General features: G+C 67.8%; 54 protein-coding genes and 1 tRNA gene (1 of these 55 running past the window's edge). 29 read left to right on the top strand and 26 right to left on the bottom strand.

The genetic code is table 11. The annotated features are described in order from the left end of the window. Positions 1 to 225: the 5' end (the start) of an acyl-CoA thioesterase gene (locus LPA46_RS04215; protein ID WP_230891524.1), read on the bottom strand. Its footprint begins 231 nt before the window's first position; only the first 225 of its 456 coding nucleotides appear in the window; its start codon is at positions 223 to 225; its stop codon lies off the left edge, out of view. A gap of 117 nt (positions 226 to 342) precedes the next feature. Between LPA46_RS04215 and LPA46_RS04210 the strand changes: the two genes are divergently transcribed. Genes LPA46_RS04210 through purM form a run of 3 tightly spaced genes read left to right on the top strand, consistent with a single transcriptional unit; the run spans position 343 to position 3,475 of the window. Continuing rightward, the gene (locus LPA46_RS04210) at positions 343 to 1,848 is read left to right on the top strand and encodes a TraB/GumN family protein (RefSeq protein ID WP_230888374.1); all 1,506 of its coding nucleotides are present in this window, start codon (positions 343 to 345) and stop codon (positions 1,846 to 1,848) included. After that, positions 1,845 to 2,435, top strand: a complete 591-nt coding sequence (locus LPA46_RS04205; protein WP_230888375.1) for a metalloprotease — start codon at positions 1,845 to 1,847, stop codon at positions 2,433 to 2,435. Before LPA46_RS04210 ends, LPA46_RS04205 begins: the two co-directional genes overlap by 4 nt. 53 nt (positions 2,436 to 2,488) lie before the next feature. Continuing rightward, on the top strand, positions 2,489 to 3,475 hold the full coding sequence (purM, locus tag LPA46_RS04200) for a phosphoribosylformylglycinamidine cyclo-ligase (RefSeq protein ID WP_230891523.1): 987 nt from the start codon (positions 2,489 to 2,491) through the stop codon (positions 3,473 to 3,475). Here purM and LPA46_RS04195 read toward each other — a convergent pair. After that, positions 3,472 to 4,011, bottom strand: coding sequence for a CBS domain-containing protein (locus LPA46_RS04195; RefSeq protein WP_230891522.1), 540 nt, complete (start codon positions 4,009 to 4,011; stop codon positions 3,472 to 3,474). The genes purM and LPA46_RS04195 overlap by 4 nt on opposite strands. 41 nt (positions 4,012 to 4,052) lie before the next feature. Then, entirely contained in the window at positions 4,053 to 4,427 is a 375-nt protein-coding gene (locus LPA46_RS04190; protein ID WP_230888378.1) for a DUF555 domain-containing protein, read from the bottom strand. 252 nt (positions 4,428 to 4,679) lie between these two features. Here LPA46_RS04190 and LPA46_RS04185 point away from each other — a divergent pair, with 252 nt between their 5' ends. After that, positions 4,680 to 4,853, top strand: a complete 174-nt coding sequence (locus LPA46_RS04185; RefSeq protein WP_230888379.1) for a hypothetical protein — start codon at positions 4,680 to 4,682, stop codon at positions 4,851 to 4,853. 96 nt (positions 4,854 to 4,949) lie between these two features. Further along, entirely contained in the window at positions 4,950 to 5,681 is a 732-nt protein-coding gene (gene psmB / locus LPA46_RS04180; RefSeq protein WP_230888380.1) for an archaeal proteasome endopeptidase complex subunit beta, read from the top strand. Positions 5,682 to 5,751: 70 nt separating this feature from the next. Here the strand turns inward: psmB and LPA46_RS04175 are convergent, their stop codons facing one another. Further along, a complete protein-coding gene (locus LPA46_RS04175; RefSeq protein ID WP_230891521.1) occupies positions 5,752 to 7,281 on the bottom strand; it encodes a hypothetical protein in 1,530 nt (509 codons plus the stop codon). Positions 7,282 to 7,375: 94 nt separating this feature from the next. Between LPA46_RS04175 and ligA the strand changes: the two genes are divergently transcribed. Further along, positions 7,376 to 9,043 carry an ATP-dependent DNA ligase LigA gene (gene ligA, locus LPA46_RS04170; RefSeq protein WP_230891520.1) on the top strand — a complete coding sequence of 556 codons (1,668 nt, stop codon included), beginning with the start codon at positions 7,376 to 7,378 and terminating at the stop codon, positions 9,041 to 9,043. 39 nt (positions 9,044 to 9,082) lie between these two features. Then, positions 9,083 to 9,862, top strand: a complete 780-nt coding sequence (locus LPA46_RS04165) for an HAD-IIA family hydrolase (protein WP_230891519.1) — start codon at positions 9,083 to 9,085, stop codon at positions 9,860 to 9,862. A gap of 3 nt (positions 9,863 to 9,865) precedes the next feature. Here LPA46_RS04165 and LPA46_RS04160 read toward each other — a convergent pair whose 3' ends face one another. The 3 genes from LPA46_RS04160 to LPA46_RS04150 form a co-directional block, all read right to left on the bottom strand. Then, positions 9,866 to 11,050 carry an MFS transporter gene (locus tag LPA46_RS04160; RefSeq protein WP_230891518.1) on the bottom strand — a complete coding sequence of 395 codons (1,185 nt, stop codon included), beginning with the start codon at positions 11,048 to 11,050 and terminating at the stop codon, positions 9,866 to 9,868. Positions 11,051 to 11,128: 78 nt separating this feature from the next. Then, the gene (locus LPA46_RS04155; RefSeq protein WP_230888385.1) at positions 11,129 to 12,238 is read right to left on the bottom strand and encodes a DNA topoisomerase IV subunit A; all 1,110 of its coding nucleotides are present in this window, start codon (positions 12,236 to 12,238) and stop codon (positions 11,129 to 11,131) included. Next, the gene (locus LPA46_RS04150; protein WP_230891517.1) at positions 12,238 to 14,637 is read right to left on the bottom strand and encodes a DNA topoisomerase VI subunit B; all 2,400 of its coding nucleotides are present in this window, start codon (positions 14,635 to 14,637) and stop codon (positions 12,238 to 12,240) included. The genes LPA46_RS04155 and LPA46_RS04150 overlap by 1 nt, the downstream gene beginning before the upstream one ends. 164 nt (positions 14,638 to 14,801) lie before the next feature. Between LPA46_RS04150 and gyrB the strand changes: the two genes are divergently transcribed. From gyrB to LPA46_RS04135, 3 genes are all read left to right on the top strand, one after another. Beyond that, complete coding sequence (gene gyrB / locus LPA46_RS04145) at positions 14,802 to 16,721, top strand: DNA topoisomerase (ATP-hydrolyzing) subunit B (RefSeq protein WP_230891516.1); 1,920 nt, start codon at positions 14,802 to 14,804, stop codon at positions 16,719 to 16,721. Position 16,722: 1 nt separating this feature from the next. Then, a complete protein-coding gene (gyrA, locus tag LPA46_RS04140) occupies positions 16,723 to 19,215 on the top strand; it encodes a DNA gyrase subunit A (RefSeq protein ID WP_230891515.1) in 2,493 nt (830 codons plus the stop codon). A 115-nt stretch (positions 19,216 to 19,330) separates the two neighbouring features. After that, positions 19,331 to 19,492, top strand: coding sequence for a hypothetical protein (locus LPA46_RS04135; RefSeq protein WP_230891514.1), 162 nt, complete (start codon positions 19,331 to 19,333; stop codon positions 19,490 to 19,492). Positions 19,493 to 19,499: 7 nt separating this feature from the next. Here LPA46_RS04135 and rocF read toward each other — a convergent pair whose 3' ends face one another. Beyond that, complete coding sequence (rocF, locus tag LPA46_RS04130) at positions 19,500 to 20,405, bottom strand: arginase (RefSeq protein ID WP_230891513.1); 906 nt, start codon at positions 20,403 to 20,405, stop codon at positions 19,500 to 19,502. Positions 20,406 to 20,473: 68 nt separating this feature from the next. After that, entirely contained in the window at positions 20,474 to 21,394 is a 921-nt protein-coding gene (locus LPA46_RS04125) for an NAD-dependent epimerase/dehydratase family protein (protein WP_230891512.1), read from the bottom strand. Positions 21,395 to 21,495: 101 nt separating this feature from the next. On the opposite strand from LPA46_RS04125, the gene LPA46_RS04120 reads away from it, so the two are divergent. From LPA46_RS04120 to LPA46_RS04105, 4 genes are all read left to right on the top strand, one after another. Beyond that, positions 21,496 to 22,029, top strand: coding sequence for an Rrf2 family transcriptional regulator (locus LPA46_RS04120; RefSeq protein ID WP_230888393.1), 534 nt, complete (start codon positions 21,496 to 21,498; stop codon positions 22,027 to 22,029). A 49-nt stretch (positions 22,030 to 22,078) separates the two neighbouring features. Then, on the top strand, positions 22,079 to 23,248 hold the full coding sequence (locus LPA46_RS04115; RefSeq protein WP_230891511.1) for an NAD(P)/FAD-dependent oxidoreductase: 1,170 nt from the start codon (positions 22,079 to 22,081) through the stop codon (positions 23,246 to 23,248). A 107-nt stretch (positions 23,249 to 23,355) separates the two neighbouring features. Continuing rightward, on the top strand, positions 23,356 to 23,511 hold the full coding sequence (locus tag LPA46_RS04110; RefSeq protein WP_230891510.1) for a hypothetical protein: 156 nt from the start codon (positions 23,356 to 23,358) through the stop codon (positions 23,509 to 23,511). Between the two features lie 7 nt (positions 23,512 to 23,518). Beyond that, positions 23,519 to 24,046 (top strand): GrpB family protein, encoded by a 528-nt coding sequence (locus LPA46_RS04105; protein WP_230891509.1) that lies wholly within the window; start codon positions 23,519 to 23,521, stop codon positions 24,044 to 24,046. A 12-nt stretch (positions 24,047 to 24,058) separates the two neighbouring features. On the opposite strand, the gene LPA46_RS04100 is transcribed toward LPA46_RS04105, so the two are convergent. Then, positions 24,059 to 24,880 carry a nucleoside phosphorylase gene (locus tag LPA46_RS04100; protein ID WP_230891508.1) on the bottom strand — a complete coding sequence of 274 codons (822 nt, stop codon included), beginning with the start codon at positions 24,878 to 24,880 and terminating at the stop codon, positions 24,059 to 24,061. Positions 24,881 to 24,965: 85 nt separating this feature from the next. On the opposite strand from LPA46_RS04100, the gene LPA46_RS04095 reads away from it, so the two are divergent. Then, on the top strand, positions 24,966 to 25,874 hold the full coding sequence (locus LPA46_RS04095) for a DMT family transporter (protein WP_230891507.1): 909 nt from the start codon (positions 24,966 to 24,968) through the stop codon (positions 25,872 to 25,874). Here the strand turns inward: LPA46_RS04095 and cdd are convergent. From cdd to LPA46_RS04055, 8 genes are all read right to left on the bottom strand, one after another. After that, complete coding sequence (gene cdd / locus LPA46_RS04090) at positions 25,849 to 26,244, bottom strand: cytidine deaminase (protein WP_230891506.1); 396 nt, start codon at positions 26,242 to 26,244, stop codon at positions 25,849 to 25,851. The two genes, LPA46_RS04095 and cdd, sit on opposite strands and share 26 nt — an antisense overlap. A 44-nt stretch (positions 26,245 to 26,288) precedes the next feature. After that, entirely contained in the window at positions 26,289 to 27,452 is a 1,164-nt protein-coding gene (locus LPA46_RS04085) for an ABC transporter permease (RefSeq protein ID WP_230891505.1), read from the bottom strand. Continuing rightward, positions 27,445 to 28,782: an ABC transporter permease gene (locus tag LPA46_RS04080; RefSeq protein ID WP_230891504.1), complete on the bottom strand. Its 1,338-nt coding sequence runs from the start codon at positions 28,780 to 28,782 to the stop codon at positions 27,445 to 27,447. Before LPA46_RS04080 ends, LPA46_RS04085 begins: the two co-directional genes overlap by 8 nt. Then, entirely contained in the window at positions 28,779 to 30,350 is a 1,572-nt protein-coding gene (locus tag LPA46_RS04075) for an ABC transporter ATP-binding protein (protein ID WP_230891503.1), read from the bottom strand. The genes LPA46_RS04080 and LPA46_RS04075 overlap by 4 nt, the downstream gene beginning before the upstream one ends. Before the next feature lie 37 nt (positions 30,351 to 30,387). Next, positions 30,388 to 31,467: a BMP family lipoprotein gene (locus LPA46_RS04070; protein WP_230891502.1), complete on the bottom strand. Its 1,080-nt coding sequence runs from the start codon at positions 31,465 to 31,467 to the stop codon at positions 30,388 to 30,390. Between the two features lie 146 nt (positions 31,468 to 31,613). Further along, entirely contained in the window at positions 31,614 to 32,972 is a 1,359-nt protein-coding gene (locus tag LPA46_RS04065; RefSeq protein ID WP_230891501.1) for a phosphopentomutase/phosphoglucosamine mutase, read from the bottom strand. Between the two features lie 65 nt (positions 32,973 to 33,037). After that, on the bottom strand, positions 33,038 to 33,508 hold the full coding sequence (locus LPA46_RS04060; RefSeq protein ID WP_230891500.1) for a DUF5793 family protein: 471 nt from the start codon (positions 33,506 to 33,508) through the stop codon (positions 33,038 to 33,040). 59 nt (positions 33,509 to 33,567) lie between these two features. Further along, entirely contained in the window at positions 33,568 to 33,789 is a 222-nt protein-coding gene (locus tag LPA46_RS04055; protein WP_230888406.1) for a hypothetical protein, read from the bottom strand. Positions 33,790 to 33,880: 91 nt separating this feature from the next. Here LPA46_RS04055 and LPA46_RS04050 point away from each other — a divergent pair, with 91 nt between their 5' ends. Next, positions 33,881 to 34,264, top strand: a complete 384-nt coding sequence (locus LPA46_RS04050) for a cupin domain-containing protein (protein WP_230888407.1) — start codon at positions 33,881 to 33,883, stop codon at positions 34,262 to 34,264. Continuing rightward, positions 34,257 to 34,871, top strand: a complete 615-nt coding sequence (locus tag LPA46_RS04045) for a hypothetical protein (protein ID WP_230891499.1) — start codon at positions 34,257 to 34,259, stop codon at positions 34,869 to 34,871. The genes LPA46_RS04050 and LPA46_RS04045 overlap by 8 nt, the downstream gene beginning before the upstream one ends. 72 nt (positions 34,872 to 34,943) lie before the next feature. Here the strand turns inward: LPA46_RS04045 and LPA46_RS04040 are convergent, their stop codons facing one another. From LPA46_RS04040 to LPA46_RS04030, 3 genes are all read right to left on the bottom strand, one after another. Next, positions 34,944 to 36,797, bottom strand: coding sequence for a carbon starvation CstA family protein (locus LPA46_RS04040; RefSeq protein ID WP_230891498.1), 1,854 nt, complete (start codon positions 36,795 to 36,797; stop codon positions 34,944 to 34,946). A 108-nt stretch (positions 36,798 to 36,905) separates the two neighbouring features. Beyond that, positions 36,906 to 37,880, bottom strand: a complete 975-nt coding sequence (locus LPA46_RS04035) for an ArsA family ATPase (protein ID WP_230891497.1) — start codon at positions 37,878 to 37,880, stop codon at positions 36,906 to 36,908. A gap of 70 nt (positions 37,881 to 37,950) precedes the next feature. Beyond that, a complete protein-coding gene (locus tag LPA46_RS04030) occupies positions 37,951 to 38,247 on the bottom strand; it encodes a hypothetical protein (RefSeq protein ID WP_230891496.1) in 297 nt (98 codons plus the stop codon). 105 nt (positions 38,248 to 38,352) lie between these two features. Between LPA46_RS04030 and LPA46_RS04025 the strand changes: the two genes are divergently transcribed. Next, positions 38,353 to 39,582, top strand: coding sequence for a CobW family GTP-binding protein (locus LPA46_RS04025; RefSeq protein WP_230891495.1), 1,230 nt, complete (start codon positions 38,353 to 38,355; stop codon positions 39,580 to 39,582). On the opposite strand, the gene LPA46_RS04020 is transcribed toward LPA46_RS04025, so the two are convergent. After that, positions 39,583 to 39,822 (bottom strand): hypothetical protein, encoded by a 240-nt coding sequence (locus LPA46_RS04020; RefSeq protein WP_442908206.1) that lies wholly within the window; start codon positions 39,820 to 39,822, stop codon positions 39,583 to 39,585. Between the two features lie 81 nt (positions 39,823 to 39,903). Between LPA46_RS04020 and LPA46_RS04015 the strand changes: the two genes are divergently transcribed. From LPA46_RS04015 to LPA46_RS03990, 6 genes are all read left to right on the top strand, one after another. Further along, positions 39,904 to 40,134, top strand: coding sequence for a hypothetical protein (locus LPA46_RS04015; RefSeq protein WP_230891493.1), 231 nt, complete (start codon positions 39,904 to 39,906; stop codon positions 40,132 to 40,134). A gap of 51 nt (positions 40,135 to 40,185) precedes the next feature. After that, complete coding sequence (gene ddh, locus LPA46_RS04010) at positions 40,186 to 41,112, top strand: D-2-hydroxyacid dehydrogenase (RefSeq protein ID WP_230891492.1); 927 nt, start codon at positions 40,186 to 40,188, stop codon at positions 41,110 to 41,112. Between the two features lie 62 nt (positions 41,113 to 41,174). After that, positions 41,175 to 42,824, top strand: coding sequence for a type II/IV secretion system ATPase subunit (locus tag LPA46_RS04005; protein ID WP_230891491.1), 1,650 nt, complete (start codon positions 41,175 to 41,177; stop codon positions 42,822 to 42,824). Between the two features lies 1 nt (position 42,825). Further along, entirely contained in the window at positions 42,826 to 44,940 is a 2,115-nt protein-coding gene (locus tag LPA46_RS04000; RefSeq protein ID WP_230891490.1) for a type II secretion system F family protein, read from the top strand. 5 nt (positions 44,941 to 44,945) lie between these two features. Then, positions 44,946 to 45,581, top strand: coding sequence for a class I SAM-dependent methyltransferase (locus LPA46_RS03995; RefSeq protein WP_230891489.1), 636 nt, complete (start codon positions 44,946 to 44,948; stop codon positions 45,579 to 45,581). Between the two features lie 34 nt (positions 45,582 to 45,615). Next, positions 45,616 to 45,687, top strand: a tRNA-Gly gene (locus LPA46_RS03990). A gap of 282 nt (positions 45,688 to 45,969) precedes the next feature. Here the strand turns inward: LPA46_RS03990 and LPA46_RS03985 are convergent. Both LPA46_RS03985 and LPA46_RS03980 read right to left on the bottom strand, forming a co-directional pair. Then, positions 45,970 to 46,941, bottom strand: coding sequence for a winged helix-turn-helix domain-containing protein (locus LPA46_RS03985; RefSeq protein WP_230891488.1), 972 nt, complete (start codon positions 46,939 to 46,941; stop codon positions 45,970 to 45,972). A 131-nt stretch (positions 46,942 to 47,072) separates the two neighbouring features. Beyond that, positions 47,073 to 47,819 (bottom strand): proteasome assembly chaperone family protein, encoded by a 747-nt coding sequence (locus tag LPA46_RS03980; RefSeq protein ID WP_230891487.1) that lies wholly within the window; start codon positions 47,817 to 47,819, stop codon positions 47,073 to 47,075. A gap of 105 nt (positions 47,820 to 47,924) precedes the next feature. Here LPA46_RS03980 and LPA46_RS03975 point away from each other — a divergent pair, with 105 nt between their 5' ends. Beyond that, a complete protein-coding gene (locus tag LPA46_RS03975; protein WP_230891486.1) occupies positions 47,925 to 48,836 on the top strand; it encodes an RsmB/NOP family class I SAM-dependent RNA methyltransferase in 912 nt (303 codons plus the stop codon). Beyond that, on the top strand, positions 48,833 to 49,393 hold the full coding sequence (locus tag LPA46_RS03970) for a DUF7122 family protein (RefSeq protein ID WP_230891485.1): 561 nt from the start codon (positions 48,833 to 48,835) through the stop codon (positions 49,391 to 49,393). The genes LPA46_RS03975 and LPA46_RS03970 overlap by 4 nt, the downstream gene beginning before the upstream one ends. Here LPA46_RS03970 and LPA46_RS03965 read toward each other — a convergent pair whose 3' ends face one another. Then, positions 49,394 to 50,905, bottom strand: coding sequence for a DUF790 family protein (locus LPA46_RS03965; protein WP_230891484.1), 1,512 nt, complete (start codon positions 50,903 to 50,905; stop codon positions 49,394 to 49,396). A gap of 70 nt (positions 50,906 to 50,975) precedes the next feature. Between LPA46_RS03965 and LPA46_RS03960 the strand changes: the two genes are divergently transcribed. After that, positions 50,976 to 51,323: a hypothetical protein gene (locus tag LPA46_RS03960; protein ID WP_230891483.1), complete on the top strand. Its 348-nt coding sequence runs from the start codon at positions 50,976 to 50,978 to the stop codon at positions 51,321 to 51,323. Here LPA46_RS03960 and LPA46_RS03955 read toward each other — a convergent pair. Next, positions 51,320 to 52,678 carry a DEAD/DEAH box helicase gene (locus tag LPA46_RS03955; protein WP_230891482.1) on the bottom strand — a complete coding sequence of 453 codons (1,359 nt, stop codon included), beginning with the start codon at positions 52,676 to 52,678 and terminating at the stop codon, positions 51,320 to 51,322. The two genes, LPA46_RS03960 and LPA46_RS03955, sit on opposite strands and share 4 nt — an antisense overlap. 101 nt (positions 52,679 to 52,779) lie before the next feature. Between LPA46_RS03955 and LPA46_RS03950 the strand changes: the two genes are divergently transcribed. Both LPA46_RS03950 and dnaK read left to right on the top strand, forming a co-directional pair. Next, complete coding sequence (locus LPA46_RS03950; RefSeq protein WP_230891481.1) at positions 52,780 to 53,370, top strand: nucleotide exchange factor GrpE; 591 nt, start codon at positions 52,780 to 52,782, stop codon at positions 53,368 to 53,370. A 184-nt stretch (positions 53,371 to 53,554) separates the two neighbouring features. Continuing rightward, positions 53,555 to 55,429: a molecular chaperone DnaK gene (gene dnaK, locus LPA46_RS03945; RefSeq protein WP_230891480.1), complete on the top strand. Its 1,875-nt coding sequence runs from the start codon at positions 53,555 to 53,557 to the stop codon at positions 55,427 to 55,429. The last annotated feature ends 188 nt before the right edge of the window (positions 55,430 to 55,617 follow it).

Here is a 55,617-nt window from a genome sequence, read left to right as displayed (position 1 = left end):
AACCGCGACTTCGCCCATCTCAATGGCCGCGATGAAGTCGACGTGGTCCATAGAGGCGGTGACGCACTGCCGGCCGGAGAACCGCATCGACGCGATGGCTGCGCAAATGTCCATCCAGTGGAGGACTGCGCCACCGAGCGCGCGGCCGAGGTTGTTCGTGTCGTTGGGCAACAGCAGTTCCGTCATCTCGGTGTAGGAATCCATCAGGCGTGCTGTCTCGGTCATGCCTCGTGGTTCCAGGCCAAGCGGCTTGAAGGCTTCCGAGTGGGAACGAACCCCGGATAGCGGCCGGTACGTCGCCCATCCGACAAGCGTAAGGCCGCCACAACTAACGTGGACGTAATGAGCGAGGAATCCGCGGCGACTCGCGAGGGCTCCGTTCGGGTCGTCGGGACCGCCCACGTCTCCGCGGACAGCGTCGAAGAAGTCGAGCGAGTCGTCGAGGAGGAGAACCCGGACACGGTCGCCGTCGAGTTGGACGAGGGTCGTTACCGGCAGATGCAGGGCGACGCGCCCGAGGATCTCGATGCCAGCGACCTCCTGAAAGGGAGCATGGCGTTCCAGTTCCTGGCGTACTGGCTGTTGTCGTACGTCCAGAAGCGCCTCGGCGACAAGTTCGGCATCGAGCCAGGCGCGGACATGAAGGCGGGCATCGACGCCGCCGAACGTATCGGCGCAGACGTCGCGCTCGTCGACCGCGACATCCAGGTGACGATTCAGCGCTTCTGGGCGCGCATGACCGGCGTCGAGAAACTCAGACTCGTCGGCGAGCTCGCGTTGGGCGTCACCGACAGCCGGACGCTCGGGCTGGGCTTCGGCGCGTTCGTCGGCTTCGTCGTCGGCGTCGCCGCGGAATTCGTCGCCGGCCCATTCCTGCTGCCGCCGCCACCCGCGACAATTGGCGTCGTAGAGACGGCGCTGGTCGTGCTGTCGGGGCTAGCGGAGGCTGTGCTGTTCGCGGGCGTCGGCGCGCTCGTCTTCGGCGCGGTGTTCGTCGTGCTGTTCGCGCGCGCCGAACCCGAGGATGTCGAGGAGTTCTCGATGGACGACTTGACGGACGCGGACGTGGTGTCGGCGATGATGGAGGAATTCCGGCGGTTCAGCCCCGCTGGGGCACAGGCGCTCATCGACGAGCGCGACGCCTACATCGCGCACAACCTCGTCGCGCTGCGCGCACAGGGCAAACACGTCGTCGCGGTGCTGGGCGCGGGCCACCGCGAGGGCGTCGAACACTACCTCGACCACCCCGAGGACCTGCCGCCGATGGAGTCGCTGACCGGCACGCAGAGCAAGCGATTCTCGGTCGCGCGGGTGTTCGGCCTGCTGATTACGGTCGGCTTCCTCGCCTTCTTCGCGCTGCTGGTGATGGCGGGCGTGGACAACACGGTGCTCCTGCAGGTGTTCGGCGCGTGGTTTCTGTTCAACGGGATAATCTCGATGGGCGCCGCGAAACTCGCGGGCGCACACTGGACGAGCGCGGGCGTCGGCGGCGCGGTGGCGTGGCTGACGAGCGTCAACCCGCTGCTTGCGCCGGGCTGGTTCACGGGCTACGTCGAGTTGCGCTACCTCTCCGTGCGCGTCGCCGACATCGGCACGCTGAACGAGCTCATGGACGACCAGGAGACGCCGATTCGGGACCTGCTCGGGCAGATGATAGACGTGCCGCTGTTCCGGCTTATCGCGGTTGTGGCGATGACGAACGTCGGGAGCATCGTCGCGAGTGTGCTGTTCCCGTTCGTCGTGTTGCCGCTCATCGGCGGTCCCTTCGACAGCGTCGGCGCGGTCACCGACGCGATGGTGCGCGGCGCGCAGAACAGCGCCGACGCCATCTGGGGGCTGGTACGGTGAACTTCAGCAGCCGCGAAGTCCGGGACCTGCTCGTCGCGTGGCTGGCGCTCGGGCTGGCGTTCAGCCTGCTGTACGTCCCCGTCTCCGTGACGACGATTACCGACGTGCTGGCGAGCGCGGCGTTCCTCGAGGAGTTCGCGCTGAGCCTCGCTACCGTGGGCGTCGCGTTCCTCCTGCACGAACTCGCGCACAAGGTCGTCGCGGTGCGCTTCGGCCAGCACGCGGAATTCCGCGCGGACTTCGGGATGCTCGCGCTCGCCGTCGCGGGCGGTCTCGCTGGGTTCCTGTTCGCAGCACCGGGCGCGGTCCACCACCGCGGCCGCATCACACCCCGCGAACACGGCCTCATCGCACTGGCCGGCCCACTGACGAACGTCGCGCTCGCCATCCTCTCGCTGGGCGTGTTCGTCATCGCGCCCGACATCGGGTGGCGCGGCCTGTTCATCAACGTGCTGCTGGCGGGGTTCAACATGATTCCGTTCGGCCCACTGGACGGCGCGACCGTCCTGCAGTGGAACAAGGCGGTGTACGCGGCCGCCGCCGTGATTACCATCGGGCCGGCGCTGGTATTGTTCCTCGGAATATAGTCGTCCACGCATATACCGGCACGCTTTTCGCCCCGACATGCGCACGCTCGTGTATGAACGACGGGAGCGACGACGAACTCACGTACGCCGAGGCGGGCGTGGACATCGAGGACAGCGAGGCGGCGACCGCGGCGCTGGTTGGCGCCGTCTCCGAGGTCGGGGACACCAACGAGTACGCGGGGCTGGTGGACCTCGGCGACCAGTACCTCGCGCTCGCGACCGACGGCGTCGGCACGAAACTACTCGTAGCGGTCGCGATGGAGGACTACTCCACAGTGGGCATCGACTGCATCGCGATGAACGTCAACGACCTCGTCGCGGCGGGCGTCGAGCCCGCGGCGTTCGTGGACTACCTCGCGGTGGACGTGCCCGACGAGACGCGCGCTGCGGAGTTGGGAGAAGGACTGGCGGCGGGAGCCGAGGAAGCCGGCGTCGCGCTCGTCGGCGGCGAGACGGCGGTGATGCCGGAGGTTGTGAACGACTTCGACCTCGCGGGCACGGTCGCGGGCATCGCGACCGACGATGACCTGCTCGCCGGCGAGGCGGAGGCGGGCGACGTGCTCGTCGGGTTCGCGTCGTCGGGCATCCACTCGAACGGTCTCACGCTGGCACGGGAGGCCGCGGACCGGGCGGGCGGCTTCGACGAGCCGTTCTCCGGCGACGGCTACGAGACGGTGGGCGAGGCGCTGCTGGAGCCGACCCGTCTCTACACGTACTTGCTCGATGCGCTGCACGAATACGACGTGCACGCTGCAGCCCACGTCACGGGCGGCGGCTGGACGAACCTCGAACGTATGGGCGCGTTCCGCTACGAGGTCACGGACCCGCTGCCCGCGCAGGACGTCTTCGACTTCGTGCAGGACGCCGGTAACGTCAGCGACGAGGAGATGCACCGCACGTTCAACATGGGCACTGGGTTCGTCGTCGCCGTCGCACCGGCGGACGCCGACGCGCTCGTGGCTGCGACTGACGGCGAGAAAATCGGCGAGGTCGCCGAGAGCGACGACTCCAGCGTCGAGATTCGTGGGCTGTCGCTCTAGCTGATGCGCGCGGCGACGTCGGCCTGCGTGATGATGCCGACGGTCTCGCCGTCCTTCGTGACCATCACGGCCTTGTAGTGGTCCAGCAAACTCGAAATCTCGTCGAGCGTGGCGTCCTCGGAGACGGTCGGGAAGCTCTCGCTCATCACGTCCCGGACGGGGTGGTCGCCGACGTCCTCGCCGGCGTGGACGACGTCGCTGTCGCTGATGGAGCCCACGGGAACGCCGTTCGTGATGACCGGGAGCTGGGAGTAGCCAGCGTCCTGCATCTTCTGGACGGCGTGGCTGACGGCGTCGTCGGGCGCGACGCTGATGACGTCCTCGTGCATGAGTGTTTCCGCGCGGACGACGTCACCTTCGGCTTCGTCCAGCGCTTCGACGATGCGGCGTAGCGTCGACAGGCGGGGGTCGACGTCACCGCCCTCGATGCGGGCGATGAGTGGCTGTGAGACGCCCGCGCGCTCGGCGAGTTCACTCTGCGTGAGCTCCAGAGAGGTGCGCCGTTCGCGCAGGTCCTTCGGCGTCGGCAAACGCATGCATGCGAATAACCGACAGTTATTGATAAAGGTTCGGGAGGTTACTCGTCGTCGCGCTCGGCTTCGGCCTCGCCGCCCTCCTCGACGACCTCGATGACTTCGAGGGGGACGTCGCGGAGCGCGCCGCCGACTTCGCTCTTCGCGATGCGCTCGGCGTGTTCGACGCTGTCCGCGTTGAAGACGGTGAGTTCGAGGACGAGCCCGACGAGCGCGGTTTTCGCCGCGAGGAACGCGGCGTCCAGCGGTTCGCCACACGCGGGACACGTGGTGACGCCAGCCTCGACTTCGACGTAGTCGAGGTCCTGGTCGTTCAGTCGTTTGCCGGCTTCGCTCACGGCGACGCCGATGGCGTCGTCGGAGTTCTCGACGTCACGGACCAGCCAGGCAGCTTCCATCGCAACGACGTAGTTGCTCATATTCGTTCAACGGGGCGCGGAATGTCGTGCTTTGTGGTTTGGCCGTCCCGGGCGGACGTGACGGGAAACGTCTGCATAACTTATGGCGTGGTGTCGCGGTGGCAACGGCGCGGTTACGACTCGCACCCGCTGCGGTAGGGCTGCGGCCCGACCGAACGGCCCGAGTGGATAATCGCAGTACAGCGTCGGGTCGTCCCTATGCACCTGTCCGGAAAGTATTTATACGGATACGCCTTGGCGGTGACCATCCCGATGCTCGACCGCACCACCCGACTCGCGCTGTTCACGCTGTACCAGTCCGCCCTCGCTCTGGGCATCGCGTTGCTGCCCGTCGCGCTGCTCGCTCGCCGCGCCGGCGTCACGCTCCCGGTCCGCCGCCTCGTCGAGCGCACCGAGCAAGCGTACAAGGCCCGCGCTGCGAACTGAACATCCGGCGGAGACGGCCGCTATCGCCTGATTCTCCCGCGTCGCGAATCCCCGGAAAAGATGGTTTTATCCGTCCCGGACTGGTAACGTCTGGTAATGTTCAACAGCAACGAGGGCTCGGACTTCGCCCGGAACCAGGCACGGTTCGGCGGCACCCAGAACCCCTACGAGCCGGAAGTCGGCTCCCTCCCCGACAACGACCGCTCGGGCGCTGACGACGAGTACGTCAACAAGACCGGCACCACCATCGTCGGCCTCACCACCGAGGACGGCGTCGTGATGGCGTCCGACATGCGCGCGAGCCTCGGTGGCCGCGTCGTCTCCAACAAGGATGTTCAGAAGGTCGAAGAGATTCAGCCCAACGCGGCGCTCTCGATGTCCGGCTCCGTTGGCGGCGCGCAGAGCTTCATCCGCTCGCTGCGCGCGGAAGCGAACCTCTACGAGGCCCGCCGCGGCGAGTACATGTCCGTCAGCGCGCTCGCCACCATGGCGTCGAACCTCCTCCGTGGCGGCCCGTTCTTCCGCGTCGTCCCGATTCTGGGCGGCGTCGACGACGAGGGCGGCCACGTCTTCAGCCTCGACCCCTCCGGGAGTTCGCTCTCGGACAACTACACCGCGCAGGGCTCCGGCATGCCGTACGCGCTCGGTGTGCTCGAACAGGAGTTCAGCGACGACCTCACCACCGACGAGGCCGTCACCGTCGCCGCGCAGGCCATCGACTCCGCCAGCGAGCGTGACACTGCCTCCGGTAACGGTATCCACGTCACGAAGATTACGCCCGAGAACGTCGAGATTGTCGGTCACAAGGACGTCGACGACGTCCTGTAACGGCCGCTTCGACTCCCCCTCGTCTTCCTCTCCTCCGTTTTTCTCACGACCGTAGCGACGCGGCCGCCGTTCAGTCGAGGCCGTCGCCTCGGCCGAGCCAGTCCGCGAAACTGCCTTCGAGGAGGGTCTCGCGCTGGTTCTCGATGTACTCGCACTGCATCGCGTACACCGCATTCTCGAAGGAGTTGCCGTCGTAGAGCGCGCTCCGGACGTGGTCGCGCTTCCACGACGCGGGCGTGGTTTCGTGGCGGGCGCGCTGGCGCAGCGGCCACAGGTACTTCGCGGCCTGCTCGTTTGAGAGGCCGCGGCGGCGCAGCCCGGCTTCGGCCTGCTCGAAGAGGTCTTCGTAGATGTCCGCGGTGTCGGTGACGCGGTCACCCTCACTAGTAATCCACGCGAGGTCCGCGTCGATGCCGTTGCGCGCGGCGTCGTAGAAACTCTCGCGGGCGGTCTCCCAGTCGAGGTCGTACAGGGGGTGTTCGGTCCGCGGGAGGTTCTCCAGGAGGCCCGCGAACGCCGCCTGCACCGCGATGGTGTCCCGGACGGTCGGCTGGCCGGCGATGGGGCGGAACTCGATGCGGGCGTTCGCGTTCTCCTTCGAGGAGCCGCCGAACACCGGCCGCACCCACCGCCAGAACGTGCCGTGCTTGCGCCGCCAGTGCGCGAACTCGTCGTCGAAGCGCCCGCTCCCCGACACCGGCATCGGGACGATGGTGTTGTCCTCGGCGACGCGGTCAACGGCGTCCGCGACGCTCTCGAAGTCCTCGGGGAACCGGACCTTCTGCTGTTCGCCGGGAACGTTCAACACCGTCTCGAAGACGTCGATGCGGGACTCCTGCCAGCCGTCGACGAGAATCTCCTCGGGCGTGGCGTCCTCGTCGTAGAGGTCCGGCGGGAACAACGGCGAGTTCACGCACAGCGCCAGCAGCGGGCCCGCGAACCGGAGCGCGTACCGAAAGTACGTCGGCAGGTCGACGGCCTGTGGCACCTGATAGTGGGGCTGAATGGACGTGATGAGCGCCTCCGGCATCACGGTGTCCGCCTCCAGAGAGACGTGCGGGGCGTCGAGTTTCATACCGGCTGGCTGGTCGGTGTTGGCCATCGCGTGGTAGCGCGCGGACGCCGACATGTTCGTCGCGATTTCGACGCCGTTCCGCGAGACGCTGTCTGTGAGGTAGTCGCGCGCGGTCTCGCCCTCGGGTGGTATCGTCCACATGCCGTCGCTGACGAGGTGCAGGCCTTCCGCGTCCATCGGCTCCTCGGCGGCGTCGAGGTTCGCCCGCACCTCCATCTCCTGGGCGCGCAAGCCGTGCTCGTTCAGTGGCTGCGGGCTTGTCGTCATCTCCGCGTTGTGGAGGCCCAGTTCCTTCTCGAATCCGACGAACTCCAGCACGCGCCGCGGGACGCGCGCCAGCGAGCCCTCGTCGTTGACCGCGTAGAACTCGTACTCGAGGCCGACGATGGCCTGCGGGTTGTCGAACGTGCCCGCGGCGATTTCGGCTTTCACGACCTCGGCGTCCTCGCGGACCTGCTGCTGGAACGCCTCGGCGTCCACGTCCAGAGTGTCTCGCACTCGCTCCACGAGGTCCGGGCCTGTCATGGCGTGGGGTTTGTCGCCCCGCGACTAATAAGCGCGGTGGGTGGGTGAGCGCGGTTCGCGCGTTTTAACTGCGGGAACTGGCTACCCAACGACAATGGAATTCGGTTCGTTCGCCGCGCACGCCGCCGACATCGAGGCTACAGACGCGGACCTCGACGTCGTCACGAAGGTCGCGGCCCTGTTCGACGAGGCCGGCGACGACCTCGCGGTGGTCGCGCGATTCGTCCAAGGGCGGGTGTTCCCGGCGCACTCGGAGACGAAACTCGACATCGGGCCGCGGCTCTGCTACGAGGCGCTCGCTCGCGCGGCATCCACGAACGTCACCGTCGAGGACGTCGAGGACCGGCTCGCGGAGACCGGCGACATCGGCGAGGTCGCCGGGAACCTCGACCTCGGCGGGCAGGCAGGACTCGGCGCATTTGCGGCAGACAGCGGTGACGACAACCTGACCGTCGCCGAGGTGTACGAGGACCTGAGTGCGCTCGCGGCCGCCGAGGGCGACGGCAGCCAGGACGAGAAGGTGACGCTGCTGTTCGGGCTGTTCAACGACTGCTCGGGCGAGGAAGCGCGGTACCTCGCGCGCCTCGTGCTCGGGGAGATGCGCATCGGCGTCGGCGAGGGCGCGGTTCGGGACGCCATCGCGGAAGCGTTCGACGTTCCTGTCGAAGCCGCCGAGCGCGCGCTCCAGGTGTCGAACGACTACGGGCTCGTGGCCGTGACCGCCCGCGATGAGGGCGTAGAAGGCCTCGACGCGATGCACCTGGAAGTCGGGCGGCCCGTGCAGGCGATGCTCGCACAGGCCGGCACCGTCACCGACGCCCTCGACGAGTGGGACGAAGCCGCCGTGGAGACGAAGTTCGACGGCGCGCGCGTTCAGGTCCACTGGGACGGCGACGACGTGTCGCTGTACTCGCGGAACATGGAGGACGTCACGGACGCGCTCCCGGAACTCGTAGAGTTCGTCGAGGACCACGTCGACGCGCCCGTGATTCTAGACGGCGAGGCGGTCGCGGTCGACGACGACGGGAACCCGCTGCCCTTCCAAGAGATTCTCAAGCGCTTCCGCCGCAAGCACGACGTCGAACAGATGCGCGACGAGATTCGCGTCGAACTGAACGCCTTCGACTGCCTGCACGCCCACGGAGAGGACCTGCTCGACGAGCCGTTCCGCGAGCGCCACCAACGCCTCCGCGACGTCGTCGACGACGAATCCGCAGTTTCGGAGATTCTGATTACGGACGACGCCGACGAGATTGCGGCCTTCGAGGAGCGCGCCCTCGAAGCGGGCCACGAGGGCATCATGCTGAAAGACCCGGACGCGGCGTACACGCCCGGGGACCGCGGGAAGCACTGGCTGAAGCGCAAGCCCGACGTGGAGACGCTGGATTTGGTCGTGACCGGCGCGGAGTGGGGTGAGGGCCGGCGCGCGTCGTTCCTCGGGACGTTCATGCTCTCCGCGCGCGACGAGGGGACCGGCGAGTACGCGACCATCGGGAAGGTCGCGACCGGCATCACCGACGAGGAACTCGCGGACCTCACGGACCTCCTGGAGCCACACATCCGTAGCGAGGACGGCCAGGAAGTGGACCTCGAACCCGCCGTCGTCTTCGAGGTCGGCTACGAGGAGATTCAGACGTCGCCGACCTACGAATCGGGGTACGCGCTCCGGTTCCCGCGGTTCGTCACCGTCCGCGAGGACAAACCCCCGGAGAACGCCGACACCATCGAGCGCGTCGAGCACCTCGCCGAGCAGCAGGGCTGACGGCGATGCGTTGAACACGCCAGCCGCCCAAGGAGCGGTATGAACGTTCGTGGCGCCGTCGTGGACCTCGACGGCACCGTCCTCCGTGGCGAGACGCTCCTCCCGGGCGCTGCCGCTGCCGTGGCCGCCCTCCGAGAACGCCTCGACCGCGTGCTCTTCCTGACGAACAATCCCACGATTCCGCCCCGCGAGTACGCGGCGCGGCTCCGCGAGTTGGGCGTCGACGCGACCGCCGAGGGCGTGCTCACGTCGACTGCTGCGACCGTCGCGTACCTCCACGAGAACCACGCCGATGAACGCGCGTTTCCGATCGCCGAGTCGGCCATCGTGGACCAACTGCGGGATGCCGACGTGCCGTTGACCGACGACCCCGACGCTGCCGGGGTGGTCGTCGCGGGCTACCACCGCGAGTTCCACTACCGCGATCTGCAGGCCGCCCTCGACGCGCTTGGCGAGGAGACGGCGTTCGTCGGCACGGACCGCGACACCACGATTCCCACCGAAGACGGGCGTTCGCCCGGGTCGGGCGCCATCATCCGGGCGGTCGCGGGCGTCACCGACCGAGAGCCCGATGCAGTCCTGGGGAAGCCGTCGGCGACGACCGCGCGCCTCGCCGCTGACCGCATCGGCGTCCCGAGCGACGAGTGCGTGCTCGTGGGCGACCGCCTCGACACGGACATCGCGATGGGCGAGCGCACGGGGATGACGACGGTGCTCGTGCGCACGGGCGTCAGCGGCGACGCCGACCTCGCGGACAGCGACGTGCAGCCCGACTACGTCCGCGACTCGCTGGCGGACGTACCCGCCCTGTTGGACTGACGGTCAGTCGTGGAAGTAGGGCACGGCGAGCGCGAAGCCGACGACCGTGAGCGCGAGCGCGTAGCCGAACGCGGCGGCGTACGAGCCAGTCGCCTGAATCACTTCGCCAGCGATTAAGGGTGCGCTGAACGCGCCGAACAGCCCGAGGCTCGTGAGCAGCGCGACGGCGGTGGTGACGCTGTCGTCGGACACTGTTCGTGGCACGACGCCGTAGAAGAGCCCGAGGCTCAACTGCACGAAGTAGCCGCCGACGAGCAGGAACGCCGCGACCACGAGGTACGTCTCGGAGAGCGCGATGCCGACGAGCGTGACGCCGGAGACGACCAGTGACGCGAGCACGACCGGGCGGGCGCGCCCGCCGAACAACCGGTCGGTGACGACGCCGCCGCTGGCGCGCGCACCAGCCCCGAGGAGTGGGAACATCGCGGTGAGCGCGCCGCTCTGCGCGAGCGATAGCCCCAGTTCGCTGGTGAGGTACGTCGGTACCCAGCTGTTGACGAAAAGGTACAGCGAGTACGCGACGAACCCGAGCACGCAGACGAGCAGCACCGCGCGGTTGCGCGCGACGGCGAGCACGTCGCCGAGCGCGGGAATCTTCCCGGTGCCGCCGCCGGACAGGTCGGCCTCCCAGCCGAGGAGGATGCCAGCGAGCGCAGGCAACAAGAACAGCGGGTAGACGAGGAAGACCGAGGCAGCGCCGTACTCGGCGACGATGGTCGGGCCCGTGAGGTGGCCGACGGCGAACCCGATGGGGCCGCTGGCGGTGAACAGGCCGGTGGCGGTCGCGGCGTTCCGGAACTGCCCGAAGACGGTGAGCCCGGTGTTCCAGAGGAGGACGAAGCCGAGGCCGGCGACGACGCGCGACCACAGCACGGGCCAGTAGGCTCCCTGCTGGGTGAACTGCCAACTGGCCGCACCGCCGACGAGGAATACGGCGGTCGCGAACGCGAAACTGCGCGGCGCGCCGAACCGGTCGACGACGGCCCCCGCGGGGAGGCTGGCGACGACGGCGACGCCGAGCATGACGCTGACGAGCCAGCTCACTTCCGCAGCGCTCGCGCCGAGCTGCGCGGACAGCACCGGGGTCGTGCTCGCGGGGACGATTTCGTACGCGCCCGATGCGACGGCCGTGCCGAGGATGCTGGCGACCACGACCGGGTGGTCGCGGAGCGCCGGGCGGTGGTCCATAGCGGCGAGGGGTCCCGCAGGTTCAAGTCGCTATCCCCGGCGGCAACTGAGACGCGAAAAACGAGGACGGCAGCCTGACTACAGGACGCCCATCTCGTCAAGGCGCTCGGGCAGGTAGGTGTCCGTCACGAAGTCGAGGCCGCGAGAGGCGAGCGCCTGCTGTTCGGCCTTCTTGTCGATGTCGAGCTGGAGTTCGATCTGTTCTTTCCAGAAGTCGCTCTGGAAGCGCGGGTCCTCCAATTCGGACTCAAGGGCGTTCACGTCAGAGTCGCCAAGCGGGTCCGTCGGCAGGTCGTAGTCGACGATGTCCTGCGGGCGGATGCCGACGAACTGCGCTTCGGGGGTGGCGAGGTACTTCGAGAGGTGCGCGGACTTGATGGAGCCATAGGAGACGGAGCCGAAGATGCGGTACGACCACGGGTCACCGTCAGTGAACACGGTGATGGGGAGGCCGAGTTCGTCGTGGAGGCGCTTGATGAGCCGGCGCGTCGCCCGCGCGGGCTGGCCGCCGAGGTGGACGACGAGGCAGTCGTACTCGTCGTCGAAGCCGTTCTCGACGAGGCGGTCCCGCATCCCACCGGTCTCCACGCACATCACGAAGTCCGCGTCGCAGTCCATGAATTCGATGGTGTCGGGGTTGTTCGGAATCTGGTAGCCGCCCTGCCCGACGTCGTCCTGGCAGTGAATCTCGCGGTCGCCGCGGTTGGTCTGCTCGCGGATGCGCAGCGGCCCCATCACCTTCGCGCCGGACTCCTCGGGGCGCATGTGGAAGTCCTCACGTTTCACGCCGGAGACGATTTCGAGGTCCTCGACGAGCTTGTCGGACTCGCTCTGGTCGTTGAATTGGGCTTCCTCCTCGTCCCACGACTCGGAGAGGTAGTACAACTCACGCAGCGTCGACGAGCGGTCCTCGTCGAGCTGCTGGGCGAGGAAGTCGATGGTGTACACCGATTTGAGGAGTTTGCGCGCGCCGCGCACGGAGTTCGCCGAGCGCGTGCTCGTGCGGTCGCCGTACACCCACACGTCGGAGTCCTCGTCGTACTCGATGTTGGACTTCGAACGCGTGGGCAGCGACATCTTCGGGACGTCGCCGCGCTCGAACTGGTCGTAGAACTGTTCGGCCAGCTCGACGAGCTGGTCGCGGGCGTCGTCGCCCTTCGGGGTGTCTGGGGTGTTTGCGTCGCTCATTAGTTGACAGTGAGGCGGGCGTCCTCGACGCCCTGCACGGAGAGGTCGAACTCCGCGTCGTCCGGTACGCTGTACGTCAGTTCCGCGGTGTCGCCGCCGGAGACCGAGGGCGACCACTTCACGAACCACTCGCCGTCCATCTCCACGACGTTGCCGTCGGAGGCGTCCGCGGGCTCGGCGGTGACGATGTCCGTGACGTCGACGTTCGCGGCCGTGCTGCCGTGGTTCTCGACGCGCAGCGTCACCTCGTCGTCGTCGACTTCGCGCTCGACGAGGACGTTGTTCATGATGCGCGCCAGCGAGTCCTCGACGTCGAGGGCCTCGTTGCCGGTCATGTCCGAGACCTTCTCGGCCATGGTGGGGAGAATGTCCATGATGACGTTCTGCTTCTGCTGGCGCTTGCGCATCGACTGGCGCTTGTTGAGGAACGACTTGAGGTCGCGGGCGGCTTCCCGGACTGCGAGCTCGATTTCATCCTCGATTTCCTCGACGGACGCGACGGCGTCCTTGGACTCGCTGGTGAACGGCACGTTCGTCGACGCGACGTGGACCATGATGACGGCCGGCCCCTGCGGGAGGCCGCTGCCGCCGGGCTGGTCGAGGTTGTAGTTCCGCCAGCCGATGTCCTTGACGACGTTCGTCGTCGCACAGGCTCCGCGCTGGTAGACCAGCGGCACGCGGTTCGCGAACCGCATCAGATCGACGCCGCCCTGGTCTTCGAGTTCACCGCCGTACGCGATGCCCGCTTCCACGATGAACGGGTCGCCGCCGTGGACTTCGGCGTCGCGGGTGGCTGCGGAGTAGAACTCCGCGTCGAACTCCTTGCGGAGGCCCGCTTCGACGAGGTCGTCCTTGATGGGCGACAGGCAGGAGGTCGGCGGCGCCATCACGTCGACGCTCGCCATCGCGTCCAGCAGTTCGCTGGCGGTGTCACGGTCGCCCGCGACGTCCTTGGTCTTCGGGAGGTCGTCGGGGACGGTCGCCATGTCCGTCCAGAGTTCCTCGACGACGTTCTCGCGGGCGGTGTCGCCGACGGTCGCGTCCTCGACCTCCTCGGTCATCTCCGCGGCGCGGTAGACGAACTCCGCCAATTCGGCGCGCGTCACGCGGTCGCGGGGCGTGTCGCTGCCGAATTTGTCGGCGATGCGCTCGGCGAGCCCGCGCACGGTCGCGTCGTCCTTCTGGACGGTCGTCGCGGCGTCGACTGCGAGGAAAATGTCGGCCGCGCGGTCCTCGGTGAGCGCCGCCCAGACGGCGTCGACGACGTGTTCCTGAACCGTGTCGCCGAACGTCGTCCCGGAGGACTCCTCGGACTCAGTCGCGGCGTCAGCAACGATTGCTTCGACTTCGGAGTACGCGACGCGCTCCGCATCTTCGACGGCGTCGACGACGCGCTCGGCGAACGCCGCGGTGTCGTCGGCGCCCTTGTTCGAGACGGCGTCGACGACGGCGGCTTCGAGGTCCGTCTCCGCGTCGATACCCGGCGGCCGCCACCGCAATTCGCGGCCGTAGTGGCGGTCGCGGAACGCGTCCACGATGCCGTCGGCGGTCTTCTTCCCGACCCGGGTGAACTCTGACTGGAGGAACCCGGAGACGGAGTGCGAGTCGGTGTCGCCGAGCATCTTGATGAGCGTCCCGAGTTCGACCCCGTGGGGATGGGGGCGAATCTCCTCGGTCTCCTCGGGGAGGCCCGCGCCCTCGGCGCGCTCGGCCTTGATTTCGCCCTTCGGCTCCTGCAGTTCGATGCGCGCGTGGGGGTTGACGACCGCGGTGTGCTTGACGTAGTCGTGGAGCTGGCCGCGGGCGCGCATGTTCGCTTCGAGGTCCATCTCGATGCGCGTGCCGTGGGTCCCGCGGAGGTCGCTCTCCGCCGCGGAGAGTTCTTCCGCGACGCTGATTTCGGGCTCGTTGGTATCCGTGTCGATGATGAGCTCGTAGTAGTTCGACACGCCCGAATCCTGCGTGCGGCTCTCGATGCGCACCGGCTTCCCGGACGTGAGCTGGCTGTAGAGGACGGCCGCGGAGATACCGATACCCTGCTGGCCGCGGGACTGCTCGCGGGCGTGGAAGCGCGAGCCGTACAGGAGCTTCCCGAAGATTTTCGGAATCTGTTCTTTGGTGATGCCGGGGCCGTTGTCCTCGACGACGAGGGTGTAGTAGTCCCGGCCCTCCTCGATTTCGACGTAGATGTCGGGCAGGATGCCGGCTTCCTCGGTGGCGTCGAGGGCGTTGTCGACGGCCTCCTTGACGGCCGTGACCAGCCCTCGGGCTCCGCTGTCGAAGCCGAGCATGTGCTTGTTCTTCTCGAAGAACTCGGCGATGGAGATTTCGCGCTGGCTCGCGGCGAGCTCCTCCGCGATGCCCTCCTCTTCGCCGAGTGTCGACTGGAAGGACGTCATTCGATACACGTAGTTCCCGTTCGGTGGGTAAAACCCCAGCGGTGTGCGGGGTGAAAGTGAAACTGAACGCGGGACGGCAGACGGTCGCAAGACAATCGTGGGTTTTCGCGCGCACGCGTGCGAGTCTTTTTTACCGACGGGGAGCCTAGGACGATTCAACGTTCATGTCTGACCAAAGCGAGTACAGCGCTGGCCAAATCCAGGTTCTGGAGGGGCTCGAAGCCGTCCAGAAACGGCCGGCGATGTACATCGGTTCCACTGACGCTCGTGGCCTCCATCATCTCGTCTACGAGGTCGTGGACAACTCCATCGACGAAGCGCTGGCCGGATACTGCGACCGCATCGAGGTGACACTCCACGAGGACGGCTCGGTCAGCGTGGAGGACGACGGTCGCGGCATCCCCATAGACACCCACGAGGAGTACGACCGACCCGCGGTCGAGGTCATCCTCACCGTCCTGCACGCCGGCGGGAAGTTCGACGGGAAGTCCTACCAGGTCTCCGGTGGGCTCCACGGCGTCGGCGTCTCCGTCGTGAACGCGCTCTCCGAGCGCCTCGCGGTCGAGGTCTCCCGCGAGGGCGGGAAGTACCGCGAGAAGTTCGAGCACGGCGAACCCGTCACCGACCTCGAGCGCATCGGCGACGTCGGCGCCGAGGAGACGGGCACGCTGATTCGGTTCCGGCCCGACGCCGACATCTTCGAGACGCTGGAGTTCGACTACTCCACGCTCGAGAACCGCCTGCGCGAACTGGCCTTCCTCAACTCCGGTGTCGAAATCACGCTCACCGACGAGCGCGGCGAGGAAGCCGAATCCTCGACGTTCGAGTACGAGGGCGGCATCCGCGAATTCGTCGAGTACCTCAACGAGAGCCGGAAGGCCCTCCACGACGACGTCATCTACTTCGAGAGCGACGAGGACGGCATCCAGGTCGAAATCGCGATGCAGGCGACCGACGACCTCCAGTCCTCGACGCACGCCTTCGCGAACAACATCAACACCCGCGAGGGCGGCACCCACCTCACGGGGTTCAAGACCGCGCTCACGCGCACGGTCAACGACTACGCCAACGAGAACAACCTGCTCTCGGAGCTCGACGGCGAGAACCTCACGGGCGAGGACATCCGCGAGGGGTTGACCGCGGTCGTCTCCGTGAAACACCCCGACCCGCAGTTCGAGGGGCAGACGAAGACGAAACTCGGCAACAGCGAGGTCCGGGGCATCGTCGAGGGCACGGTCCACGAGGGACTGGGCACGTACTTCGAGGAGAACCCGAACACCGCCGAAGCCGTCGTCCGGAAGGCCGTCGAAGCCGCGAAAGCACGAAAGGCCGCGAAGAAGGCCGAGGAGCTCACGCGCCGCAAGAGCGCGCTCTCCTCGACGAGCCTCCCCGGGAAACTCGCGGACTGCCAGACGAAAGACCCCGACGACGCAGAGCTGTTCATCGTGGAGGGCGACTCCGCGGGCGGCTCCGCGAAACAGGGCCGCAACCCCGAATTCCAGGCGATTCTCCCGCTCGGCGGGAAGATTCTGAACGTCGAGAAACACCGCCTCGACCGCATCCTCGAACACGACGAGATTCGCCACATCATCACCGCGCTCGGCACCGGCATCGGCGACGAGTTCGACATCGAGGACATCCGGTACAAGAACATCGTGATGATGACCGACGCCGACGTCGACGGCGCGCACATCCGCACGCTGCTGTTGACGTTCTTCTACCGGCACATGAAGCCGCTGCTGGAGGCCGGCTACGTGTACGCCGCCCAGCCGCCGCTGTACCGCATCCGGTACCGCGGCGAGACGTACGACGCGATGACCGAAGAGGAGCGCGAACAGATTATCGAGGAGAAGTGCGACGGCAACCCGACGCAGGTCCAGCGGTTCAAGGGCCTCGGGGAGATGAACCCCCAGCAGCTCTGGGACACCACGATGGACCCGGACGAGCGCATCCTCAAGCGTATCACCGTCGAGGACGCCGCCGCCGCGGACAAGATGTTCTCCGTGCTGATGGGGGACGCCGTCGAGCCGCGCAAGCGCTTCATCCAGGAGCACGCCACGGACGCAGAGTGGGTGGACATCTAACATGAGTTCAGAAGCACCAGACGTACCCGACGACGTCGCGGACCGCGTGAAGAACGTCCGCGTCGACGAGGAGATGGAACAGTCGTACATCGACTACGCGATGAGCGTCATCGCGGGCCGTGCGCTCCCGGACGTCCGGGACGGCCTCAAGCCCGTCCACCGCCGCATCCTCTACGCGATGCACGAGGCGGGCATCTCCAGTGGCTCCAGCCACCGGAAGTCCTCGAACATCGTCGGGGACACGATGGGCGACTACCACCCGCACGGCGACTCCGCCATCTACGACGCGCTCGTGCGGATGGCCCAGGACTTCTCGATGCGCCACCCCCTCGTGGACGGCCAGGGGAACTTCGGCAGCGTCGACGGCGACCCGGCCGCGGCGATGCGGTACACGGAAGCCCGCATGTCCCCCATCGCGGAGGAACTGCTGACCGACATCGAGAAGGACACCGTCGACTTCCAGTCGAACTACGACGACCGCCTACAGGAGCCGACGGTGCTGCCGTCGGCGTTCCCGAACCTGCTCGTCAACGGCTCGTCGGGCATCGCGGTCGGGATGTCGACGAACGTCCCGCCGCACAACCTCGGCGAGGTCGTGGACGCGACCGTCCACCTCATCGACAACCCCGACTGCACGGTCCTGGACCTGATGGACCACGTGAAGGGGCCGGACTTCCCGACCGCGGGGAACATCGTCGGGCGCTCGGACGTCAAGCAGGCCTACCAGACGGGCCGCGGCCGCGTCCGGATGCGCGCCGAGTACCACGTCGAGGAGGGCGATTCGAGTGACAGCATCGTCATCACCGAACTCCCCTACCAGCAGAACAAGTCGAAGCTCGTCGAGCGCATCGCCGACGACGTCCGCGACGGCGACCTCGACGGCGTGCGCGACCTCCGCGACGAGTCCGACCGGAACGGCATCCGCATCGTCGTCGAATTGAAGCGCAACGCGAACACGGACGTGGTGGAGAACCACCTGCTGGAGTCCCACCTCGAGCGCACGTTCGGCGTCATCAACCTCGCGCTCGTGGACGGCCAGCCGAAGGTCCTCACGCTCAAGGAGATGCTCGAGGAGTACGTCGCCCATCGCAAGGAAGTGGTGCGGCGGCGCTCCGAGCACGACCTCGCGGAGGCCGAGGACCGCGCGCACATCCTCGAAGGTCGCCTCAAGGCCTTAGAGCAGGCCGACGACGTGGTCGAGACCATCCAGAACGCCGAGGACCGCGACGACGCCAAGGAAGCCCTCAAGGACAGCTTCGGGTTCACGCAGGCGCAGGCCGACCACATCGTCCGGATGCAGCTCGGCAGCCTCACGTCGATGGAGGCCGCCGAAATCGAGTCCGAGTACGAGGACGTGACTGCGCGCATCGAGCGACTCGAGGAGATTCTCGGCAGCGAGGAGGAACTCCTCTCGGTCATCAAGGGCGAGCTCCGCGACATCAAAGAACAGTACGCCGACGAGCGCCGCACGTCGTTCATCGAGGACACGGGCACGGTCACCGACGAGGACCTCATCCCCGAAGAGGACGTCGTGGTCGTGCTCTCCGAGAGCGACTACATCAAGCGCGTGCCCGCGGACACCTTCGACGCCCAGCACCGCGGCGGCAAGGGCATCATCGGCACCGACCTCAAGGACGAGGACCGCGTCTCCGCGGTGTTCACCGCGAGCACGCACGACTACCTGCTCTGCTTCACGAACCAGGGCCAGGTCTATCGCCTGAAAGTCCATCAGGTGCCGGAGATGTCCCGCACGGCGCGGGGCACTTCCGCCGTGAACATCCTCGACCTCGACGACGACGAGGAGATTTCCGCGGTCGTCACCGCCGACGACCTCGACTTCGAATCCGATGAGGAGTACCTCACGATGGCGACCCGCCACGGCTACGTGAAGCGCACGACCGTCGGCGAATTCGAGAACATCCGCTCGACGGGCATCATCGCAATCAGCCTCGAGGACGGCGACGAACTCGCCGACGTCGAGGTCACTGACGGCAGCCACGACGTCGTGCTCGGCAGCGAGCACGGGATGGCGATTCGCTTCGACGAGACGGACGTCCGCGCGATGGGGCGGAACGCCCGCGGCGTTCGCGGGATGGACCTCGAAGGCGACGACCGGGTCGCGGGCCTCGCGCCGGTCGAACCTGACGACGAGCGCACCCTCCTGACCGTCACCGAGTACGGCTACGGGAAGCGCACGCCGCTGACGGAGTACCGCAAGCAGTCCCGGAACGGCAAGGGGCTCGTGGACATCAAGACCGGGGAGCGCAACGGCAACGTCGTCTCCCTGGACACCGTCAGCGACGAGGACAACCTCGTCGCGATGAGCGAGGGCGGCCAGATTATCCGGCTCCCCGTCGAGGAGGTTTCGACGGTCGGCCGGAACACGAAGGGCGTGAAAGTGATGGACGTCGAGGAAGGCGACGAAGTCGCCGACGTCTCCGTCTACCGCCCCAGCGAGGACGGCGACGAAGACGAGAGCGAAGCCGACGAGTAGCCGTCCACTAACTTCTTTCGCGGATTCCCGGCGAATGGGAGCGCTTTCGACGCCGTAGGAACCACCCCGGGGGATTGTCCCCCTGCTCGTCCTACGATTACGTGGGTGAACGACGATGGCTGTCGCCGAACGCGAACGAGAACTACTCGGACAGGAACTCGAACCAATCGACAGGGTGCTCGCAGGCGCTGCGGTCGTGTTCGGCGCGCTCGGTCACGCCGCACTCGCAGCGGCGGGTGCGGGGCTCGCGTACGCGGTGTTGACCGCCGCGCTCTGACGGCGCCTCAGAGGATTCGTTTGCCGAGTGCGCTCGCGGCCAGCTCCGCGGCGATGTCCGCGGTGCGGTTGGACTCGTCCAGAATCGGGTTCACTTCCACGACCTCCATCGAGCGCAGACACGACTCTTCTGCGTCCCGCTGTGCAATCGCTTCCAGCGCCGCGTGGGCTTCCCGGTAGGTCGCGCCGCCGCGGACGGGCGTCCCGACGCCGGGGGCTTCGTCCGGGTCAAGCCAGTCGACGTCCAGCGAGACGTGCACGCCGTCGGTGCCCGCAGTCACGATGTCCAGCGCTTCGTCGACGACGCTGGTGACGCCGCGCTCGTCGATGTCGCTCATCGTGAACGCGGTCATCTCACTCTCACGGATGGCTTCGCGCTCGGAGGGGTCGAGGTTCCGGAGGCCGACGAGCGCGACGTTCTCCTCGCGGAGCCCGGCGGCGTTCGCCCACTCCGTGTCCGCGAACTCGCCGCGGCCCAGCGCCGCCGCGAGGGGCATCCCGTGGACGTTCCCGCTCGGCGAGGTCGCGGGCGTGTTGAAGTCGCCGTGGGCGTCCAGCCAGAGCGCGCCGATTTCCGCGTCCCGCGCGCTCCCCGACAGCGACCCGATGGCGACCGCGTGGTCGCCGCCGAGCACGAGCGGGAACGCGCCGTCCGCGAGCGTGTCCGCGACCTCGTCGGCGAGCCGGGCGGTGACGTCCTCGATTTCCTCGAGGAACTTCGCGCGCCCGTCGCTCGGCACGCGCTCCTCCGCCCGGGGGACGAGCAGGTCGCCGGTGTCGACCGCGTCGACGCCCGCCGCGTCGAGTTCCGCGGCGAGGTCGGCGTAGCGAATCGCCGACGGCCCCATGTCGACCCCGCGTCGGTCCGAGCCGTAGTCCATCGGTGCGCCGATGACGTGGACGTTTTTGGCCATGCGCGCAAGTACGGCGAGCGACCCTTAGTGCGTGCGGTTCCGCGACGATGAAGCGTGTGTCGGTAGAATTAGTCGTCGCGGTACGGTTCGACGACGCGCTCGACGCCCTCCTCGAAGGAAATCTGGGGCTCCCAGCCGGTCGCTTCCTCGATTTTGGAGATGTCCGCGCACGTGTCGTGGACGTAGTTCTCCAGCGGAATCGGCTCGTACTCGGGTTCGACGTCCGTGCCGAGCGCGTCGTTGATGAGGTCGACCATCTCGTTGAACGAGTACGCCTCGCCCGTCCCGAGGTTGTAGACGCCCGCGAGTTCCTCCTCGCCAGTCCGAACCAGGCCGCGCACGATGTCGTCGACGTGCGTGAAGTCCCGGGTCTGGGTGCCGTCGCCCCACAGCACGGGGGACTCGCCGTTCGCAATCTTCTCGGTGAATTGGGAGACGGTGTTGGCGTACTCGCCCTTGTGGGCCTCGTTGCCGCCGTATCCCTGGTACACCGAGAAGAAGCGCATCCCCGCACACGAGATGTCGTCGTAGAAGTTGTTGTAGTACTCCGCGTAGCGCTCGCGGCCGAGCATCGACGCGTCGTAGCCGGTCGCGGCCTCAAGGTCCATGTCCTCGGGGCTCGGCTCGGTGCGGCTGCCGTACGCCGACGACGTCGAGGCGTAGACGATGGTGTCGCAGCCGTCGTCGTGGGCCTGTTCGACGACGTTGACGAACCCCTCGATGTTGACGCGAGCGCCCTCGCGGGGGTTCTCTTCGAGCATCTGCCGGCTGGAGAGTGCGGCGAGGTGGTAGACGACGTCGACGTCCGTCGGCAGGTCGTCGTCGAGCACGTCCGCTTCGACGTACTCGACGTCGTCGTCGAGATTCTCCGGCGTCCCGAGGAAGCCGTTGTCGAGCGCGATAACGTCGTTGTCCGCGGCGAGGTGGTTCGCGAGGTTCGACCCGATGAACCCCGCACCACCGGTGACGAGAACGCGGTTTCCGTCCATGCGCGTGGATTGGCGGTCGTGCCGTAAAACCTACCGCTTCGCCGCCCGCACGCGGTCTTCCCATCGGGGGATTTATGGAAAACACCGGCGTAACCAGTCGTATGTCATCGATTGAACTGACCTCCAGTCAGAAGACGATACTGCGCGCGCTCGTCGACCTCTACACCGAGCGCGAGCAGGCCGTCAAGGGCGAGGACATCGCCGAGGAGGTCGACCGCAACCCGGGCACCATCCGGAACCAGATGCAGAGCCTGAAAGCGCTCCAGCTCGTCGAGGGCGTCCCCGGCCCGAAGGGCGGCTACAAGCCGACCGTCAACGCCTACGAGGCGCTGGAAATCCAGAAGCTGGACACGACCGCCGAGGTCCCCGTACGCCACGAGGGCGAACTCCTCGAAGACGCGAACGTCGAGGAAATCGGCCTGACGAGCGTCCACCACCCCGAGCTCTGCCGCGCCGAGATTCACCTCCGCGGCTCCATCCGGGAGTTCCACGAAGGCGACAGCGTCACGGTCGGGCCGACTCCGCTGTCGAAGCTCGTCATCGAGGGCACGCTGGACGGCAAAGACGACACCGCGAACATTCTCATCCTGAAAATCGACTCGATGGAAGCGCCCGCCGAAGAACCCGAGCACTAGCGCGCGGCGTTTCAAAGCCTTTGTATCACCGGGTCACGCAGGCTTCCGTATGACAACCAGAGTCGTCGTTCTCGGTGCCGGCTACGCTGGCGCTGGTGCCGTGTCGAAGCTCGAAGACGAAGTCGACCCCGACACGGAACTCGTCTGGGTCTCCGAGACCGACTACCACCTCGTCCTCCACGAAGCCCACCGTATCATCCGCGACCCGGGCGTCGAGGACAAGATTACGATCCCCGTCAGGGATATCAAGTCCCGCGGGACGCGGTTCGTCCACGACGAAGTCGTCGACATCGACACCGACGAGCGCACCGTCGAACTCGAAGAGGGCGAAGCCGTCGATTACGACTACCTCCTCGTCGGCATCGGCTCCGAGACCGCGACCTACGGCATCGAGGGGATGGGCGAACACCCGCACACGCTGAAGGGCCTCGACGACGCCCTCGAAATCCACGAGGACGTCAAGGCCGCCGCGAAGGAAGCCACCCGCGAGGACCCCGCGCAGGTCGTCGTCGGCGGTGCGGGCCTCTCGGGCATCCAGAGCGCGGGCGAACTTGCGGAGTTCCGCGACCGCCACAACGCGCCTATCGACGTCACGCTCGTGGAGGCGCTGCCCGAAATCTTCCCGCCGGGCGACAGCGAGATTCAGGGCGCGCTCCGCCACCGCCTCGAGGAGCGCGGCATCGACATTCTCACCGACGACCCCATCACCGCGGCGACCGAGGACAGCCTCGAATTCGACGAGCGCGACGACCTCTCCTACGACGTGTTCCTCTGGACCGGCGGCGTCACCGGCCCCAGCGAGCTCTCCGAGGTCGACCTCGAAGCCGAGCACAACCGCCTTCAGGCCGGCTCGAACCTCCAGACGGAGGACGACCGCGTGTTCGCGGTCGGTGACTGCTCACTAATCGAACAGGGCGACGACGAGGTCGCGCCGCCGACCGCGCAGGCCGCCTGGCAGGCCGCCGACGTCGCCGCCGAGAACATCTCGCGCGCCATCGACGACCGGCCGCTGCGCACGTGGACGTACGACGACCAGGGGACGCTGGTCTCCATCGGCGAAACCGCCATCGCCCACGACGTCGAAGTGAACGGCTTCGCCGCGCCGGTCCGCACGTTCAACGGCACGCCCGCGAAGATGCTGAAGAAGGGCGCAGCCGCGCGCTGGATTGCGAAGATTACGTCCTGGTCCCGTGCAATGAAGGCCTGGGACGCGCTCTAACCGCAGTAACGTCTCTGTTTTCCGAACGCGGACTATCGCAGCCCCGGAGCCGATACTCTCGAAGCCGTCGCCGAACGTTGAAGGTGGACGCTGACCTCCGTATGGGCATGGCTGCCCAACTGGTCTGGTACGGGTTCGTCCTCCTCGCCGCCATTACTGTCATCGCCATTGGGTCGTACATCGGCACGATGCGTGCGCTTGACCGCTTCCACGCCGGCAAGGAGAGCATCTTCCTCTCCGGCGACGCGAGAGGCGACGAGTAACAGTCGGATGGTCGGGCTCTCCCGCGACGCCGTCGCGCTCGAACCGCACGACCCGTCGTGGCACGACGCCTACGTCGAGGAAGCCGAGCGGCTGCGCAACCTTGTCGGTGAGCGCGTCGAGGGAGTCGAACACGTCGGCAGCACTGCCATCGGGGGAATTCCCGCGAAACCGATTGTCGACGTGCTGGTCGTCGTCAGTGATGGGGAGACCGAGTCGGTGGCCGCCGCGTTGGACGCGAACGGCTACGAGCGGCGGCCGAACGACGACGTGCCCGACCGTGTCTTCCTCGTGCGCGGGCCGCCGGACTGTCGAACGCACTACCTCTCGCTGGTCGAAGCGGACAGTAATTGCCACCGCGAACAGGTCGCGTTCCGCGACTATCTCCGGGAGTACCCAGACGTAGCAGCGGCGTACGCGTCGCTGAAACGTGACCTGGCCGAAAAGTATCCGGAGAATCGGGAAGCGTACACCACGGAGAAGAGTGCGTTCGTCGAGGACGTACTCGACCGCGCGCTGCCCGAGTACGCGCCCTGACTGCGCTGTAGCCTACTCCAGACTCATGCCGGCGTGCCACTGGTCGACGCCGGCTTCCGCCTTCTTCTGGTCCATCTTCGCGAGCAGGTGGACCGCCAGGCTTGCCGTCTCGGCGGCGTTGGACTCGCCCTCGGTGAGGAACTCGCCGGTCTCGCGGTTGGCGAACACCGAGCAGACGGCACCCGCGCGGAGGCCGTACACGTTCGCGAGTGTGAGGATGGCCGACGCCTCCATCTCGACGTTGGCGACGTTCGCGTCCTTGAGTTCCTGGATGAGGTCGTCGCTACCGGCGGCCTCGAACCCCTCGAAGCCGGGCCGTCCCTGGCCCGCGTAGAAGGAGTCCGAACTCATCGTGAGGCCGACGTGGTAGTCGTGGCCGAGGCGTTCGGCGGCGGCGACGAGCGCGGAGACGACCTCGGTGTCCGCGACCGCGGGGTAGTCCTCGCGGACGTACTCGTCGCTCGTGCCCTCCTGGCGGACGGCACCGCGCGTGATGACGAGGTCGCCGGGCTCCATCTCCGCCTGGAGCGCGCCACAGGAGCCGACGCGGATGAACGTGTCCACGCCGATGCGCGCGAGTTCCTCGACGGCGATGGCGGCCGACGGCGACCCGATACCGGTGGAGGTCACCGAGATGGGCGTGCCGTCGTAACTGCCGGTGGCAGTGCGGTACTCGCGGTGGTGGGCGACCTCCTCAGAATCGTCCCACAGCGGCGTGATTTTGTCGAGGCGCTCGGGGTTGCCGGGGAGCAACACTGCGTCCGCGACGTCCCCCGGGGAGAGTTCGACGTGATACTGGACCTCGTCGTTGGGGTCCTCGCTGTCGCCGGGCATGCTGCTGGCTTCGCCGGCGACGGGCAAAGGGTCTTCGTGTTTCCGGAAGCCGAACGCACTTCGCGCCGGGAGCCGTTCGTCCGCCGTGCACCGGAGTCGCGTCGCGCTGTTGTTCGGAATCGTCGCAGTCGCGTGGGGCGGGTCGTACGTCGCCATCGACGTCGGCCTGCGGGAGTTGCCGGCGCTGCTGTTCGCGGCGTACCGGCTGGAGACCGCCGCCGTGGTCGCGCTCCCGGCGGCGTACGTCGTCTGCGACCGCTTCCTCCCGCGGACTCGCAGGGAGGTCGCCAGCGCCGCGGTCAACGGCTTGACGGTCGCGGCGCTGGCGAACGCGTTCCTGTTCGTCGGCCAGCAGTACACCACGGGCGGCGTCGCGTCGGTGTTGTTCTCCACGAACCCCGTCATCGCGGCCGGACTGGCAGCCGCGGTGTCGCCTTCCGAGCGCCTCGACGGCGTCGAGTTGGTCGGACTAGTGGTCGGTCTCACGGGCGTCGCCATCGTCGTGCGTCCGTCGCCGGGCGCGCTGGCCGCCGGCACGACCGGGAAACTGTTGTTGCTCGCGGGCGCGACGAGCATCGCGCTCGGGAGCGTCGTCGTCGACCGACTGGGCAGCGACCTCGACGCGCTCGCGGAGACCGCCTGGGGGCTGGCGTTCGGCGCAGTCCTCCTCCACGTCGGCAGCCTGGCCGCGGGCGAACCGCAGTCGCTGCCGACATCGGCGTCGCTGCTCGGTGCCATCGCGTACACGGGCGTGATTTCGACGGCGCTGGCGTACCCGCTGTACTTCGAACTCGTGGGTGCCGTCGGCCCGGTCCGCGCGAACCTCGTCTCCTACGTCGTCCCGGTCGTCACCGCGGTCTCCAGTTGGGTGATTCTCGGGCAGGCAATCGGCCCGGTGACCGCGGCGGGCTTCGTGGTCATCGCGACGGGGTTCGTCCTGTTGAACCGTCGTGCGTTGCGCTCGTTCGTCACTTCCCGAGCATCTCGGGCGTGATGGTGTCCGGAATGAGTTCGCCGATGGTGTAGCGCTCGAACCCGTCGCCGGTGTCACAGAGCACGGGCACGTCGTCGTCGCAGAACTCCGCGAGCGTCTGCCGGCACATCCCACACGGCGTGACGGCGTCCCGGGCTTCGGAGGTGACGACGACCTTCGCGAAGTCGCGGTGACCGTCGCGGACCGCGGAGCCGACGGCGATCTCCTCGGCGTGGAGGCTGTTCGAGAAATTCGCGTTCTCGACGTTCGTCCCGACGTACACCTCGCCGTCGGCGGTCTCGATTGCCGCGCCGACCGGGTACTCCGAGTACGGCACGTAGGCTTCCTCGAGGGCGTCACGAGCGGCGGCGAGAAGTTCGTCGTCGTCCATATCCGTACTTCGAGCAGCCGCGACAAAAAGCCGCCGCGTTCGGCCTACTCGTCCTCGCCAGACTCGTAGTGCTCACCGCCCGCCGACGGGATGCGCGTGCGGCCGAACAGCGCGAGCACGACGATGACCGTGACGTACGGGATGGTGCGCACGAGCTCCGTGGGCACCTGGAAGACGTCACGGGCTTGCAGCGTGAGCTGGGTGGCGTCGAGGCCAGCGAACAGCATCGTGGAGGCCAGCGCCCCCACGGGGTTGTAGTTCCCGAAGAGGTACGCCACGATGGCGATGAACCCCTTGCCGTTGACCATCGTCGGGCCGTTGCCCGTGAATTGGCCGACGCCGAGCGCGAGCGCGGCGCCGCCGACGCCAGCGAGCACGCCCGACAGCAGGACGGCCGCGTACCGGACGCGGTGAACGTTCACGCCCGCGGTGTCCAGCGCCTTCGGGTTCTCGCCGCTGGCCTCGACCCAGCGCCCGAACGCGGTGCGGTGGAGCGTGTACCACGACAGCGCGACCGCCAGCAGCATCAGGTAGACGGGCGGGCTGGCGTCGAACAGCGCGCCGAAGAACGGGATGTCGACGGGCGCGACGCCGACGACCGGCATCGGGGCCTTGACGGCGTCCGAGAGCACCGGAATCCCCATGTCTGGGAGCGTCGGGAACGTGTCGACGCTGGTGGAGTTCTTCGAGCCGTAGATGACCGACGAGAGGAACGGCGCGAGACCGAGCGCGATGAGCCAGACGGCGAGGCCGGCGATAATCTGGTCGGCCCGGAATTCGATGCAGACGATGGCGAACAGCCCCGCCAGCAGCGTGCTCGCGAGGACACCGCCAATCAGCCCGTACCAGACGCTCCCGGTCACGTCGGTCGCCCAGATGCCGACGAACGCGGAGATGATGAGCAGGCCTTCGAGGCCGATGTTGATGACGCCGCTCTTCTCGGCGAAGATGCCGCCGAGCGCGGCGAACGCGATGGGGACCGAGAGCCGCAGCGTCGCGGCCAGCGTGGAGTCGGCCGTGAGCACGGCGAACAGGCGGCCGGCGTCCGACTGCGGCGCGAGGAGGCCGGCGGCGACGAGGCCGACGGCGGCCAACAGCACGATGCCGATGACCCCCTGCTGGAGGCGACTCCGCCCGACGAACAGCCGGTCGTAGGTACTGAGGACGGCGTCGCGAGCGGTTCCGACGACCCGGCTGTCGTCACTCATCGCTCCCACCTCCGGAACCGCCGTCGGTGGCAACTGGCTCGCCCGGCCGGCCGAACGAGCCGAACTTCTGTCCGATCATCCGGAAGAACTCCGGCATGGCGACGAACAGGATGATGAGCCCGCGGAGCACGCCGACCAGCGTCGGCGGGACGTCCGAGCCGACCTGCACGACGATGGAGCCGCTCTTGAGCACGCCGAAGAGGAACGCCGCGAGGCCGACGCCGAGCGGGTTGTTCCCGGCGAGGATGGAGACGGTGATGCCGTCGAAGCCGTAGTCCGGGACGCCGGTCTGGAAGTTCCCGAGCACCATCAGCACGTAGACGGCGCCGCCGATGCCGGCGAGCGCGCCGGACAGCGTCATGCTGGAGACGATGGTGCGGTCGGCGTCGACGCCCCCGTACTCGGCGGCGTCCGGCTGGAGGCCGCTGGTGCGGAGGTCGTAGCCGAACGGCGTGTGCTGGAGCAGATACCAGATGCCGACGAGCACGAGAACTGCGAACGCGAACGCGAGCAGGGAGACGTCGTCCCGTGGCCGGAACAGCCACGACGGGAACAGTGCGACGTCCGGGAGGTTCACCGTCTGGTTGGCGAAGCTCTCGGGGTCCTTGAAGTACTGCTCGCGAGAGACGAGGAACAGCGCGATAGACGTCGCGACGAAGTTCAGCATGATAGTGGTGATGACCTCGTTGGCGTCCGCGTACGCTTTCAGCGCACCCGGGACCGCCGCGTACGCGCCGCCCGCGACGCCGCCGAGCAGGAGGCCCAGCGGGAGCAACACGATAGTCGCGAGCACGCCGAGGCCGGCCAGCGGCGGCGCGACGTACGTGAGCACGACGCCCGTGGTGAGCGCGCCGACGACGAGCTGGCCCTGCACACCGATGTTGAAGATGTCCGCGCGGAACGCCACCGCGACGGCGACGCCCGTGAACATCAGAATCGTGGTCTCGGCGATGGTGGTGGCGAACTGGCTGTTCAGCGGGTTGTTCAGGACGTCCCCGAGCGCGCCGAGGAACAGCAGGTCGTACACCGCGAACGGGTCGTAACAGAACCCCATCGCGAAGACGGCCTGCGACGGCCACAGGCCACCGGGGAGGACGCTCTTGACGACGCCGGGTACGAGTCCCGGGAGCGTGGTCGTGACGAACTTCCCGGGGACGGCGATGGTGTAGGCGGCGCTGGCGCAGTCGGTCATCCGGCCGGCGCCGAGGATGATGAGCGCGCCGATGAACACCGACAGCAGGAGTGCGGACGTGCTGATGAGGAAGCGCTCGAACGCGGAGGCGCGGACGAGGCGCCCGAGCAGGTCGTGGGCGCGCTCGGAGAAACTCACTGCGCCACCCCCTCAGCGTCGCTCTCGCTGCGTGGCTCGTACCCCTCGGGGTACTCGCCGGCCATCAGCAGGCCGAGTTCTTCCTCGTCGATGTCGTCGGGATCGACGACCGCCATCACGTCGCCGTCGTGCATGACGGCGAGGCGGTCCGAGAGCCCCTGCACTTCGTCGAGCTTCGAGGAGACCAGCAGGACGCCCCGGCCCTCGTCGCGGAGTTCGAGCAGGCGGTCGTGGATGAACTCCTGGGAGCCGATGTCGACGCCGCGCGTCGGGTGCGTGGCGACGACGAGGCGCGGGTCGCGCTCGAACTCGCGGCCGACGATGAATTTCTGCTGGTTACCGCCGGAGAGCGCGACGGCTTCCGTGTCGGCGTTCGGCGGCCGCACGTCGTACTCCTCGACGATGTCCTCGGCGTGCGTCCGGGAGGCGTCCCAGTCGATGGTGCCGCCGGACGCGAACGGCGCGCCGTGCTGGCTGCCGAGGATGCCGTTCTCCACGAGGTCGAAGTCCATCACGAGCCCGCGCTCCTGACGGTCCTCGGGGATGTACGCCATGCCGCTGTCGATGCGGTCGCGGCGGGGAGCATCAGTGACGTCGCGGCCGTCGAACTCGACGGACCCGGCTTCGGGGTCGCGCAGGCCCGTGACTGCTTCCACGAGTTCGGCCTGCCCGTTGCCGTCCACGCCCGCGACGCCGAACACTTCGCCCTCGCGCACGACGAACGAGACGTCCGTGACGGCGGGCACCTCGCGGTCGTCGAGCACGGAGAGCGCGTCCACGTCGAGGACCGTGTCGCCGATGTCCGGCGGCGTCGATTCGACGTCGAGGACGACCTCGCGGCCGACCATCAGCTCCGCGAGTTCCTCGCGGGTGGTCTCGTCGGCGTCGACGGTGCCGACGTTCTTCCCGTCCCGGAGGACGGTGACGTCGTCGGCGGCGTGCATCGCCTCGCCGAGTTTGTGCGTGATGAAGATGACCGTCTTCCCCTGGTCGGTGAGTTCGTCGAGGACGTCGAAGAGGTCCTCGACCTCCTGGGGCGTGAGCACGGCGGTCGGCTCGTCGAGGATGAGCACGTCCGCGCCGCGGTACAGCGCCTTCAGAATCTCGACGCGCTGCTGGACGCCGACGCTGACGTCGGCGATGGTCTTGTCGGGGTCGACGTCGAACCCGTAGCGCTCGCTGAGCTCGACGACGTCGCGGCGCGCCGCCTCGCGGTCGACCGCGAGGCCGCCCCACTTCCGGGGCTCGTTGCCGAGCGCGATGTTCTCCGCCACCGTCATCGTGTCCACGAGCATGAAGTGCTGGTGAATCATCCCGATGCCGGCGTCGATGGCGTCCCGCGGGGAGGCGAAGTCGCGCTCCTCGCCGTCGACGACGATACGGCCCGAGTCCGGCTGGTAGAGACCGTAGAGGACGTTCATCAGGGTTGTCTTTCCGGCGCCGTTCTCGCCGAGCAGCGCGTGCACGGAGCCGCGCTCGACGGGCAAGTCGACGTTGTCGTTCGCGACGACGCCCGGGAATCGTTTCGTGATGTCTTCGAGTCGGACGGCCGTATCCGTTTGCGTCATTGCGTGCAGAATGTGATTGTGAGCGAGCGAAACCCCGTCAGTTGACGTTCGAGGGGTCCTGTGGGACGGAGGTCTCGCCGTCCATGATGCTCTGGCGGGCGTCGCTGACCGCCGTCTTGACGTCCTCGGGAATCTCGGAGCCGAGCTGCTGGCCGTAGACGCAGGCGACGCCGTCGTCGTCGAGGCCCAGCGTGGTCGTCTCGCCGCCCTGGAAGTTGCCGTTGACCGTCGCTTCGACGGCGTTGTAGACGGCGGTGTCGACGCGCTTGACCATGCTCGCGAGGATGACGTTCGCGTAACTGTCCTTGGTGACCGACTGGTCGCGGTCGACGCCGATGGCGAACCGACCCTCGTCCTGTGCGGCCTGGAAGACGCCGGTCCCGGTGTTCCCCGCGGCGTGGAAGACGATGTCGCTGCCGGAGTTGTACATCGAGAGTGCGGCTTCCTGACCGGCGGTGGTGTCGTTGAAGCTCCCGACGTACGACGTCTGGATGTCGATGTCGTCGTTGGTCGCCTTCACACCGGCCTTGAACCCGGCCTCGAACTTCTGGATGAGCGAGCTCTCGCGGCCGCCGACGAAGCCGACGTTCGTGGAGTCCGACTGCGTGGAGCCCGCGCCCGCGCTGAAGCTCATCGACGTGAGGTGTGCGGCGAGCACGCCGACGAGGTACGACCCCTCGTGCTCACGGAAGACGTAGCTGCCGACGTTCGGCTCGTCGACGGTGCTGTCGACAATCTGGAAGTTCTGCTCGGGGTAGTTCGCGGCGGTCTCCGAGAGGGAGTCAGCCTGGAGGAACCCGATACAGGAGACGAGGTCGTAGTTGGGGTCCGTCGAACCGGCGTACTGCTGCTGGTAGTCGCTGAATTGGGAGACCGAATCCGGCTGGGACTCGTTGAAGTCGACGTTGAAGTCCTCGGCGGCCTGCTGGATGCCGGACTGGGCCTGGTCGTTGAACGACCCGTCGCCGAGTCCGCCGGTCGCGTACACCATCCCGACGTTGGTGACGTCCGACTCCGCGGTGGTCGTCCCCTCGGAGTTCTCGGTCGTCTCGGTGGACTCCTCGGTGGTCGTCTCCGTCTCGTCCCCACCAGAAGGACCGCCCGTACAGCCCGCCATCCCCGCGAGTCCGACTGCGCCGATGCCCGCTGTCGCCTTGATGAACTCCCGTCTGTCGAAGTTGGAAATACTTGCGTGTAACGAGACATTCGTGCGGTGATAAAGCCGTCGTTTGTGGGGGGAAGCGGCAAAACGTGGGCGCGTTGTCAGGCCGCAGCGACCGCGTCCTCGACGACAGCGGCGACCGACTCCACGAGGTCGTCCACGTCGTCGCTCTCGGCGTACACGCGAACGTAGGGCTCGGTCCCGCTCGGCCGTACGAGCGTCCACGAGGCGTCCGGAAATTCCAGGCGCACGCCGTACTCGGTGTCCACGTCGGCGTCCGGGAACTCCGCGGGCAGGTCCTCGGCGAGCTGCGCCATCACCGCGTCTTTGGCTTCGTCCGGGCACTCGACGCTGACCTTCCGGTACGGGCGCTCGGTCACGGGCTCGCGCAGCGCCGCGAGGCCGTCAGCATCAGCGACCAACCGGGAGAGGACGGCCGCCGACGCGACGCCGTCGATCCAGCCGCCGAACGCGGTGTGGACGTGCTTCCACGGCTCCGCGGCGAAGACGACGTCACCGCCGTCCTCGCGGGCCGCCGCGATGCCCTCGTGGAGTGCGCCGAGACGGACGCGCTCGACGCGCCCGCCCGCTTCGCCGACGCGCTCGTCGATGCGCGCGGAGGCGTTCGGCGTCGTGACGACGACCGGGTCGTCGGCGTCGCTGGCGCGCGTGTAGTGCTCCGCGAGAATCGCGAGCACGGTGTCCTCGTGGACGACCTCGCCGTCCCCGTCCACGATGACGATGCGGTCGGCGTCGCCGTCGTGGGCGATGCCGAACGCGGCGTCGCCGGTCGCCACGAAGTCCATCAGGTCGCCGATTGTCTCGGGCGTCGGTTTGCTCGGGCGGCCGGGGAAGTGGCCGTCGACGTTCGCGTTCAGCGTGACGACGTGCGCGCCGAGTTCCCGCAGCACCTGTGGCGTCGCCAGCCCCGCGACGCCGTTCCCGCAGTCCACGGCGACCGTCAGTCCGTCGAGGGGCGCGCCGTGCTCGCTCGCGAACGCCGCGACCGCCTCGCGGTAGTCCGGGAGCACGTCGATGGACTCGGTCTCACCCCACTCCGCCCACGACGCGTACTCGGGGTCGCTCTCCACGCGGTCCTCGATGGCGAGCTCGCGCTCGCGGTCGTACTCGGAGCCGTCCACGAACAGTTTGATGCCGTTGTCCTCCGGCGGGTTGTGGCTCGCGGTCAACTGGACGCCGCGGCGACCCCGCGACGCGTACGCCAGCGCGGGCGTCGGCAGCACGCCCGCGTCCAGCACGCGCATTCCTCCCGCTTGCAGGCCCGCGCTCATCGCCGCTGCGAGCGCTGGCCCCGTCTCGCGGCCGTCCCGCGCGACGACGAACGCCTCGTCGTCGCCGCGAGCGTCCGCGCCGGCCGCGGCCCCGACTGCGACCGCCAACTCCGGGGTCACGTCGGCGACCGCGTTCCCTCGAATCCCTGCCGTGCCGAAGAGGTTCATACGCGGGGGGGAGCGCCCGCGTTCACTTAGGTTCCGCTGTTCCCGGGCGAGAAGAGACGAGGCGGCTACAGTTCGATGCCGCTCGGGATGAGACTGTGGCTGCGCAGCAGGTCGCCGTCCTCGCTGTAGACGAGGAACGTCGACTTCTCGTAGACGACCAGCTGCTCGCCGTCGACGAGAATCTCGACGCGGTACTGGCCGTCGTCGCCAGTCGCCTCGCCGTACCGGCGTGCCGCCCGTACGAACTGTAGGACGTCGTCGGCGTCCTGATTCAGTTCGAGGACGAACTCCCCGGTGATGCGGTTCGTGACGGCGACGACGCCGCCGGCGTCCGGGTCGTCGACGTCGTCCGTCAACCGGAACGTGGCGTCCGTCTCGCCGGCGTCCAGGCGTTCGCCGTCCCGGTCCGTGAGTCGGTCTTCGAGTTCCGCGGCTGCACCCGTGAAGTCGATGGTGACGTTCGGCTTCTCGGGGTCACCGTCCTCGTCGACCCAGTCGACGTTCGCGACGTCCAGTTCGAAGTAATCCCGGCGCATTCCCTACGGGTGAATAGGACCGACGGGGAAATGAACGTAACGCCCCGAACAGGTGTCGGTCACTGGCCGTACGTGAGCCGCTGGACGGCGGCGTTCAGCCGTGCAGTGGCGTTCTGCATCCACGCGACCGGCGAGACGCGCCGCACGGCGGACTCCTCGACCTCGATGCGCTCGTCGGCGAACGGGTCGCGGGGCGGGTCGTCGCTGTTGGCGTCGACCGCGTCGACGACGGTCGTCATCGAGCAGCGGCCACACGCCTCGGTCGGCTGCTTCTCTGCCATGCGTACTACTCACACGCGAACGGCCATAGTTCTGCCGCCTGCAGAGGGCCGAACGCGACGGGCTTTTAACCCGCGTGTGGTATCTACAGGCATGGGCTACCGAATCGTCGACCCCGACGACGTCGAAGTACCGGAAGGACGGCCGTGCGAGTACCGCTCGCTGACCGACGCGGGCGGCCTCGACGAGATGGCGATGAACCTGTTCCGGGCCGAACCCGGCGAGCAGGTGCCGCTGGCGTACCACTACCACGAGACCCAGGAGGAGGCGTTCTTCGTACTCTCGGGCACGCTGTACGTGGAGACGCCCGAGCAGACGTACGAGGTGCCGGAGGGCCACCTGTTCACGGTCGACCCGGAGAGTCCGCAGCGCGCGCACAACCCCGAGGACGCCGACGAGCGCGTCGAACTGCTGGCGGTGGGGGCGCCGCCGGCCCCCGACGACGCGGTCGCGTACGACCCCAGCGAGGATGACTGAAGCCGACAACCCGGAGCCCGCCGACCTCCCCGCCGAGATTCGGGAGAACGTGCCGACGTGGGACGACGAGTACTTCGACCGCGTCAGCGACCGGCTGATGTACAGCTACGACCTTGAACGCGACTACGCCGTCCGGGGCGAGCGCTTCGACCTGTACGGGGAGTTGCGCGTGCTCAACCAGAAGCAGTTCTTCCACCCTGCACTGAGCTACGCCGACCACGAGACCGAGGAACACGTGTTCGCGCGCCGGACCGGCTGGCCGACCGTCGCGGACCTCGAAGCGCTGGTCGAATTCGGCCACGACCTCGCCGACGACTGGGTGGACGCCGACGAGGAGCACTACGAGACGAAATTCACGTTCGTGCTCGTCGCCGACGAACTCCCCGACGACGTGGCGTCGTTCGTCGAGGGGTTCCGCGACCGGAATCTGTTGAAGTACGGCTACTACGGCCACTACGAGGTGAACCTCGCCGTCGTCGCGCCCGACGACGAGGCGGCGGTCGCCAGCGAGAAGGTGGACGTCGTGGACGCGTTCGCGCTGTGGGGCGACGTCGAGCGCGAGTCCGAGGGCTTCTTCTCGCGGTTCGCGAAGCGCTTCTGGACGTAGGCGGCGCGACAGTCCCGCCGCTACGCGGCTTCGAGGGAGGGGCAGGAAAGAGGGACCGTGGAGCGGTCGGTCTCAGTCGTCGCTCGGTTCTGCTGCGGGTTCGCGCCCACTACGCGCGCTGCTGATGTTGCCGTAGCCGATGCGCACCAGCGAGAGCGCGAGGTAGATGAGCACGAGCGCCAGCACCATCTGGACGGCTGCCGAGACCTGGCCGCCGAGGCCAGCGGCACCGCCCTGAATCAGGTTGACGTAGAGGTTCTCGTAGAGCGCGAGCCACGAGAGCCCGAGGACAGTGATGACGACCATGATGGCCATCGGCACGCCCGTGCTGACGAGCTGCTTGGACTCGTCCCAGTTGGCGAGCCACACCGTGCCGGTGAGCAGCGCGAGCGCGGCGAGCAGCTGGTTGGCACCGCCGAACAGGCCCCAGAGGGTCGCCCACTCGCCGGAGATGACCAGCACGTACGCGATACCGCACTGCACGACGGGGTTCGTGTACCGACCGCGGGCGAACGAACCGATGCCGCCCGAGAAGCCGGTGTCCGTGCCGCTGCCCTGCGTCCCGACGATTTCCTCCATCATGTAGCGGCCGAGTCGCGCGGCCGTGTCAGTGGACGTGAGCAGGAAGCTCACGAGCACGAGCGCCATGAACGGCCCACCGTAGCTGGCGGGGATGCCGAGGCTCGTGAGGATGACGCCGCCACCTGCGGCGAAGTTCGGGAGCGCGCCGCCGATGCCGCCGGCGGCCGCGTCGGAGGCGATGCCGGCGATGGCGAGCGTGGACAGCGCGACTGCGGCGAGCAGGCCTTCACCGAGCATGCCGCCGTAGCCGATGAGGCGCGCGTCGCTCTCCTTGTTCAGCTGCTTGGCGGTCGTCCCGGAGGAGACCAGCGAGTGGAAGCCACTGATGGTCCCGCACGCGATGGTGACGAACAGCAGTGGGAACAACGGATAGGGCGAGACGCTCTCGACCCCGAGGAAGCCGGTGAACGGCTCGATGCTGTCGGAGATGACCAGCGGCTGGCTGGATGTCCCGAGGAACGTGCCGACGACGATAGCGACGAGCGCGCCGCCGACGCCTGCGTACAGCAGGAACGACGAGAGGTAGTCGCGCGGCTGGAGCAGCACCCAGACCGGGAGCGCGCTGGCGAGTGCGGCGTACAGCAGAATCACCGGCACCCAGGCGGCGGTGTTGCCGCCGAGCGCGCCGGCACCGGGCACCCACGAGCCCGTGCCCTCGAAGAGGATGAACGTGCTCGCGGGGTGTGCTGCGTCACCTGCCAGTTCGAAGAACGCGAACGGGTACTGGATACCGAGCCAGACGCCCGCGAACACGCCGGCGACGAACACGATGGTCCCCGGGATGAACGGGCCGTCGAGCTGGTAGAGGTAGACGCCGAACAGCACCGCGAGCGCGATGTACACGAAGCTCGCGGTGGCCGCCGACGGGTACGCGTTCAGCACGATACCCACGACGAGCGCGAACACCGCGACGACGAGGATGATGGTGATGAACGCGAACCACAGCAGCATGTTCTTCCCGCGTTCGCCGACGTACTCGCCGATGATGTAGCCGATGGACTTCCCCTCGTGTCGCATCGAGCCGGACAGCGAGATGAAGTCGTGGACGGCACCCATCAGCGGGTTGCCGACGGCGACCCACGCGAGAGCGGGCACCCATCCCCAGATAGCGCCGGCCGTAATCGGGCCGACGATGGGCGCGCCGCCCGCGATGCTGGAGAAGTGGTGTCCGAGCAGTACTGGTTTCTTCGCCGGAACGTACTCCTGGCCGTCTTCGTACTTGTGGGCGGGCGTGTCACGCGAGTTGTCGAGGTCGACGAATCGGGAGAGGTACTTCGAGTACCCCACGTACCCCAACGAGAACGTGACCAAGACCGCTGCCACAATCCATATTACCTGTGTCATTTGTAACGTACCTTCGTGACACTGATTACCGAACGGCCACTTAAGCGTTCGCCTCTTAATGAGTGGCCTGCGAGGCGAAATAATCGCTGGAGGACGTGACGCCTCTCGTTAGACGAACGCGGGTTCCTCGACGCCGACCTCGACGTCGAGTTCGTTGGCGACCTCGGTGAGGAGGTCACCCTTCACTTCGCGGGTGCGGGACTGGATCTCCGCGAGCAGCGGCGCGTCCAGTGACTCCCGGACGTGGTCGAGGCGCTCGCGCTCGGTTTCGACGCGGTCCCGGAGGTAGCGGGCGCCGCGGCCGTTCTCGTCGTCGTCCGGGGACGGCGTGAGCTTGTTCGCGACGAGCCCCCTGACGGCGAGCCCTTCGTCGTCCATGTCCGCGATGGCGCGCTCGGTCTCGTTCACGGAGAGCTGGTCGGGGTTCAACACGAGGAAGAACGCGGCGTCCTCGCGGAGCGCGCCGCCCGCGAATTCGAAGAACTCCTTGCGCTCCTGGAGGCGCGCCAGCACGGGGTCGCCGTCCATCACGCGCCGCGGTTCGTTGTTCCCGACCGCGGCCTTCTCGAAGAGGTCGATGCTCTGCCGGCGCTTGTGCATCAGGCGGTCGACCCATGATTCGAGGAACTCCGGCAGGCCGAGCAGCCGTAGCGTCGACCCAGTCGGAGCAGTGTCGAAGACGACGCGGTCGTAGGGGTCGCTGTTTCGCATCACTTCGACGAAGCGGTCGAACAGCGCTGACTCGTACGCGCCGGGCGTCTGGTGGGCCATCTCCAGTTGTTTGTTGATTTCGTTGACCATCGACGCCGACACCTGGTCGGAGAGCCGGTTGCGGATGTCGTCGAGGTGCGCGGTGACCTCCTCGTCGGGGTCGATTTCGAGCGCGGAGAGCCCGTCGATACCCTCGACCGATTCGGGGGCGTCCCCGAACTGCTGGTCGAAGACGTCCGAGACGGAGTGTGCGGGGTCCGTGGAGACGACGAGGGTTTCGACGCCCGCGTCCGCGCACTTCTGCGCGTACGCACACGAAACGGTCGTCTTGCCGACGCCGCCCTTCCCGCCGAAGAAGACGAACGGCTTCACAGGTGTGCCTCCGGCGTCGGGCTGTCGGTCGGTCGCGATGCGAGCGGTCGGCGTGTTGGTGTCGCGGTCATCAGAAGTGGTACTGTTGGCCCTTGCGTTCGAGCATCGTCTGGCGGTCCCAGAGGCGTCGCTCCCACGCCTCGAATTCGTCCTCGATGTACGGCAGAATCTCGGCGGTGTAGTACGAGACCGGCGAGGGGATGCCGAAGGCGTCCGGGAAACAGGCCAGCAGGAACGCGTCCTCGATGTCCTCGGCTTCCTTCTCGATTTTCTCGTACGCCGGGTGGGAAATCATGCCGTGGTAGAGGCCGCGCAGCCACTCCTCGACGACCTCCCGGTAGGCCGCAATCCGCTCGGCGACGTTCATCGTATCGGTGGTACGGCTTCACTCGGTAAAAGGTGTCGCGGTCGTCCGCCGGCAAGCGGCCCCGAGAAGCACGAGGTTCAAGGCGACTGGCACGTACTCACACGCATGGGCGAACGGATTCCGGTGACGATACTGTCGGGGAGTCTCGGAGCCGGGAAGACGACGCTGCTGAATCACTTGCTCGCCAATTCGGGCGACCGCGACGTCGCGGTGCTCGTCAACGACATGGGCGACGTGAACATCGACGCCGACCTCGTGGCGGAGGGCTCGGAGTTAGACGTCGCCGAGGGCGTCGCGGAGCTGTCGAACGGCTGCATCTGCTGTGAACTTCAGGACGACCTCGAGACCGCGGTGGTGCGGCTCGCGGGCGACCGCGACTTCGACCACCTCGTCGTGGAGTCTTCGGGCATCTCCGAGCCCGCGCCCGTGGCGCGGCTGTTCACCACCGAGTCGCGGGTCGCCGCGAAGTACCGCGTGAACGGCCTCGTGACGGTCGTGGACAGCCGGCTGCTCGTGGACACGTTCGGTGGCGACGGCACGCCCGAGCGCGTCGGCACCGACGAGGACGGCCGCCCGCTGTCGGATCTCCTCGTGGAGCAAATCGAGGTGTCGAACGCGGTCGTGCTCAACAAGGCCGACCTCTGCACGGACGCCGAACTCGACGAAGCCGAGGCGCTCGTGGCGGCGCTCCAACCCGACGCGGACACAGTTCGCACGTCGTTCTCGGAAGTCGACCCGTCGTGGCTGCTGGACGTCGAGCGCTTCGACGAGAGCGAGGTCGGCGACCTCCCCGGCTGGAAGCGCGCGCTCGAATCGGACGACCACGAGGGCCACGACCACGGCGAGGACGAACACCACGGCCACCGCCACCCAGACGAGGTGTACGGCGTGTCGTCGTTCACGTACCGAGCGCGACGGCCGTTCCACCCCGAGCGGGTCGCCGAAGTCCTGCGAACGCTCCCGGAGGGCGTCGTGCGCTCGAAGGGGACGCTGTGGGTCGCGGGCAACGAGCTCCGGCAGACCGTCGGGCAGGCAGGACCGTCGGTGCGCGTGACCGCGCGCGGCCCGTGGATTGCGTCGCTGCCCGAGGTCGAACAGGACCTCTACCGGTCGAACCGCCCGAACCTGGAGTGGGACGACGAGCACGGCGACCGCCGGACGGAGTTCGTCGTCATCGGCACGGACTCAGAAGAAGCGGCGCTCCGGGAGCGCCTCGACGGCGCGCTCGTCACGGACGACGAGTGGGAGGACGTGGCGGCACTTCCGGACGGGCCGTTCGGCACGGAGAACGAAGCAGAAGTCGTGCTGCGCGAGCCCGAGCCCGCGACCCAGTAGTCAGCAGGCGCAGCCGTCGGCGTACGTGCGCTCGAAGCGCATCGGGTCGCCGCAGTCCGGACACAGCGGCGTCCCTGCCTCGTCGCGGTCCAGCCCCTCGTCCTCGATAGTGACGTCCCGCACGCGGACACTACAGTCGTCACACCAGTACGCGCCCCGCGAGGCCTCGACCTCCACGTCGTCCGTCCCCGTCCCGGCGCTCCCCGACAGCGCGGCCGAAACCTTGTTGACGATGCCCATGTGTGAGAATAGCATTCGACTGCCTTAGTTCCCGGGTTCCGTCGGCCAAGAGATAAGTACGCTACTCCCGCGCTTCCACGTATGACCGAAGACGACCGTAGCGAGCGAGACGAGGCGGGGTTCAGCGAGGCGGCAGAGCGCTCCGAGGGGAGCCCGTGGGTCGCGCAGGGAATCAACGCGGTGCTGTCGACGCTGTTCGCGCTCGTCGTCGTCGGCGGGCTGGACTTCATCGGCGCGATGGAATTCACGCTCGTGAACGTGGCGACGGCGGCCGTGGTCCTGTTCACCATCTCGTACATCGCGACGCGGTGAATTGCCACGGGCATCGACAAACTGTAGAGGCCTGGTCAGAAACCCCCGGACATGGTAACGCGCATCGGGATTCACGCGTCCGTGGAGACGCTGTTCCCGCCGACAGTGCTGGTCGACGAACTCGACGACGTCGACCCCGAAGTGACCGTGGTCACGTCCGACGAAGTCGACGAGGTGGACGCGCTCGTGACGTTCGCGTACGACGACGCCTTCCTCGACGCGGACCTGGAGTGGATTCACTCCGTGCAGTCGGGCGTCGACCGGTTCCCGTTCGACGACCTGGAAGCCGCGGGCATCCGGCTCACGAACAGCACGGGCACGCACGGCGACAGCGTCGGCGAGACGGTCGCCGGCTACATGCTCTCGTTCGCGCGCCGGCTCCACGCGTACCGCGACCAGCAGGCAGAGAAGCACTGGGAGTGGCCGGCGTGGGACGAACCGTTCACACTCGCCGGCTCCTCGCTCTGTGTCGTCGGCCTCGGCACGCTCGGGCAGGGCATCGCGGCGCGGGCTGACGCGCTCGGGATGGACGTCGTCGGCGTCAAGCGCACGCCGACGCCCGTCGACCACGTCGACACCGTCTACCCGAGCCCGGACCTCCACGAGGCCATCGCGGACGCGAAGTTCGTCGCGCTCGCGGTGCCGCTCACCGACGACACGGAAGGGATGATTGGCGACGCCGAACTCGACGCGATGCGCGACGACGCGGTGCTCGTGAACGTCGCGCGCGGCCCGGTCGTCGACCAGGACGCGCTCGTGGACGCGCTGGAAGCCGACGACCTCGCGGGCGCGGCGCTCGACGTCTTCGAGACGGAGCCACTCCCGGAGAACTCGCCGCTGTGGGAGATGGACGAAGTGGTCGTGACACCGCACGCGGCCGCAGCGACCCGCGACTACCCCCGGAGAATGGCCGCGCTTGTCCGCGAGAACGTCCGCCGCATCGCCGAGGGCGAGCGCCTCGCGAACGGCGTCGTGTAGCCCGGCACCGGGGCGGCAGCCAGCCTTTAAGGTGACGCGGGCGAACGTGGAGGTAGTAATCGATGCCCAACGACTTCCTCGCGGACATCGACCGACAACTCGAAGCCGTCCGGCAGCGCGCCGAGCGCGTCGTCGACGTCGTCCGCGGGTCCACGGTCGAACTCGTCGAGTACGACCCCGCCGCCCACGGGCCGCTGGTCGACTTCGACGGCCTCGACGGCTACGAGGAGGTCGACCGCTACTGGGTGCACGCGCCGTACGCGTTCGTCTACGTCGGCCACGACGCCGAGAACGACGAGTACCGCTACCACGTCGTCGAACCCGCGCTCGACGACTTCGAGCAGGAGCTGTTGGAGACGCTGTACGACGACATCCGGGACGCGCTCATCTACGACGCCGAGTACGAGCCCGACGACCCCGAAGCCGTCCTGAAGCGGCAGATGAAGCGACTAATCGAGGAGTACGGAATCGACGTCGGTCCGAACGCGTTCTACCGGCTGTTCTACTACCTCCACCGCGCCTTCGAGGGGTTCGAGAAGCTCGACCCGCTGATGCGGGACCCCCACATCGAGGACATCTCCTGCGACGGCTACAGCGTCCCGCTGTTCGTCTACCACGACCAGTACACGGACGTGGAGACGAACGTCTCCTACGAGCAGGAGGAACTCGACGGGTTCGTCGTGCGCCTCGCCCAGCAGTCCGGCCGCCACATCTCCATCGGCGACCCCGTGACGGAGACGACGCTCCCGGACGGCTCCCGCGCGGAACTCGCGCTCGGCGAGGAGGTCACGCCCCGTGGGTCGGCGTTCACGATTCGGAAGTACAGCGAGGACCCGTTCACGCCCGCGACGCTCGTCGACTACAACACGTTCGACTTGGACCAGATGGCGTACCTCTGGCTCGCCATCGAGTCCAACAAGAGCCTGCTGTTCGCGGGCGGTACCGCCTCCGGGAAGACGACGTCGATGAACGCCATCTCGATGTTCGTGCCGCCGCGCTCGAAGGTGCTCACCATCGAAGACACCCGCGAGCTGACGCTGTTCCACGAGAACTGGCTCTCCTCAGTTACCCGGGAGTCCATCGGCGAGGGCGAGGACATCACGATGTACGACCTGCTGCGGTCGGCGCTGCGCCACCGCCCTGAGTACATCATCGTCGGCGAGGTGCGCGGCGACGAGGCGATGACGCTGTTCCAGGCGATGAACACCGGCCACACGACGTACTCGACGATGCACGCCGACAGCGTGCAGACGGTCATCAATCGGTTGGAAAACGAACCCATCAACGTCCCGCGGGCGATGATTCAGAGTCTCGACATCCTCTGCGTGCAGACGCTCACCCACGTCGGCGGCGAGCGCGTGCGCCGGAACCGCGTCATCGCGGAAATCGAGGGCATCGACCAGCGCACCGGTGACCTCGACTACTCGACGGCGTTCGAGTGGAACCCCACCGACGACGACTTCAAGCAGCGGGACTCGGTGGTCCTCGACGAGATTCGGGACGAGCGCGGTTGGTCGCGGGGCGAACTGCTGCGCGAGCTCCGGAACCGCAAGCGCGTCCTCCGGTACCTGACCGAGCAGGACGTCACGGACTACCGGCAATTCACGGCAGTCGTCAACGAGTACTACGCCAACCCGGAGCGCGTCGTCGACCGCGTCCAGGCCGAACTCGACGAGGACGTCGTCGTGAACGCGCCGGGTGTCGCCGAGTAGTATGGCGTCACCACTGGTCTTCGCGCCGCTCGTCGCGGTGCTCGGCGTCCTGTTCGCGCTCGCGGCCGCGCCGGTCGCCCGCCCGATAGACCGCTTCGTCTCCCGGGTGTCGCTGGCGGCGTTCGGTGGGTTCGCACGTCGCCGGCGGGAAGCCAACCCCGAGCAGGTCGCCGCGCTGCAGGGCGCACACGTCGCGCAGACGTACCGCGTGTACGCCGCGCGGACGTTCTTCTACGCGACGGTCGGCGCGCTCGCGGGCAGCATCCTCGGCGTCTACCTCGTCGCGAGCGTGCTCGTGTTCCTCGGAAGCACTCCCGCGAGCCTCCAGTCGCGGTTTCCCGCGGCCGTGCAGGGGCTGTTCGTGGACGGCGTCGGCGGGTTCGCGGTGGCCGAACTGTTCGTGCTCTTCCTCGCCTCGGGCGCGACGCTGGGCGTGCTGGTGGCGTACACCGCCTACCAGCTCCGGTGGTCGATGCCGAGCTACCGGGCGGGCGAGCGCGAGCGCCGCATCGACGTCTCGATGGAGCGCACGGTCGCGTTCCTCTACGCGCTCTCGCGGAGCGGGATGGCGCTCCCCGAGGTGTTGCGGATTCTCGCGCGCAACCGCGACGTCTACGGGGAGAGCGCCGAGGAGATGGCCATCGCCGTCAAGGACGTCGACATGTACGGCGCGGACATCCTGCGCGCGCTCGGCCGGCTCGGCCAGCGCACGCCCAGCGAGGAGCTCTCGGAGTTCGCGGAGAACCTCACGAGCGTCCTTCAGAGCGGCCGCGACCTCCCGGGGTTCCTCAAGCGTCAGTACGACTACTACGCGGAGGAAGCCGAGGCCCAGCAGGAGCAGTTCCTCGAACTGCTCGCGACGCTGGCGGAGGCCTACGTCACGCTGCTGGTCGCCGGCCCGCTGTTCCTCATCACCATCCTCGTCGTCGTCGGCCTCACGCTCCAGGACACGCTGACGTTCCTGCAATTCACCGCGTACCTGCTGATTCCGATGGCGACGCTCGGGTTCGTGGTCTACCTCGACAGCATCACCGAGACCGCGACCGGCGGCACGGTCACCGGCGAGGAGGAGTCGGAGGCGGCGACGCGCTTCCAGTCCATCCCGCGGCGGTCGACGGCGCGCACGGACGGTGGGCAGACCGCAGGCACAGCGACGGGGACGGAACTCAATCGCCAGCGCCTCGACGTCTACGAGACGCTGCGGCCGATACTCTACCGGCTTCGCAACCCGCTGTCGGTCGTGCGCGAATCCCCGTCGGTGCTGTTGTACGCGACGACGCCGCTCGCCGCGCTCTACCTCGTCGTGCGGTGGTGGCCGCTCGCGTCGGCGGGCGTCACCGACCTCACGGCGTACGACGACCCGCTCGTGCACGCGGCGCTGTTCGTGCTCGGGACGTTCACGGTCGCGTACGAACTCCACCGGCGCCGCGTGAAAGCCGTCGAGGCGGGCGTCCCGGACTTCCTCGACCGGTTCGCGTCCACGAACGAAGCCGGGATGCCGGTCGTCCAGAGCCTCGGGCGCGTCGTCGGCAGCGACCTCGGCGCGCTCACCACGGAACTCGAACGCACGTGGGCGGACGTCCAGTGGGGCGCACGCGTCGAGCACGCGTTCGGCCGCTTCCGCGACCGCACGGACACTCCCGCCATCTCCCGCGTCGTGACGCTGACGACGAACGCGATGCACGCCAGCGGCGACCTCGGGCCCGTCCTGCGCATCGCCGCCAACGAAGCGAAGGCGACCCGGCGGCTCGAGCGCGACCGCCGTAGCGAGCTGTTGACGTACCTCGTCGTCATCTACATCTCGTTTTTCGTCTTCCTCGCCATCATCGTCGCGCTCGACGTCATCTTCATCCCGAACATCCCGGTCGTGGACGCCACCGCGTCCCCCGACCAACTCCCCGGCGGCGGTGGCTCGGGCGCGTTCGCGCGGACGGCGCAACTCACGCAAGCGACGAAGGACGCGTACAGCCTCGTGTTCTTCCACACGGGGCTCGTGCAGGCGGTCTGCTCGGGGCTCGTCGCCGGCCAGATGGGACAGGGGAGCGTGAAAGCCGGCGCGAAACACGCCACTGTAATGCTCGCACTCGCGTACGGTACGTTCGTCCTCCTCGGGTGACTCTCGTGACTGACTCCACCGACGTCCACCACACCTACGACCGCATCGCCGAGCACTTCTCGAAGACCCGCGAGTACGCGTGGCCGGAAATCGAGGAGTTCCTCGCCGACCGCACCGGCAGCGTCGCCGTCGACGTCGGCTGCGGGAACGGCCGCCACACCGAACTGCTCGCGGCGCACGCCGACCGCGCAGTCGGCGTGGACGCCAGCCTCGGCCTCCTCGCCGAAGCCCGCGAGCGCGCCGCCGACCACGGCTTCGACGCGGACCTCGTCGCCGGCGACGCCGAACGCCTCCCGCTCGCCGCCAATGTCGCGGACCTCGCGGTGTACATCGCGACCATCCACCACCTCCCGAACCGGGAGGCCCGCGTCGCCAGCCTCAACGAACTCGCGCGCGTGCTCACCACGGACGGCGACGCCCTCGTGAGCGCGTGGAGCACCACCCACGACAAATTCGACCGCGAGGAGGGGTTCGACACCAACGTCGACTGGACGCTCCCCGGCGGCGAGACGGTCCCCCGCTTCTACCACGTCTACAGCCCCGACGAATTTCGCGCGGACCTCGCCGACAGCGCGCTCACCGTCGCCGAGACGTTCACCGCCAGCGGGAACTGCTACGCCGTCGTCCACGGCGAAGAGTAACGCCCTTAAGCGACGGGAAGGAACTGACAGATGAGCACCGATGGTCTAGTGGCTAGGACCTGAGCCTTCCAAGCTCATGGCCCGGGTTCAAATCCCGGTCGGTGCATTTCTGTCGAACCACGTCTCACACGGCTTCGAAGTGATGACTACTCTCCTGCGGAATTCTCGCGACGTCGCCGGGTGGCGACGAGCGCGACGGCGGCGGCCGCGACGCCGAGCACGCCCGCGAGCCAGACGCCGACGAGTTCCGCAGCACCGACGAGATACGGGACGGCGAGCAGCGCGAGCAGGAGTCGCTATCGGCGCTCGATTCGGTCGAGGCGGGACTGGAGGGCAGCGTCGTCCATATCGGAGGCGACTCGTGGAGGGACAAAAATCGTTCTGCGCGTCAGTCCGAGACGTCGACGACCGAGAGGTCTTCGGCGAGTTCGACCCACGCGTCGTCGCCGTCGATGGTCGTCGTCACCCTGACGCGCGGCGGGTCGAGTGAGCGGTACTCGACGTCCGTGCTCGTTCGGTCGAAGCGTTCGGCGATGTGCGCGAGTTCGTTGAAGCCGTACTGGAGGTCCAGTCCGTGGTCGTAACAGAGCGCGACGACCCGTGGGTGGTACTTGGCGACGACGCCCAGCGTCGCGCGCGTCGTGCGCTTGCAGACGGTGCAGCGGAAGCGCGCGATTGCGCGGGAGCGGTTCCCGCAGTTGTCACACTGCCCGTCGGCGTCGTGGTCGCTGCAGACCGCGAGTGTTCGCTCGACCTGACCAGTGCAGGTGGGGCAGACGCCCTCGATCATGCTGTAAATCGTCTGGAAGGTGTTGACCCACGCCGCGGCGTAGATTTCCTCGGGCGACCGGCCCTCGAGCCCCGCCGGGTCGAGCGAGAACTTGGCGAGGTGGCCCGAGTGGTCGTCGTCGGCGTTCCAGAGCCCCTCACACTCGGTGCAGGTGACGTACACCTGTCCGCGCTCGTACTGGACTTCGGCGGCAGCGCCGCAGAGCGTGCAGGGGACGTCGACCTCGGTCGGTTCGAGCGCTGGCGACTCGATGCCGGTGCCCGCAATCACCGAGCGGACGAACTTGCGGCCGGCGTTGGTGAGGCGGTAGCCGCCGTCGACGGACTCGACGAAGTGGCCGTCGAGCCGGTCGAGGTGGTAGTTGAACTGGCCACTGTCGGCGGTGCCGACGCGCGACTGTAGTTCGGAGAACCGGAGCGCGTCGTCGTCGCCGAACGGGTCGTCGTGCTCCCAGAGCGCCACGAGGATGGCCAGCCGCGTCTCGTTGCTCAGCAGTTCGAACGCCTCGGTAGCCTGTTCCCCCGCCGAGAGCGCGCTCAGTGGCGAGTCCGAGTTGCGAGAGGCGGTCATGCCGAGAGCCTCCGACGTGGAATCCTCATAGAAACTTCTGGAATCCCCACCTGCTTAACGGTAATCTGAATCGTGTTTCTGTAAGCAGTCGGGACGGAACTCGGAGACCGGAAGTCGGGACTGGCGCGACGCTACTGGAACATCCGCATCGGGCGCGCCTGCGTGGACTCCTCCTCTTCGGCCTCCTGCATGCGCTCGGCGAGGCGCTTCTTCTGCTCGCGAATCTGCTCGGCTTCCTCGACGAGTTTCTCGGTGGAGACCTCGACGCCGGCGAGCGGTTCGATGGCGTCGTCGAGCAGGCGCTTGGACGCCGCGGGGTCGGGGAACTGCGGGTCGGACTCGACGACGAGGCCGATGGCGTCGATGTCGCTCTCGGCTGCGCGGTTAATGAGCGCGCCGGTCGGACCGCTGACGAGGCCGCGCTCGGGCGGCGTCCCGATATCCTGGGCGTCGAGGCGGCTTGCGGCGTCGCCGCTGGCGATGCCGAACACCTCGGGGACGTTCGCGGGGTCGAGGTTCTGCATCGGGAGGCCGCTGAGGTACAGCGGCGTGGCGTCGTTGTCGGTCAGCCACTCGGTGATGCAGTCCGCGAACTCGCCGCCGGTGTCGCGTGCCAGCGGCACGTCGGACTGGAGCGCGAGCAGGTCCCGGGACTCGTCGGCGTACAGCCGGACCGGCGGGAGAATGTCGCGGGTGCCCTCCTCGTAGACGGAGACGCGGGGGATGTTCTGGCAGTCCACGCTCGCGACGTACTCCATGTCGAAGGCATCGACGAGGTGGTCCGTGGCGATTTTGCCGACGAGGCCGACGCCCGGCAACCCCTCGACGAGCGTCGGATTCTCGAGGTCGAACTCCGTTTTGATGCGAATGCTCGCCATGAGTGCACCGACTCCCGGAGACGGCTTAAACTCGGGGGCGGCGCGCGACGAATCGGCCGGCGGCGAGCGTAACCCACAAGCGCCCGTCGGCCCTACGAGGCGGTAATGGACGCGCTCTCGCGATACGAGCCGATAATCGAGGACTTCGACGCGTTCCTCGACGCCTGCGAACGCCACCTCCCCACGACGGTCCGGGTCAACTCGATCAAGGCGACCCGGGACCGCGTGGTCGACGCCCTCGAAGCCGAGGGCATCGACGTCTACGGCCGCGACTGGAACAGCGACGTGCTGGGGGTCGCCACCGGCAAACCGGGGAACACGTGGCCCTACGTCCACGGCTGGATTCACGGCCAGGAGGAAGTGTCGGCCGTGCCGCCCGCGATTCTCGATCCGCAACCGGGGGAGGTCGTCTGGGACTCGTGTGCCGCGCCCGGCGGGAAGACCACCCAAATCGCGGCAGAGATGAACGACGAGGGTCTGGTCGTCGCGAACGACGACAACCTCGGCCGCCTCTCCGCGCTGCGCGGGAACTGCGACCGCCTCGGCGTCACGTGCGCGGCGGTGACGAACACGGATGCTCGCCGCGCGACCCTCGACGCGTTCCCGAACGTGGACGCCTTCGACCGCGCGCTCGTCGACGCGCCCTGTACCTGCGAGGGAACCGTCCGCAAGAACGCCGACGCCCTCGACGGCGCGGGGGCGAGTGCCAGCCGGAACCTCGCGGCGCTCCAGTCGGACATCCTCGAACGCGCCATCGAACTCACTCGCGAGGGCGGGACCGTGGTGTACTCCACGTGCACGTTCGCCCCCGAAGAGAACGAGGCCGTCGTCGACGGCGCCCTCGCCGACGGCGACTGTCGGCTCGTCGAGTTCGACACCGGCCTCGAATCCTCGCCCGGAATCACGGAGTGGAACGACGAGACGTACGACGACTCGCTGACGAAGACGCGCCGCTACTACCCCCACCAGAACGACACGGGCGGGTTCTTCGCCGCGAAACTGGAGGTGACGGCGTGACTGACGACGACCGCGGTTCCAGCGACGGCGGTGGTGACAGCGGTGTCGACTACTTCCGCCGGAACAGGAGCGACCAGTTCGACCGCCTCCCCGAGACGGACGCCGACCGGACGGTCAAAGGTCGGCCGACCCGCGGGGCCGTCGTGGACTGGTGGGTCGACCGGTTCGCCGTCCCCGAGGACACCTTCGACGAGTACACGTTCTGGGAGAAGGGCAAGGGGAAGGTCTGGGCGCTCCCCTACGACCCCGGGGAGCCGGTGCCCGTCGAGGCGCTCGGCCTGAAAATCCTGCGCACGCGCCAGGAGCACTGGAAGCCCACGACCGACGCCGTCCAGCGGTTCGGCCGCGACGCCGAGCAGAACGTCCTCGTGCTCGACGAGGAGGAAGCGAAGCGCTTCGTCGCCGGCGAGGAGCAGGAGATAGAGTGGGACGGCGACTGGGGCTACCTCGTCGTCGCGCACGAACTCGCGGGCGACGTCGAACCCATCGGCGTCGGCCTCTACACGTACGGCGACCTCAAGTCGATGGTGCCGAAGGGCAACCGCCGGGACCTCTAGTCAGTCTTTCTCGCGCAACGTTCCGCCACTCAACCCCTCCCACTCGACGCGGTAGCCGAGCCGGGAGAACAGCGCGCTCGCGTCGTCGATGCCGTAATCTTCGGCGACAGCCTCGGCGTCGTCTTTCGACATCCCGGCCGCCAGCTCTGCGGCCACGTCGTCCAGTACGTCCGGGCGGACGAGTGTGCGCCCAACGAGTTCGTGCTCGGGGAATCGCACGTCCTCGATGGCGTCCTCGCTGACGCCGCGGGACACCGCGAGGTCGGCGAGCGTGATTGCGTCCGCGTCGGGTGCAAGTTCGTCCGGGAGCGCGGCCGCGGATTCGGCGACGAAGTCGGCTTCGAGGTCGCGTAGCGCGTCCACGACGTCCTTCACGCGCACGGAGCCCGTGTACTCGACGACGCGGTGGTCGCGGGACTTGATGTCCTCGCCCACGCCGAGGCTGGCGTCCACCGCCACGAGCAGGGTTTCGTCGGTTGCGTCCAGTTGGGATAGTTTCTTCTCGACGTACTCGGGCGTCCAGAACCCCATAATCTCGAAGTAGACGCGCTCGTCGCCGAACGCGTAGTCGAACGCGAAGTCCGGCACCATCAGGCGGTCGCCCGCCGCGAGCACGTCCGGCTCGCGGACGAGCTCCCAGTCCAAATCGAGGGACTGGAAGCGCGCGGCGAACTCGCGTTCGACGCCGCTGTCGTACTCTACGTCGGTGACGGGGTCGGCGTCCGGGACGTCGAGGTCGCCCGCCGAGAGTTCGAGCAGGCGCTCGCGGCCGCGGTCGTCGATAGTCGCTTCGATTCGCCAGTCGTCGCCCTTCGCGACCGTCCGGAGGACGCGTGCGAACCGCGTGCCGTACCGCCGCGAGCGCTGGAACAGCGCGTCCGGGCCGGTGAGCACGACCTCGCGGCCCTCGCCATCCTCGACGGGAATCACCTCGTAGAGCAGGCCGAGGCGCTTCACCGCGGAGACGAGGCGCCGCGGGTCCGAGGAGCGCACGCGGAGTTCGGTCGCGTCGAACAGCGCCGTCTGGGCGAGCGAGAGGTTGTACTGGGCGACCAGCGACGCGGGCGTCCAGCGCGAGGAAACCTCGGTGAGCTCCTCGCGAGTCTCGCGGTCGGCGTACAGCGAGGCCGCAATTTCGTCGGGCGTCACGTCGCCCGGGAATCCGTCGGCCGCCTCCGATAGCGCTCGCTCGCGCTCGTCGGCGGTGACGACGCCCACGCCCTCGGCGGCCGCGAACGCCGCGCGGCGCGCCGACCGCGGGTCCACGGCGGATTCGACCTCGAACGTCGCGTCGCGCTCGACGAGGTGTGCGAGTCCGCGCACGAGTTTGAAGTCGCGTGCCTCCTGCTCCAGGTCGGTCAGCGACTCGCGGAGGTCGGCGCGCGCCTCGCCGACGTGCCCCTGGAAGGTCCCGAGCACGCGCGCCGCGAGCGCCTCGTCGTCCTCGGTCGCGAACTGCGGCTGGTAGCCGCCGCCCGCCCGGGACACTCGCAGGAGGTCTTTCGTCAGCACGCTCGAAGGTTGGCGACGCGCGCACAAAAGGATACAGAAGATTCTTGCCGGTACGCCCGGACCGAGACGTATGAACCGGCGGACGCTGCTCCGACGGACGGCCGCCGCGAGCGTCGCCCTCCCGCTCGCGGGCTGCCTGCGAAGCGGCGACGACGAGGCCGGGCTGACGGTCGCCGAGTCCACGTACGAGGAAGGCGAGAACGGGAACGTCGTGGTCGTCGTCACCGTCAGCAACCCCTCCGGCCGCGAGGCGTCGGGGACGCTGTACGTCAACACCGAGTTCGACGACGAGGCCTACACGCGCGTCCGGGAGGTCACGCTCGGTCCGAACGAGACGACGGTCGTGCGCGTGGAGTACGACGTCGCCTACGACGACGTCACGAATGCCAGTTGGAACACGGACCTCGTCGAGGACTAACGGCGGCGGTCGGCGACCCGTTCTTCCGCGGTGTCGGCGCTGACGAGTTCGTACAGCAGCGCCCGACCGCCGTCTTCTTTCGGCCGGAGCACGCGCCCGAGGCGCTGCGTGAACTCGCGCTCGCTGCCGCTGCCCGCGAACACCACCGCGACGTTCGCGTCCGGCACGTCCACGCCCTCGTCGAGAACGTTCGCCGTGACGACCCGCGAGTAGTCGCCGCTCCGGAACTTCTCCAGGATGGTCCGTCGCTCGCTGGCGCCCGTCTCGTGGGTAATTGCAGGTAGCAGAAACTGCTCGGAGAGCCGGTAGACGAGGTCCGTCGACGCGGCGAACACGATGACGCGGTCGCGGCGGTGGCGGTCGAGGATGCCTTCGAGGCGCTGGACTTTCGCGTCGCTCTCGCGGACGATGCGGCGCGCGCGCTGCTTCGCCAGCAGCGCCTCCCGCGCTCGCGGGTCGTTCCCGGAGCGCTTCACGAGTTCCTGGTAGTCGCTGCCCGAGCGCAGTTGGACGTTCGACTGCTGGAGGTAGTCCGTGAACGTCCCCTGCGCGGCCTCGTAGCGCTCGCGCTCCTCCGCTGTGAGCGGGACTTCGAGGCGCTTGACGTCGTACTCCGCGAGGTGGTCGCCCGCGAGGTCGTCGGCGGAGAGCCGGTAGACGACATCGCCGACGAGGTCAGCGACGATCTCGTGAGCGTTGTCCGGGCGCTCGAACGTCGCCGTCAGGCCGAGGCGGGCGGGCGCGGCGAGCAGGCGCGCGATGTTCTGGAACTCCTCGCCGCCGAGGTGGTGCACTTCGTCGAAGACCACGAGCCCGAACTGGTCGCCGAGGTCGTCCGCGCGGAGGTACGCGGAGTCGTAGGTCGCGACCGTAATCGGTCCCACCTCTTGCTCGCCGCCGCCGAGTTGCCCGATGTCGCAGTCGAACTCCGTGCCGAGTTCGCGCTTCCACTGCGTCAGCAGGTCGATGGTCGGCACCACGACGAGCGCGGACTGGCCGACCGCTTCGATGGCCTTCAGGCCGATGACCGTCTTCCCGGAGCCGGTGGGGAGTTCGAGCACCCCGCGGCGGTCGTTGCCGGTCCACGCATCGAGGGCGTCCTGCTGGTACTCCCGGAGTTCGTACGCGGATTCGACGGCGAGGGCGTCGGCGTGGAGCGCGTCGTCCTCGTAGGGAATCTCGCGCGCGTCGAGGTACGCGACGAGGTCGGCGTACGCCATCGCGGGCGCTCGCCCCGTCTCCGTGCGCTCGTCGTACTCGACGCCGGGCAGGCTGGCGACGCCGTCGGTGGGCGGGCCGTCGCCGTCGTGCTCGACGCGGAGCGTGCCGTCCTCGAACGCCAGCCGGACTGTCACGCGCGGACGTAGGAAGCGGACGCTAATTAGTCGTCGGACTCGGCGGCACCGAGCACGGGCGTCCCGAAATCCGTAAACCCGAGTATCCGTTTCTGACGCACATGAGCAACGACGCCGAGCAGGCTGCCGACGCCGAAGACGCCAGCGGGGAGTCGCTGGCCGAGCGCGTCCGCGAGCACGACGAGGACCTCGGCGACGAGGTCGCGGACCTCGAAGCCCGCGTCGCGGAACTGGAGGCCGACCTCTCCGAGGCGGAAGCCGAAGTCGACGACCTGACGGAGCGACTGCAGGCCAAGCAGGCGGACTTCCAGAACTACAAGCAGCGCGCGAAGCAGCGCCAGGAGGACATCCGGGAGCGCGCGACGGAGGACCTCGTGGAGCGCTTGCTGGACGTGCGGGACAACCTCGGCCGCGCGCTCGACGAGGAGTCCGGGGACGTGGACAGCCTCCGCGAGGGCGTGAAACTCACGCGCAAGGAGTTCGACCGCGTGCTCGACGCGGAGGGCGTCTCCGAGATTTCGCCGTCCGGCGGCGAAGAGGTCGACGCGCAGCGCCACGAAGTGATGATGCGCGTGGACAGCGACCAGCCAGAGGGCACGGTCGCGGACGTCTACCGCTCGGGCTACGAGATGGGCGGGAAGGTGCTCCGGCCCGCGCAGGTCACGGTCAGCGACGGTTCGAGCGACGACTAACGTTCCGCGGCGCTCAGATATTTTCGGCGGACGACGCACCGATAGCCCATCGGTTCGTCATAAATCCGCCGGCCCGTTTTTCCGGTAGTCGCCGAAATCGCAAGACTGCGGCGACCCGCTCGTTCGTGACACTCGGTGTCACTAGCAAGGCTTAAAGGGAAAACGCGGCTTACACACGGGTAACATGGCAAGTGAGAAGATTTTGGGCATCGACCTCGGCACCACGAACAGCGCGTTCGCGGTGATGGAAGGTGGAGACCCCGAAATCATCGTCAACAGCGAAGGCGACCGCACGACCCCGTCGGTGGTCGCGTTCGACGACGGCGAGCGCCTCATCGGGAAACCCGCGAAGAATCAGGCCGTCCAGAACTCCGAGGAGACCGTCGCGTCCATCAAGCGCCACATGGGCGAGGACTACACGGTCGAACTCGACGGTGAGGAGTACACGCCGGAGCAGATTTCGGCGATGATTCTCCAGAAGATCAAGCACGACGCCGAGGAGTACCTCGGCCAGGACGTCGAGAAGGCCGTCATCACGGTCCCCGCGTACTTCAACGACAAGCAGCGCCAGGCGACGAAGAACGCCGGCGAAATCGCGGGCTTCGAGGTCGAGCGCATCGTCAACGAGCCGACCGCCGCGTCGATGGCGTACGGCCTCGACGAGGACCAGGACCAGACCGTCCTCGTCTACGACCTCGGCGGCGGCACCTTCGACGTCTCCATTCTGGACCTCGGTGGCGGCGTCTACGAGGTCGTCGCGACCAACGGGGACAACGACCTCGGTGGCGACGACTGGGACCAGGCCATCATCGACTACCTCGCCGACGAATTCGAGAACGACCACGGCATCGACCTGCGCGACGACGAGCAGGCGCTCCAGCGGCTCAAGGACGCCGCCGAGGAAGCCAAAATCGAACTCTCCTCCCGCAAGGAGACGACCGTCAACCTCCCGTTCGTGACGGCGACCGACTCGGGTCCGGTCCACCTCGAACAGGACATCACGCGCGCCAAATTCGAGAGCCTCACCGCGGACCTCATCGAGCGCACTGTCGGTCCGACGGAGCAGGCCCTCGAAGACGCCGGCCTCTCGAAGAACGACATCGACGAAGTCATCCTGGTCGGTGGCTCCACGCGGATGCCCCAGGTCCAGGAGAAAGTCGAGGAACTCGTCGGCCAGGAGCCCAAGAAGAACGTCAACCCCGACGAGGCCGTCGCGCTCGGTGCGGCCGTCCAGGGCGGCGTGCTCTCCGGCGAAGTCGACGACATCGTGCTCGTGGACGTCACGCCCCTCTCGCTCGGTATCGAGGTGAAGGGTGGGCTCTTCGAGCGCCTCATCGAGAAGAACACCGCCATCCCGACGACCGCGTCGAAGGTGTTCACGACCGCCGCGGACAACCAGACGAGCGTCCAGATTCGCGTCTTCCAGGGCGAACGCGAAATCGCCAACGAGAACGAACTGCTCGGTGACTTCCAGCTCACGGGCATCCCGCCGGCGCCCGCGGGCACCCCCGAAATCGAGGTCACGTTCGAAATCGACGCCGACGGCATCGTGAACGTCGAAGCCGAGGACAAGGGCTCCGGCAACGCCGAGTCCATCACCATCGAGGGCGGCGTCGGCCTCAGCGACGAGGAAATCGAGCAGATGCAGGAGGAGGCCGAACAGCACGCCGAGGAGGACGAGCAGCGCCGCGAGCGCATCGAAGCGCGCAACGAGGCCGAGACCGCGATTCAGCGCGCGAACAGCCTCCTCGAGGAGAACGAGGAACTCGTCGACGAGGACCTCGAAGCCGACGTGAACGAGGAAATCGAGAACCTCGAGGACCTCCTCGACGAGGACGACGTCGACCCCGACGAGCTCGAGGACGCCACCGAGTCCCTCAGCAAGACCCTGCAGGAAATCGGTAAGCAGGCCTACCAGCAGGAAGCGCAGGCTGGCGCCGGCGGCGCCGGTGCCGGCATGGGTGGCATGGGCGGCGCAGGCCCCGGTGCTGACGGCGACGACGAGGAGTTCGTGGACGCCGACTTCGAAGACGTGGAAGAGGACGACGCAGACGAGTAACGCGAGTCGAGGAGGCTTCTTCCGCTCGGGAGACGAACGGAGTGAGTCTCCCGGTGTTTCGAAAACCGAGCGTAGCGAGGTTTTCGAAGTTGGAAGACGGCGAAGAGGAGTAAGCGACGACTCGCCGTCTTCCTCGGCTCGGAAGCCGACCAACCGAAACTGACGCGACCCGCCGAACGAGTTTCTCG

It is taken from the genome of Halobacterium sp. KA-6, assembly GCF_021029015.1.
GTDB lineage: Archaea > Halobacteriota > Halobacteria > Halobacteriales > Halobacteriaceae > Halobacterium.
This window is presented reverse-complemented; position numbering and strand designations above follow the sequence as displayed.

Excerpts from the sequence above, each read along its gene's own strand:
- LPA46_RS04210 (WP_230888374.1), top strand. The coding sequence starts at position 343 with ATGAGCGAGGAATCCGCGGCGACTCGCGAGGGCTCCGTTCGGGTCGTC.
- purM (WP_230891523.1), top strand. The coding sequence starts at position 2,489 with ATGAACGACGGGAGCGACGACGAACTCACGTACGCCGAGGCGGGCGTG.
- LPA46_RS04195 (WP_230891522.1), bottom strand. The coding sequence starts at position 4,011 with ATGCGTTTGCCGACGCCGAAGGACCTGCGCGAACGGCGCACCTCTCTG.
- LPA46_RS04190 (WP_230888378.1), bottom strand. The coding sequence starts at position 4,427 with ATGAGCAACTACGTCGTTGCGATGGAAGCTGCCTGGCTGGTCCGTGAC.
- LPA46_RS04185 (WP_230888379.1), top strand. The coding sequence starts at position 4,680 with ATGCTCGACCGCACCACCCGACTCGCGCTGTTCACGCTGTACCAGTCC.
- psmB (WP_230888380.1), top strand. The coding sequence starts at position 4,950 with ATGTTCAACAGCAACGAGGGCTCGGACTTCGCCCGGAACCAGGCACGG.
- LPA46_RS04175 (WP_230891521.1), bottom strand. The coding sequence starts at position 7,281 with ATGACAGGCCCGGACCTCGTGGAGCGAGTGCGAGACACTCTGGACGTG.
- ligA (WP_230891520.1), top strand. The coding sequence starts at position 7,376 with ATGGAATTCGGTTCGTTCGCCGCGCACGCCGCCGACATCGAGGCTACA.
- LPA46_RS04165 (WP_230891519.1), top strand. The coding sequence starts at position 9,083 with ATGAACGTTCGTGGCGCCGTCGTGGACCTCGACGGCACCGTCCTCCGT.
- LPA46_RS04160 (WP_230891518.1), bottom strand. The coding sequence starts at position 11,050 with ATGGACCACCGCCCGGCGCTCCGCGACCACCCGGTCGTGGTCGCCAGC.
- LPA46_RS04155 (WP_230888385.1), bottom strand. The coding sequence starts at position 12,238 with ATGAGCGACGCAAACACCCCAGACACCCCGAAGGGCGACGACGCCCGC.
- LPA46_RS04150 (WP_230891517.1), bottom strand. The coding sequence starts at position 14,637 with ATGACGTCCTTCCAGTCGACACTCGGCGAAGAGGAGGGCATCGCGGAG.
- gyrB (WP_230891516.1), top strand. The coding sequence starts at position 14,802 with ATGTCTGACCAAAGCGAGTACAGCGCTGGCCAAATCCAGGTTCTGGAG.
- gyrA (WP_230891515.1), top strand. The coding sequence starts at position 16,723 with ATGAGTTCAGAAGCACCAGACGTACCCGACGACGTCGCGGACCGCGTG.
- LPA46_RS04135 (WP_230891514.1), top strand. The coding sequence starts at position 19,331 with ATGGCTGTCGCCGAACGCGAACGAGAACTACTCGGACAGGAACTCGAA.
- rocF (WP_230891513.1), bottom strand. The coding sequence starts at position 20,405 with ATGGCCAAAAACGTCCACGTCATCGGCGCACCGATGGACTACGGCTCG.
- LPA46_RS04125 (WP_230891512.1), bottom strand. The coding sequence starts at position 21,394 with ATGGACGGAAACCGCGTTCTCGTCACCGGTGGTGCGGGGTTCATCGGG.
- LPA46_RS04120 (WP_230888393.1), top strand. The coding sequence starts at position 21,496 with ATGTCATCGATTGAACTGACCTCCAGTCAGAAGACGATACTGCGCGCG.
- LPA46_RS04115 (WP_230891511.1), top strand. The coding sequence starts at position 22,079 with ATGACAACCAGAGTCGTCGTTCTCGGTGCCGGCTACGCTGGCGCTGGT.
- LPA46_RS04110 (WP_230891510.1), top strand. The coding sequence starts at position 23,356 with ATGGCTGCCCAACTGGTCTGGTACGGGTTCGTCCTCCTCGCCGCCATT.
- LPA46_RS04105 (WP_230891509.1), top strand. The coding sequence starts at position 23,519 with ATGGTCGGGCTCTCCCGCGACGCCGTCGCGCTCGAACCGCACGACCCG.
- LPA46_RS04100 (WP_230891508.1), bottom strand. The coding sequence starts at position 24,880 with ATGCCCGGCGACAGCGAGGACCCCAACGACGAGGTCCAGTATCACGTC.
- cdd (WP_230891506.1), bottom strand. The coding sequence starts at position 26,244 with ATGGACGACGACGAACTTCTCGCCGCCGCTCGTGACGCCCTCGAGGAA.
- LPA46_RS04085 (WP_230891505.1), bottom strand. The coding sequence starts at position 27,452 with ATGAGTGACGACAGCCGGGTCGTCGGAACCGCTCGCGACGCCGTCCTC.
- LPA46_RS04075 (WP_230891503.1), bottom strand. The coding sequence starts at position 30,350 with ATGACGCAAACGGATACGGCCGTCCGACTCGAAGACATCACGAAACGA.
- LPA46_RS04070 (WP_230891502.1), bottom strand. The coding sequence starts at position 31,467 with ATGGCGGGCTGTACGGGCGGTCCTTCTGGTGGGGACGAGACGGAGACG.
- LPA46_RS04065 (WP_230891501.1), bottom strand. The coding sequence starts at position 32,972 with ATGAACCTCTTCGGCACGGCAGGGATTCGAGGGAACGCGGTCGCCGAC.
- LPA46_RS04060 (WP_230891500.1), bottom strand. The coding sequence starts at position 33,508 with ATGCGCCGGGATTACTTCGAACTGGACGTCGCGAACGTCGACTGGGTC.
- LPA46_RS04055 (WP_230888406.1), bottom strand. The coding sequence starts at position 33,789 with ATGGCAGAGAAGCAGCCGACCGAGGCGTGTGGCCGCTGCTCGATGACG.
- LPA46_RS04050 (WP_230888407.1), top strand. The coding sequence starts at position 33,881 with ATGGGCTACCGAATCGTCGACCCCGACGACGTCGAAGTACCGGAAGGA.
- LPA46_RS04045 (WP_230891499.1), top strand. The coding sequence starts at position 34,257 with ATGACTGAAGCCGACAACCCGGAGCCCGCCGACCTCCCCGCCGAGATT.
- LPA46_RS04040 (WP_230891498.1), bottom strand. The coding sequence starts at position 36,797 with ATGACACAGGTAATATGGATTGTGGCAGCGGTCTTGGTCACGTTCTCG.
- LPA46_RS04030 (WP_230891496.1), bottom strand. The coding sequence starts at position 38,247 with ATGAACGTCGCCGAGCGGATTGCGGCCTACCGGGAGGTCGTCGAGGAG.
- LPA46_RS04025 (WP_230891495.1), top strand. The coding sequence starts at position 38,353 with ATGGGCGAACGGATTCCGGTGACGATACTGTCGGGGAGTCTCGGAGCC.
- LPA46_RS04020 (WP_442908206.1), bottom strand. The coding sequence starts at position 39,822 with ATGGGCATCGTCAACAAGGTTTCGGCCGCGCTGTCGGGGAGCGCCGGG.
- LPA46_RS04015 (WP_230891493.1), top strand. The coding sequence starts at position 39,904 with ATGACCGAAGACGACCGTAGCGAGCGAGACGAGGCGGGGTTCAGCGAG.
- ddh (WP_230891492.1), top strand. The coding sequence starts at position 40,186 with ATGGTAACGCGCATCGGGATTCACGCGTCCGTGGAGACGCTGTTCCCG.
- LPA46_RS04005 (WP_230891491.1), top strand. The coding sequence starts at position 41,175 with ATGCCCAACGACTTCCTCGCGGACATCGACCGACAACTCGAAGCCGTC.
- LPA46_RS04000 (WP_230891490.1), top strand. The coding sequence starts at position 42,826 with ATGGCGTCACCACTGGTCTTCGCGCCGCTCGTCGCGGTGCTCGGCGTC.
- LPA46_RS03985 (WP_230891488.1), bottom strand. The coding sequence starts at position 46,941 with ATGACCGCCTCTCGCAACTCGGACTCGCCACTGAGCGCGCTCTCGGCG.
- LPA46_RS03980 (WP_230891487.1), bottom strand. The coding sequence starts at position 47,819 with ATGGCGAGCATTCGCATCAAAACGGAGTTCGACCTCGAGAATCCGACG.
- LPA46_RS03975 (WP_230891486.1), top strand. The coding sequence starts at position 47,925 with ATGGACGCGCTCTCGCGATACGAGCCGATAATCGAGGACTTCGACGCG.
- LPA46_RS03960 (WP_230891483.1), top strand. The coding sequence starts at position 50,976 with ATGAACCGGCGGACGCTGCTCCGACGGACGGCCGCCGCGAGCGTCGCC.
- LPA46_RS03950 (WP_230891481.1), top strand. The coding sequence starts at position 52,780 with ATGAGCAACGACGCCGAGCAGGCTGCCGACGCCGAAGACGCCAGCGGG.
- dnaK (WP_230891480.1), top strand. The coding sequence starts at position 53,555 with ATGGCAAGTGAGAAGATTTTGGGCATCGACCTCGGCACCACGAACAGC.